51 protein-coding genes (1 of these 51 running past the window's edge) are annotated in these 57,671 nt (G+C 59.8%); 31 read left to right on the top strand and 20 right to left on the bottom strand.

Features of this window, described 5'->3' with window-relative positions; translation table 11 throughout:
* Nucleotides 1-48: 48 nt before the first annotated feature.
* On the top strand, nucleotides 49-1,083 hold the full coding sequence (locus tag IPM54_04395) for an outer membrane beta-barrel protein (GenBank protein ID MBK9259055.1): 1,035 nt from the start codon (nucleotides 49-51) through the stop codon (nucleotides 1,081-1,083).
* A gap of 133 nt (nucleotides 1,084-1,216) precedes the next feature.
* Nucleotides 1,217-2,878, top strand: coding sequence for an apolipoprotein N-acyltransferase (gene lnt, locus IPM54_04390; protein ID MBK9259054.1), 1,662 nt, complete (start codon nucleotides 1,217-1,219; stop codon nucleotides 2,876-2,878).
* A gap of 174 nt (nucleotides 2,879-3,052) precedes the next feature.
* Here lnt and IPM54_04385 read toward each other — a convergent pair whose 3' ends face one another.
* From IPM54_04385 to fsa, 3 genes are all read right to left on the bottom strand, one after another.
* Nucleotides 3,053-3,367, bottom strand: a complete 315-nt coding sequence (locus IPM54_04385; protein ID MBK9259053.1) for an HU family DNA-binding protein — start codon at nucleotides 3,365-3,367, stop codon at nucleotides 3,053-3,055.
* Between the two features lie 130 nt (nucleotides 3,368-3,497).
* Nucleotides 3,498-3,923 (bottom strand): rRNA maturation RNase YbeY, encoded by a 426-nt coding sequence (gene ybeY / locus IPM54_04380; GenBank protein ID MBK9259052.1) that lies wholly within the window; start codon nucleotides 3,921-3,923, stop codon nucleotides 3,498-3,500.
* A 160-nt stretch (nucleotides 3,924-4,083) separates the two neighbouring features.
* Nucleotides 4,084-4,731 (bottom strand): fructose-6-phosphate aldolase, encoded by a 648-nt coding sequence (gene fsa, locus IPM54_04375; protein MBK9259051.1) that lies wholly within the window; start codon nucleotides 4,729-4,731, stop codon nucleotides 4,084-4,086.
* 100 nt (nucleotides 4,732-4,831) lie between these two features.
* On the opposite strand from fsa, the gene IPM54_04370 reads away from it, so the two are divergent.
* Complete coding sequence (locus tag IPM54_04370; protein ID MBK9259050.1) at nucleotides 4,832-7,456, top strand: thrombospondin type 3 repeat-containing protein; 2,625 nt, start codon at nucleotides 4,832-4,834, stop codon at nucleotides 7,454-7,456.
* An 87-nt stretch (nucleotides 7,457-7,543) separates the two neighbouring features.
* Here the strand turns inward: IPM54_04370 and IPM54_04365 are convergent, their stop codons facing one another.
* Genes IPM54_04365 through IPM54_04350 form a run of 4 tightly spaced genes read right to left on the bottom strand, consistent with a single transcriptional unit; the run spans nucleotide 7,544 to nucleotide 12,666 of the window.
* Nucleotides 7,544-8,686 (bottom strand): fatty acid desaturase, encoded by a 1,143-nt coding sequence (locus tag IPM54_04365; protein ID MBK9259049.1) that lies wholly within the window; start codon nucleotides 8,684-8,686, stop codon nucleotides 7,544-7,546.
* A gap of 23 nt (nucleotides 8,687-8,709) precedes the next feature.
* Nucleotides 8,710-10,068 (bottom strand): hypothetical protein, encoded by a 1,359-nt coding sequence (locus tag IPM54_04360; protein ID MBK9259048.1) that lies wholly within the window; start codon nucleotides 10,066-10,068, stop codon nucleotides 8,710-8,712.
* 2 nt (nucleotides 10,069-10,070) lie between these two features.
* Nucleotides 10,071-11,129 carry a tetratricopeptide repeat protein gene (locus IPM54_04355; GenBank protein ID MBK9259047.1) on the bottom strand — a complete coding sequence of 353 codons (1,059 nt, stop codon included), beginning with the start codon at nucleotides 11,127-11,129 and terminating at the stop codon, nucleotides 10,071-10,073.
* Complete coding sequence (locus IPM54_04350) at nucleotides 11,119-12,666, bottom strand: serine/threonine protein kinase (GenBank protein ID MBK9259046.1); 1,548 nt, start codon at nucleotides 12,664-12,666, stop codon at nucleotides 11,119-11,121. The genes IPM54_04355 and IPM54_04350 overlap by 11 nt, the downstream gene beginning before the upstream one ends.
* A 188-nt stretch (nucleotides 12,667-12,854) precedes the next feature.
* On the opposite strand from IPM54_04350, the gene IPM54_04345 reads away from it, so the two are divergent.
* The 4 genes from IPM54_04345 (at nucleotide 12,855) to IPM54_04330 (ending at nucleotide 15,721) form a co-directional block, all read left to right on the top strand.
* Nucleotides 12,855-13,979 (top strand): hypothetical protein, encoded by a 1,125-nt coding sequence (locus IPM54_04345; protein MBK9259045.1) that lies wholly within the window; start codon nucleotides 12,855-12,857, stop codon nucleotides 13,977-13,979.
* 59 nt (nucleotides 13,980-14,038) lie between these two features.
* Entirely contained in the window at nucleotides 14,039-14,764 is a 726-nt protein-coding gene (locus IPM54_04340; GenBank protein ID MBK9259044.1) for a hypothetical protein, read from the top strand.
* 349 nt (nucleotides 14,765-15,113) lie between these two features.
* On the top strand, nucleotides 15,114-15,347 hold the full coding sequence (locus IPM54_04335) for a DUF433 domain-containing protein (protein ID MBK9259043.1): 234 nt from the start codon (nucleotides 15,114-15,116) through the stop codon (nucleotides 15,345-15,347).
* Entirely contained in the window at nucleotides 15,347-15,721 is a 375-nt protein-coding gene (locus tag IPM54_04330) for a DUF5615 family PIN-like protein (protein ID MBK9259042.1), read from the top strand. Before IPM54_04335 ends, IPM54_04330 begins: the two co-directional genes overlap by 1 nt.
* Here the strand turns inward: IPM54_04330 and IPM54_04325 are convergent.
* Genes IPM54_04325 through tssI form a run of 3 tightly spaced genes read right to left on the bottom strand, consistent with a single transcriptional unit; the run spans nucleotide 15,643 to nucleotide 18,589 of the window.
* Nucleotides 15,643-15,930: an SUMF1/EgtB/PvdO family nonheme iron enzyme gene (locus IPM54_04325; GenBank protein MBK9259041.1), complete on the bottom strand. Its 288-nt coding sequence runs from the start codon at nucleotides 15,928-15,930 to the stop codon at nucleotides 15,643-15,645. The genes IPM54_04330 and IPM54_04325 overlap by 79 nt on opposite strands.
* Before the next feature lie 19 nt (nucleotides 15,931-15,949).
* Nucleotides 15,950-16,471, bottom strand: a complete 522-nt coding sequence (locus IPM54_04320) for a hypothetical protein (GenBank protein MBK9259040.1) — start codon at nucleotides 16,469-16,471, stop codon at nucleotides 15,950-15,952.
* Between the two features lie 6 nt (nucleotides 16,472-16,477).
* Nucleotides 16,478-18,589 (bottom strand): type VI secretion system tip protein VgrG, encoded by a 2,112-nt coding sequence (gene tssI / locus IPM54_04315; GenBank protein ID MBK9259039.1) that lies wholly within the window; start codon nucleotides 18,587-18,589, stop codon nucleotides 16,478-16,480.
* 101 nt (nucleotides 18,590-18,690) lie between these two features.
* Here tssI and IPM54_04310 point away from each other — a divergent pair, with 101 nt between their 5' ends.
* Complete coding sequence (locus IPM54_04310; protein ID MBK9259038.1) at nucleotides 18,691-19,827, top strand: DUF2169 domain-containing protein; 1,137 nt, start codon at nucleotides 18,691-18,693, stop codon at nucleotides 19,825-19,827.
* A gap of 3 nt (nucleotides 19,828-19,830) precedes the next feature.
* Here the strand turns inward: IPM54_04310 and IPM54_04305 are convergent, their stop codons facing one another.
* The 5 genes from IPM54_04305 to IPM54_04285 are packed head-to-tail and all read right to left on the bottom strand — an operon-like array spanning nucleotide 19,831 to nucleotide 24,735.
* Complete coding sequence (locus tag IPM54_04305; GenBank protein MBK9259037.1) at nucleotides 19,831-20,049, bottom strand: hypothetical protein; 219 nt, start codon at nucleotides 20,047-20,049, stop codon at nucleotides 19,831-19,833.
* A gap of 5 nt (nucleotides 20,050-20,054) precedes the next feature.
* On the bottom strand, nucleotides 20,055-20,639 hold the full coding sequence (locus tag IPM54_04300) for a hypothetical protein (protein MBK9259036.1): 585 nt from the start codon (nucleotides 20,637-20,639) through the stop codon (nucleotides 20,055-20,057).
* Nucleotides 20,611-21,534, bottom strand: a complete 924-nt coding sequence (locus IPM54_04295) for a hypothetical protein (GenBank protein ID MBK9259035.1) — start codon at nucleotides 21,532-21,534, stop codon at nucleotides 20,611-20,613. Before IPM54_04295 ends, IPM54_04300 begins: the two co-directional genes overlap by 29 nt.
* A 4-nt stretch (nucleotides 21,535-21,538) precedes the next feature.
* Nucleotides 21,539-22,807 (bottom strand): DUF2169 domain-containing protein, encoded by a 1,269-nt coding sequence (locus tag IPM54_04290; protein MBK9259034.1) that lies wholly within the window; start codon nucleotides 22,805-22,807, stop codon nucleotides 21,539-21,541.
* A 5-nt stretch (nucleotides 22,808-22,812) separates the two neighbouring features.
* Nucleotides 22,813-24,735 (bottom strand): DUF2169 domain-containing protein, encoded by a 1,923-nt coding sequence (locus IPM54_04285; GenBank protein ID MBK9259033.1) that lies wholly within the window; start codon nucleotides 24,733-24,735, stop codon nucleotides 22,813-22,815.
* 274 nt (nucleotides 24,736-25,009) lie between these two features.
* Between IPM54_04285 and IPM54_04280 the strand changes: the two genes are divergently transcribed.
* Genes IPM54_04280 through IPM54_04260 form a run of 5 tightly spaced genes read left to right on the top strand, consistent with a single transcriptional unit; the run spans nucleotide 25,010 to nucleotide 32,715 of the window.
* Nucleotides 25,010-26,824, top strand: a complete 1,815-nt coding sequence (locus IPM54_04280; GenBank protein ID MBK9259032.1) for a serine/threonine protein kinase — start codon at nucleotides 25,010-25,012, stop codon at nucleotides 26,822-26,824.
* Nucleotides 26,821-29,460 carry a VCBS repeat-containing protein gene (locus tag IPM54_04275; GenBank protein MBK9259031.1) on the top strand — a complete coding sequence of 880 codons (2,640 nt, stop codon included), beginning with the start codon at nucleotides 26,821-26,823 and terminating at the stop codon, nucleotides 29,458-29,460. Before IPM54_04280 ends, IPM54_04275 begins: the two co-directional genes overlap by 4 nt.
* Nucleotides 29,457-30,815 (top strand): hypothetical protein, encoded by a 1,359-nt coding sequence (locus tag IPM54_04270; GenBank protein ID MBK9259030.1) that lies wholly within the window; start codon nucleotides 29,457-29,459, stop codon nucleotides 30,813-30,815. The genes IPM54_04275 and IPM54_04270 overlap by 4 nt, the downstream gene beginning before the upstream one ends.
* Before the next feature lie 56 nt (nucleotides 30,816-30,871).
* The gene (locus tag IPM54_04265; protein MBK9259029.1) at nucleotides 30,872-31,870 is read left to right on the top strand and encodes a carbohydrate kinase family protein; all 999 of its coding nucleotides are present in this window, start codon (nucleotides 30,872-30,874) and stop codon (nucleotides 31,868-31,870) included.
* Complete coding sequence (locus IPM54_04260; protein MBK9259028.1) at nucleotides 31,867-32,715, top strand: BtpA/SgcQ family protein; 849 nt, start codon at nucleotides 31,867-31,869, stop codon at nucleotides 32,713-32,715. Before IPM54_04265 ends, IPM54_04260 begins: the two co-directional genes overlap by 4 nt.
* A 58-nt stretch (nucleotides 32,716-32,773) precedes the next feature.
* Here the strand turns inward: IPM54_04260 and IPM54_04255 are convergent, their stop codons facing one another.
* A complete protein-coding gene (locus tag IPM54_04255; protein MBK9259027.1) occupies nucleotides 32,774-35,995 on the bottom strand; it encodes a penicillin acylase family protein in 3,222 nt (1,073 codons plus the stop codon).
* On the opposite strand from IPM54_04255, the gene hemL reads away from it, so the two are divergent.
* Nucleotides 35,994-37,268, top strand: coding sequence for a glutamate-1-semialdehyde 2,1-aminomutase (gene hemL, locus IPM54_04250; protein MBK9259026.1), 1,275 nt, complete (start codon nucleotides 35,994-35,996; stop codon nucleotides 37,266-37,268). The genes IPM54_04255 and hemL overlap by 2 nt on opposite strands.
* 10 nt (nucleotides 37,269-37,278) lie before the next feature.
* Here hemL and IPM54_04245 read toward each other — a convergent pair whose 3' ends face one another.
* Complete coding sequence (locus tag IPM54_04245; protein ID MBK9259025.1) at nucleotides 37,279-38,058, bottom strand: lytic polysaccharide monooxygenase; 780 nt, start codon at nucleotides 38,056-38,058, stop codon at nucleotides 37,279-37,281.
* A 94-nt stretch (nucleotides 38,059-38,152) separates the two neighbouring features.
* Nucleotides 38,153-39,118 (bottom strand): hypothetical protein, encoded by a 966-nt coding sequence (locus IPM54_04240; protein MBK9259024.1) that lies wholly within the window; start codon nucleotides 39,116-39,118, stop codon nucleotides 38,153-38,155.
* A 265-nt stretch (nucleotides 39,119-39,383) separates the two neighbouring features.
* Between IPM54_04240 and IPM54_04235 the strand changes: the two genes are divergently transcribed.
* From IPM54_04235 to IPM54_04175, 13 genes are all read left to right on the top strand, one after another.
* A complete protein-coding gene (locus IPM54_04235; protein ID MBK9259023.1) occupies nucleotides 39,384-39,962 on the top strand; it encodes a hypothetical protein in 579 nt (192 codons plus the stop codon).
* Between the two features lie 5 nt (nucleotides 39,963-39,967).
* On the top strand, nucleotides 39,968-41,476 hold the full coding sequence (gcvPB, locus tag IPM54_04230) for an aminomethyl-transferring glycine dehydrogenase subunit GcvPB (GenBank protein MBK9259022.1): 1,509 nt from the start codon (nucleotides 39,968-39,970) through the stop codon (nucleotides 41,474-41,476).
* Between the two features lie 153 nt (nucleotides 41,477-41,629).
* Entirely contained in the window at nucleotides 41,630-41,935 is a 306-nt protein-coding gene (locus IPM54_04225) for a hypothetical protein (protein MBK9259021.1), read from the top strand.
* Between the two features lie 163 nt (nucleotides 41,936-42,098).
* Complete coding sequence (locus IPM54_04220) at nucleotides 42,099-43,085, top strand: MoxR family ATPase (protein ID MBK9259020.1); 987 nt, start codon at nucleotides 42,099-42,101, stop codon at nucleotides 43,083-43,085.
* 98 nt (nucleotides 43,086-43,183) lie between these two features.
* Nucleotides 43,184-44,182, top strand: a complete 999-nt coding sequence (locus tag IPM54_04215; GenBank protein ID MBK9259019.1) for a DUF58 domain-containing protein — start codon at nucleotides 43,184-43,186, stop codon at nucleotides 44,180-44,182.
* Entirely contained in the window at nucleotides 44,179-45,342 is a 1,164-nt protein-coding gene (locus IPM54_04210; GenBank protein MBK9259018.1) for a hypothetical protein, read from the top strand. The genes IPM54_04215 and IPM54_04210 overlap by 4 nt, the downstream gene beginning before the upstream one ends.
* Nucleotides 45,339-46,475 (top strand): VWA domain-containing protein, encoded by a 1,137-nt coding sequence (locus IPM54_04205; protein ID MBK9259017.1) that lies wholly within the window; start codon nucleotides 45,339-45,341, stop codon nucleotides 46,473-46,475. The genes IPM54_04210 and IPM54_04205 overlap by 4 nt, the downstream gene beginning before the upstream one ends.
* Nucleotides 46,472-47,575, top strand: a complete 1,104-nt coding sequence (locus tag IPM54_04200; GenBank protein ID MBK9259016.1) for a VWA domain-containing protein — start codon at nucleotides 46,472-46,474, stop codon at nucleotides 47,573-47,575. Before IPM54_04205 ends, IPM54_04200 begins: the two co-directional genes overlap by 4 nt.
* On the top strand, nucleotides 47,562-48,626 hold the full coding sequence (locus tag IPM54_04195; GenBank protein ID MBK9259015.1) for a tetratricopeptide repeat protein: 1,065 nt from the start codon (nucleotides 47,562-47,564) through the stop codon (nucleotides 48,624-48,626). The genes IPM54_04200 and IPM54_04195 overlap by 14 nt, the downstream gene beginning before the upstream one ends.
* The gene (locus IPM54_04190) at nucleotides 48,623-50,512 is read left to right on the top strand and encodes a BatD family protein (protein MBK9259014.1); all 1,890 of its coding nucleotides are present in this window, start codon (nucleotides 48,623-48,625) and stop codon (nucleotides 50,510-50,512) included. The genes IPM54_04195 and IPM54_04190 overlap by 4 nt, the downstream gene beginning before the upstream one ends.
* 17 nt (nucleotides 50,513-50,529) lie before the next feature.
* Nucleotides 50,530-51,342: a hypothetical protein gene (locus tag IPM54_04185; GenBank protein ID MBK9259013.1), complete on the top strand. Its 813-nt coding sequence runs from the start codon at nucleotides 50,530-50,532 to the stop codon at nucleotides 51,340-51,342.
* Nucleotides 51,343-51,388: 46 nt separating this feature from the next.
* Nucleotides 51,389-51,973: a hypothetical protein gene (locus tag IPM54_04180; GenBank protein ID MBK9259012.1), complete on the top strand. Its 585-nt coding sequence runs from the start codon at nucleotides 51,389-51,391 to the stop codon at nucleotides 51,971-51,973.
* A 60-nt stretch (nucleotides 51,974-52,033) separates the two neighbouring features.
* A complete protein-coding gene (locus tag IPM54_04175) occupies nucleotides 52,034-53,134 on the top strand; it encodes an alpha/beta fold hydrolase (protein ID MBK9259011.1) in 1,101 nt (366 codons plus the stop codon).
* Nucleotides 53,135-53,178: 44 nt separating this feature from the next.
* On the opposite strand, the gene IPM54_04170 is transcribed toward IPM54_04175, so the two are convergent.
* Complete coding sequence (locus IPM54_04170; GenBank protein MBK9259010.1) at nucleotides 53,179-53,619, bottom strand: universal stress protein; 441 nt, start codon at nucleotides 53,617-53,619, stop codon at nucleotides 53,179-53,181.
* A 141-nt stretch (nucleotides 53,620-53,760) separates the two neighbouring features.
* On the opposite strand from IPM54_04170, the gene IPM54_04165 reads away from it, so the two are divergent.
* The 4 genes from IPM54_04165 to IPM54_04150 all read left to right on the top strand — a co-directional run bounded on the left by IPM54_04165 (nucleotide 53,761) and on the right by IPM54_04150 (nucleotide 57,171).
* Nucleotides 53,761-54,531, top strand: a complete 771-nt coding sequence (locus IPM54_04165; protein MBK9259009.1) for a GGDEF domain-containing protein — start codon at nucleotides 53,761-53,763, stop codon at nucleotides 54,529-54,531.
* Between the two features lie 165 nt (nucleotides 54,532-54,696).
* Nucleotides 54,697-55,806: a cardiolipin synthase ClsB gene (gene clsB / locus IPM54_04160; protein ID MBK9259008.1), complete on the top strand. Its 1,110-nt coding sequence runs from the start codon at nucleotides 54,697-54,699 to the stop codon at nucleotides 55,804-55,806.
* A gap of 56 nt (nucleotides 55,807-55,862) precedes the next feature.
* Nucleotides 55,863-56,357 (top strand): polymer-forming cytoskeletal protein, encoded by a 495-nt coding sequence (locus tag IPM54_04155; GenBank protein ID MBK9259007.1) that lies wholly within the window; start codon nucleotides 55,863-55,865, stop codon nucleotides 56,355-56,357.
* A gap of 151 nt (nucleotides 56,358-56,508) precedes the next feature.
* On the top strand, nucleotides 56,509-57,171 hold the full coding sequence (locus tag IPM54_04150; protein MBK9259006.1) for a hypothetical protein: 663 nt from the start codon (nucleotides 56,509-56,511) through the stop codon (nucleotides 57,169-57,171).
* Nucleotides 57,172-57,173: 2 nt separating this feature from the next.
* Here IPM54_04150 and IPM54_04145 read toward each other — a convergent pair whose 3' ends face one another.
* On the bottom strand, nucleotides 57,174-57,671 hold the end of the coding sequence (locus tag IPM54_04145) for a DUF2169 domain-containing protein (GenBank protein MBK9259005.1). 1,827 nt of this gene lie beyond the right edge of the window; 498 of the gene's 2,325 nt are visible here — the last part of the coding sequence; the start codon falls outside the window, past its right edge; the stop codon is at nucleotides 57,174-57,176.

The raw sequence follows: 57,671 nt of genomic DNA, 5'->3' as shown, positions 1-57,671 counted from the left end.
GGCATTCCGGTTGCTAGGCTAAAAGCAGAAACAACGAGGAGTTGTCCCATGCGCCGCTACTTGACCCCAGCTTTGATCGTGACCGCTGCGTTGAGCCAACCGCTTACCGCGTTCGCGCAAGAGGGCAACTGCCCGCCCGGCGCGTGGTTTTGCCCGGCGGAAGACGCAGCAGCACCCTCCAGTGAAGTGACCGTTACGACCGAAGTCGATGCACTTCCCCCACCGCCTCCGGCCGATTCATTGCCTGTGCCGCAAGCGCGCGATACGCGACACGCGCCGCCGCCGGTTGTCGTGTACCAACCGCGCCAAACAGCAAGTCCTCCGCCGCAAATCATCATCATTGCGCCCGGACGAACGCATGTCGTTCGCAAGGCACCGCCGCCTCCGCCCGCTCGCCGTGTCGTCGTTCGCAAAACGACGCGTGTTCGCACCTCCGTTGCAAAACCGATGGTTCGTCCTGTCACACGCGCGTGGCGCTCCGAATGGGGCGTCAATGCGCGTCTGCAAGGCGTCAGCTTCGGCGGCGATCGCGACCGCTTCGACGGCGCTTCACAGGATGCGAGCATGGGTGGTTTCGGTGTGAGCTTGCGTTATCGCCCCTGGGCGCGATTCGCAGTCGATGCCGGTTTCGACATCATCGGCGGCACCGACTACAACGGCTTCGATCGCGTCGAGATGCCGTTCTCGCTCAACGGCATCTTTTACGTCAACCCGCGCAGCCGCACGCAGTTTTACCTCATGGGCGGCGTGAACTGGTCGCGTGCGACCGTTACCTCCGACCAACCCCACCAGCTCCTCACGGCGACGAACGACGGCACCGGGTTTGGCGCGGACTACAAGTACTTCGGCGGCCAACTCGGCGTGGGCCTCGAGTTCCGTTTGTCCAAGCGTCTCGCCTTCAACGTCGATCTACTCGGGTTTGTCCGCAAGCGGACCGACATCGACGACGATCATGGCCACAAGGGCGGCAAGAACAATGACGATGCCTCGGAAAAACTTCCCGAGTACATCGATGCATCGGGACGCACCACGAACACCTCGGGCGGCGGACTCTTCCGTGGTGGCTTGACGCTCTGGTGGTGACTCGCCCGCCTTTCCCACTCCTTCCCGATCCCCTCGACTAACCTCCATTCCAAGCACACACGCGCGCTCGCTTCGAGTCGCCGTGCTCTGCCGCGCGAGGTAATACGAGCCTCGTAAACCTCGAGCGCCACGCATGGAACGACTCCAGCGCCATCAAAAGCTGATCTTCGCGATCATCGGCGGAGCCGTTGCTGCTCTGGCCACGCCTCCCACCAACATCTACCCGGCCCTCTTCATCGGCCTCGCGATGCTCGCGTTTGCGCTGGACGATGCGCCTTCGACTGCGCGTGCGTTTGGTCGAGGCGTCGCGTGGGCGACTGCAGCCGGCATTGTCGGCATGCGCTTCGTTCCCGATGTCGTCCAGCGCTTCACGTCGCTCGGAACGGCCGCTGCCGTGGCGGCACTCGTACTGCTCGCTGCCGCTCAATCACTGCTGTGGGGCATCGGTTCCGCCGCGACAAACCTCGTGCAGCGTCGAGCAAAGGTGCCTCTCGAAGTTGCGTTTGCCACAGGAACACTCATCGCGCTGTCGCTGCCGTCCGTCTTCGCGTGGACACCTGCTGGCATCGTTTGTCCGTGGACGTCCCTCGTTCAGCTCGCGGATCTCATCGGCGAACGAGGCGTCTCCGTGCTCTTCGCCATCTGCGCAGCGCTGCTCGCACGTGCCTTGAAAGCTGCGCTATCGACCGAGCTTCGCACCAAGCGCTTCCGACAAACGATCGCGTATCCATTCGCCGCTGCACTCACCATCATCGCCGTCGTCGCAGCGTATGGCTCGTGGCGAATCAGTTCGCTCGCCAAGCAATCGACGACCGCGCGAACGATGCGCATCGCGCTCGTCAACCAGGCCGTCGGACCGCTCGATCGTTGGGACCCAAAGAATCACGCCAGCATCCTGCAAAACTTGCAAGCGCTCACGCGCGAAGCCGAAGCTCGAGGCGTCGATCTCACGGTTTGGCCTGAAGCCGCGTACCCCTATCCGCTCGACCACGACGTCGCGCGTAATCCGCGCGGCCCGCGTTCAATCCTCGGCCGTGACCTGCAAGGTCCCATCCTCTTCGGCCTCATCACGCTCGAACGCCCCAAGAGCATCGGCAACGGCCAACTCGAGCTCAATAGCCGTAACTCCGCAACGATCGTCACGCCCGACGGAGCGATTCAGCCGTCCTACGACAAGCTGGAGCTCTTGTGGTTCGGCGAAACCGTGCCGCTCGGCGCGCACCTGCCGTGGCTACGGCGCATCTTTCAAAAGAGCGGCGGGCTCGTCCCAGGCACCGAAGCGCGCGCGCTCATGCTCCCGCGCGAAGGCGGTGACGTGCGCTTCGGCGTGCTCAACTGCTACGAAGACACGCTGACCGATGTGGGCCGCAGGGTCGTACGCGAAGTGCGGCCGAACGTGCTCGTGAACGTGACGAACGATGCGTGGTTCTTGGGCTCCGCGGAACCCGAATTACACGCCCGCCTCGCGCGCATGCGAGCCGTCGAGCATCGCGTGCATCTCGTGCGCTCGGTCAACCTCGGCGTCATGTCCTGGGTGGACGACCGCGGTATCGAGGTCCTGCGAGACGAATCCCCCAAGGCATCGACGATCATTGCCACGCCAACAATTGGCGATGGTTCGCTTACAGTATACGCTCGATTTGGAGATTTGCCGCTCGCGGTATTGCTTACAATCACGATCGCAGCATTCGCTTGGCGAGCGAGTTGGAATCGCCCTCAGGGTGACGGCGCCGAAAAACAAGCCGTCGACAAAAACGAAACCAGCGCGAGCGGTGAGACTCGCGCTGGTTCGTAATGAACGATCAGAAGTCGCGTATCCGACACTGCTGAAATGAATTCAGCAAACAGCGGGTTTCGAGGCTTCGGATCCTTTCATGTCGACTGCGGACTAATTCCGCATTCGGATTTTCCGAATGAAGAATTAGTCCGCCGTCCGATGTTCGTCAGGCTGAAGAATCGATGAGGTGCGTCAGCCGGTGAGCTGATCTTTGAGCGCCTTGACGGGCGCCGAGCGCACCTTGCGGCTTGCTGGCTTGCCCTTGATGGTCATGGGCTCCTTCGTGAAAGGATTCACGCCCTGACGATCCTGGGTCGCTGCAATGGCCTTCGCCTTCAGCTTGACGAGCCCCGGGATCGTAACCTCGCCCGGACCCTCGGGTCCGAGTTGCTTGGCTACGAGCGTCGAGAGCGCGTCGAGGACGCCGTTCACGGCCTTCTTTTCCAGGCCAGTGCTCTCGGCGAGAGCGGTAACCATCTGGGCTTTCGTCAGCTTGCTAGAGGGCATCCTGTCCTCCTCAAAAACGACCGCGGAATGCAAGACGGTCGCTCGAAATAACTCATATCCAACACGTCCCGGACACGAGCGGCGCACCGTTTAACAGGCGAATTGCACTCGAGCAAGGTCAAATCTCGTTCTAGCCCTGCAAAATCTTTTTTCTTTGTGCCTGAGCCGCCGCTTCCAGCTCCCTTGTACGCGCGGTCATTTCGCGATCTTCTGCGTCCGTGCGATGGTCGTAACCAAGAAGATGCAATAACCCGTGCGCCAAGAGCATCGTCAGCTCGGCCAAAAGCGGGCGCCCCGCCCCCTCGGCCTGCCGACGAGCCGTATCGATCGACAAAATCACGTCTCCAATGGGCCCGGTAAACGGAAAACCAGCGCCAATCTCGGCCCCACGAGCCCCCTTCGGCTTCCATCCCGCCGGCCTTTCGTGCAGCGGAAATGACAAAACATCCGTCGGTTTGTCTTTGTGCCGATACGTCCGGTTGAGCTCGCGAATTGCCGCATCATCGACGAGCGCCACACTGAGCTCCACACCTTCCAGGCCGAGATGCTCGAGCATCTTCGCTGCTCGCCGGCGAATCACCGCACTCGAAACTCCCGCAAAAGGACCACCCCTCGCGGTCACGTCCACCACGCTGGGCGGACGTGCAAGTTCGCGAGGTTTCGCCTGCAAACGCGGCTTCGAGCGCGGGTTTGTCTTGGTCGTCGTGCGCTTCACGTTACGCTTGCGGGATCTTTTTCGCGTCCGCAATGAACTGCGCAAGACCAATGTCCGTCAGCGGATGCTTCAAAAGCTGCTTGATGACCTTGAGCGGCAAGGTCGCCACGTGCGCCCCCATCATCGCCGCCTGCACGAAGTGCACGGGATGCCGCACGCTCGCCGTCAAAACTTCCGTCGCAAAATCGTAGTTTTTGTAGATCTGAACAATCTGCCCAATGAGGTCCATCCCATCACCGGCAATGTCGTCGATCCGCCCAACGAACGGCGAGATGTACGTCGCGCCGGCCTTTGCTGCGAGCAGCGCTTGCGGCGCTGAAAAACACAGCGTGACGTTGGTCTTGATCCCTTCTTGGGAAAAGACGCGCACCGCTTTCAGCCCATCCTCGATGAGCGGCACTTTTACCACCACGTTCTTGTGAATTTTCACGAGGTCGCGGCCTTCACGCAGGATGCCCTCGCAGTCGGTCGATACGACTTCGGCCGAAATAGGTCCGTCAACGACGGCACAAATCTCGGCGATCGCAGCTCGCGTGGGCTTTCCCGCCTTCGCCAAGAGCGACGGGTTGGTCGTCACACCGTCGATCACACCCATCGCTTGCGCTTCTTTGATTTCGGCGATGTCGCCCGAGTCGATGAAAATCTTCATGGGCGCTCTCTTTAACAAGCACACTCCTGCGCGTCGATACTCGAGCCGCGCATTCAACCGGCCTCATGCACGTTTGCGGTTCTTCACGTACGATACGCAGATGAAGAGGCTTCGCTTCACCCCCACGCGCACATCCGTTTCCCTTGCAGCACTCGCCTGGCCCCTCGCCATGATCACGGCGGGCTGTGCCGAGCCCATCAGTTCACAAACACCGACGTCGAGCGGTAGCACGAGCAGTAGCAGCGGCGACGGCGGGCAAGGCGGCACTGGAGGCATGGGCGGAAACGGCGGCCAAGCTGGTCAAGGAGGCCAAGGCGGAGGCAATTCTGGAGGTGTCGTCGTCGAATGCCCAGCCGCGCCGCTCGTACCGCCGGCTTCGGGAACGTGCGAAGTCACCAAACAAGGCACGTCGGGACGGCTCTTCCGCGGCACCGTGCTCGCACCTGATCAAACGCTCCACCGCGGCGAAGTGCTCGTCGATGCAACCGGTCACATCGAATGCGTCGCTTGCGACTGCAGCGCGTCCCCTTCCGCAGCAACGGCCGCGAACATCGATTGCGCCGAAGGCGTCATCTCACCTGGGCTCATCAACGCACACGATCACATCAGCTTCGCCAACAACCCGCCGAAAACGCACGATGGCGTGAGGTACACGCATCGCCACCAGTGGCGCAAAGGCGCGCCCGGCTATCCACAAATCACGGTCAACAGCGGAGCAAGTGCCGACGTGGTTCGTTTCGCCGAGCTGCGCTTCGTCATGAGCGGCGCAACGTCGACCATTGGTGCAGGCGGCCAACCGGGCCTCTTGCGCAACCTCGACGTCTTCGGACGCCTGGAAGGTTTGCCCATCCCACCCGCCGAATCCGACACGTTCCCGCTTGGTGACAGCGGCGGCAGCATGATCGAAAACGGCTGCAGCTATCCATCTCCGACGACGACCGCATCCATCGCCAACGTCGACGCGTACGTGCCGCATGTATCGGAAGGCATCGACAAAGCCTCGCGAAACGAGATCGTTTGTCAGTCCTCAGGATCGTACGACATCGTAGAGCCTCAAGTCGCCATGGTTCACGCCGTGGGCTTCTTGGCTTCGGACTACGAGCTCTTGCAGAAGGATTTTTCTTCCGTCGTCTGGTCACCACGCTCGAACGTCGACCTGTACGGCAACACGGCGAGCGTCACGTTGCTCGATACGCTCGGCGTTCCGATCGCGCTCGGAACCGACTGGGTAGCGTCCGGATCGATGAACCTTCTCCGCGAGCTCAGGTGCGCGGACGAGCTCAACACGCTCTACTTCGACAACCACTTCACGGATGAACAGCTTTGGCGGATGGTCACGACAAACGCTGCGTTTGCCGCGGGCGCAGGCGCCATCACGGGCATGCTCAAGCCCGGCTACGTGGCGGACATCGCCATCTTCGATGGGAAAAACCGCAAGGATCATCGCGCCGTCGTTGCTGCAGGCGTCGAAGACGTCGTGCTCGTTCTTCGAGGCGGCGAAGTGCTCTATGGCGACGATGCTCTCGTGGCAGATGGATCGATTGGGGGCATGGATTGCGAAACGTTGCCCGTATGTGGACGAGACAAACGAGCGTGCGTCAAGCAAGACATCGGCGGCTCGACGACGCTTGCGGGCATCCGTTCGGCAGGTGAAACGTACTATCCGCTCTTCTTCTGCAACGACGAAGTCCCCACGATCGAACCGAGCTGCATCCCGTGGCGCACGGAGTACTCGAAAGGCATCACGGCCGATGACAGCGATGGCGACGGCATCACGAACGACGCCGACAACTGCCCGAGCATCTTCAACCCAATAAGGCCGCTCGACGGAGCAGCTCAAGCCGACATCGATGGCGACAAGGTGGGCGACGCATGCGACGCATGCCCCTTCGACGCAAGCGACGCATGCAAGCCGCTCGATGCAAACGACATCGACGGCGACGGCATCATGAACGGCAGCGACAACTGCCCTGAAGCTGCGAACAAGGACCAAGCCGACAAGGACAGCGACGGGCATGGCGATGCGTGTGACGACTGCCCCGAACCGAACTTCGGGACGTCCATCTGTCCACCTCCAGCAACGGACATCGAGGTGATCCGCAATCCTGCAGCTCCCGGTCACCCCGCGGTGAAATCGCAGGTCACGATCACGGGCGCCTACGTCACTGCGCTTCGCGCACCGACCGGAACGAGTCGCGGGTTTTACGTACAGAACACGTCACTGAACCCGTATTCAGGCATCTTCGTCTTCACAGGATCAGCCACGCCCGACGTGCAAGTTGGCAATCGCGTCACCATCACCGGCACGTATGACGAGTACTACTCACTTTCGGAGATCACGAACCCGATCGTCACCATCGAAGATTCCGGCACCGCACTTCCCTTCGATCCTGTCGTGATCATGAATCCCGGCGACATCGCGACGGGCGGGACGCTCGCCGAAAGTTACGAATCGATGCTCGTGAAGACTGGCAACGTCGCCATCACGGTCGTCAATGCCGATGCTGGTGGGGACTATGACGAGTTTGTCGTGACAGGCGGATTGCGGATTGATGATCAGTGCACGGACGCGATCCAGAACATGGGCTTGAACAACGAATGCCCCATCGGGTCGACGTTCACGTCGATCACGGGCGTGCTCGGCTACACGTTCGACAACTTCAAGCTCACGCCGCGGAACAAGAGCGACGTCGTCTTCGTCGAGTGCGATCCGTTTGTCCCGTAAACCTCTTACGGAACGAGCACACCCGTCGGGTCCGCTTCGATTGAATCTGCGAGCGGACACGACGATACCCCCACTTCGCGACACCCATCACCCAACCGCCCCGACCATCCTGTCGGCAGGCGCTTGCACGCGTTCTTCTCGACGAACACCGCGCCGCATCGACGTATTGCCCACGGCGACGTCGACCATCTTTTTCACCCGCGAAAACACGCTCTCTTGCACGTAAGGGATGCCGTATTTTTCGCAAAGCGCGCGCACTTTCGGTTGCATGACCTGATATTGCCGCATCGGAATGTCCGGCCAAATGTGATGCTCGATTTGATAATTGAGCCACAGGTGCGCAAAATCGAGAACATCGCTGCCGGTCGCGTAATTGACGGAACCAATGATTTGGCGCACGGCGTGTTCGGCGCGAGATGCCGGACGATCGTCGAATCTGTACAAATCGTCACCGGTATGGTTTGGCCCCACCACTGCGAATGTATGCACGTTCGTGAGCACGTCGGCCATCACCGAATTGCAAAACGCGCTGAATACGCCCCATGGTCCGAGCGGCAAATACAACATCGGCAAAAGCCCAAACTGCAGAGCTGCATACGGCAAGTAGCAATCGATGAGGAGCTGCGCATTTCGGCTACGGTCGCTGGGCGCACCCTCTCGAGCCGCGTGACGTTCGCGATACACATCCAGCGTATTTGGCGCATAATACGAAGCTCGCCACGTGAGCGCGAGCAAGCCCATGAGCGCGTAGCGCACGGGTTTGGGATATTCTCGCAATGGCACCGTATTGCGCTCGATGAGATCCGGATCGCGCTCTTCTCCGGTGTGCGAATGGTGCAAGACGTTGTGCTCGTAGATCCACGCTTCAGGAATCATCCAATCGGGCCAATCGAGAAACCGACGGCGCCCCCGAGCGAATACCTTGCTCGTGTATTTCGCCGGCACGCCGGGCACTTTGTCGTAACCGCGATGCCCCACGTGATGCATGAGGAGCCATCGCGTCGATCGGCCGATGGATAACAACAGGACACTCGCAGGGTTCGGTGCGATGCCGGCGCCGAGCAATCCAAGGGCGGTGCACACATGCCCCCAACGCTCGATTTTATAGAGATGCCGCAGGTCTTCTTCGCCAAGCGATTCGTCGATTTCGCGCCGCAAGACCTTGACGTCGGCAAGAAAGGCTTCGAGGTCGATTTTGGTGAGATCAAAAGCAGGCGAAGCGGAATTCATATCGTCGTATCTGCCATTCCCCCTCAGAGATTGGTGGCTGAAGCAATACCGACGAGGTTTGTAGCATTTGGAATGGGCGCTAGGTCAGTGAAGTGTGCGTCATTTTTACGTAATCGTGCGTGATGCGCCTGCCCAGTCATGCCCACGTAGAGCAATTCGACTTCCGCGTCACCGGCGCCCAGCGCGAGAGCTGGTTTTGCAATGGTCGTCGGAGCGCCGTCCAATGTGCTCGGAGCCGTCGACCAGGAATCGGTCGATCCTGAGTAGCGCGACCATTTGACTTTGCCATCGGAGGAATCTCGATACGCAACAATCGCGTCGCCATTCGGCAATGCCAGAAGTACGGGCTCCTGAGACGCAGCCATTGGAATGGGCGCTGGCGTATCGCCCCACGCGCCACCCTTTCGAGCAATCCAGTACAGTTGATTGGCGTTTCGCGCAAAAACGAGCATTGCTTCATTCGGTCCAGCCGTGAAGGTCGCCATTGCGGGAGTTCCCACGACGTCTGAAGGCTCCTTGATGTGTTCCGTCGCCTTCCACATCGGATTTGCATTGCGCGCATGAGAATACAGGCCCTTTTCGTTGCCAGCGTAGGCCACAACGGGGTCCGAGTTGATTTGGGCTATCGTCGGGCCTTCGGGACCAAATCCCATAGCGACTTGCTCGACCGTAGTGAAGTTCAGTCCACCGTCTGTGGTGCGTAGATAGTAGTAAAATAGATTGTTCGCGCCATGATACGCGATGTCGACGACCCCATTCTTACCCGCAGCGGAAACAGCTAGATTCGTCGTCACGGTCGGACCAATGTCCTTCCACGAAGAGAATCCAGACGGCGTCCAAGACGAATAACGAATCCTCCAATCCGAAGGACCGAGACCGCTTTGTTTGAGCAACGCCACGCCATAGTCCTTGCCCCCGATGACCAGCGTGGGTGACTTGTCACTGGGCTCGTTGAGCGCATTCGTTGCCCACTTCGTTTGATTGCTCGAAACGAACGTACCGGCAAAACCGATCGTCGAGCTCGTGCCAATCGCCACGAGCGTCGGACACGGCGGACAGCCCCCAACGCCACAACTGTTCAATGTGCCCGGCTCGGGACATCCACCACCAGCGCCGCCTGATCCGCCCATTCCCGCCATTCCGCCAGCGCCGCCCATTCCGCTGCTGCTGCTGCTGGCAACGGCGCCGCCCATTCCGCCAGCTCCCCCAGCTCCTCCCGCTCCACCAACGCCACTGCTCGAGCTCGAAGCATCACCACTCGAGCTCGAAGCACTGCCGCTCGAGCTCCCAGTGGAACCAATTTGCGCGTCATCAATGGGGCAACCCCACAAAAACAACGCTCCGAGCGCCACCAAGAGCCGCACGTCGAAATGCTTCGCCATTGTCAAAACGCTCCTCGCACGATCACGCCACCGTCGCCGCGCCCAACGTATGGCAGGACAAACATGCTCGATTGGTTTGGTTTGGCCGGACGAGTGCCATACACGATACCCGCCACCGCAGCTCCAATACCCACGGCACCCGCCACCGATAGACCGACGAACAATCCAAAGGAGCGATTTTTCCGCGCATTGTCTTCGGTCGGATCGTAACCAGAATCCGGCGGGCAAATGAGCTTTTCGGTGCAGTTGTCGATCAGCGTCTTCTCTGCATCGGCCTGATCCAACTTGAAATAAATTGCACCACCCACCGCCGCGAGCCCAAGTCCTCCCGCAACGTACGCCCAAACAGGCACACCCCTCGATGGTTTGTCTTGGGCAATTGGCTTGTCGTCCGCGACGGGTTTGCCATCGGCAATGGGTTTGTCCACGGGCGATGGCGTCGCGTCGGCCGGTTTTTCCTCGGCAAGAAGCAAGAGCTCGATGGTTTGCGAAGCGCCTTCCTTCAGCACCACCTTGCGCTCTTCTTTGCGGTGTCCGGGTGCCGTCACGACAAACACGTGCTCACCCGGATCGAGCGGAATCGTTTCCCCAATCGTCGCGATGGGCAGCGACAAACCGTCACGCTTGATCTCGATGCCCGTCGGCCGATTCGCCACCACGAGCTGCACACGCGCGAGCCGCGGTTCGAGCGCCGCGATGCCCGCCTTCGCGACCTCTTCCAACTTGCGCTTCCGTTCAGCGCCAAGCGTGTCCTGATTGACCTGCAACGCGCGCCGATACTCCACGAGCGCCTGCGTCAACTTGCCATCGTGCTCGCTGCACTGCGCGAGGTTGATCAGCGTGCTCGCAGCAGCGTTGAGCTCCAAACTCGCACGAAATTTCTCACACCCCTCGGCCCACTTCCCTTCCCCCACGAGCTTCCTTCCGCTCAGATACAGCGCTTCTGCCGCTGCGGGATCGCGAAGTTTGTCTTGGCCCATCGATGAAAGCGCAGGCGTGATGACAACCGCGCACGACGCGGCTGCGAAAAGCACGCGACGGATCCGCTCTTCAATACTCATCCAACACATTGTTTCCCTTCGGAGGGGCAGGCTTCGACGGCGCACGGCGTGACGTGATACTTGCAGCAGGAGCCGTCGCCGTTGGCAACGTAGATGTAACGGGCTCTGCCGTCACCATGCTCGAAGCTGCAAAAGCGGGCGCCGCCGATGCCGCTTCTGCAGGCATCATCGATGGAGCGGGAGGCACAACGATCGGCGTGCTCTCCGACGCCGCAGGACTTGGCGCAGCGGGCACCGCAGTCGGCGCATCGTTCGTCGGCGTTTGCGCAGACTCAAAGGATCCCCCGACACTCGACGCACGAAGCGCTGGCCAAAACACGACCGCAAACGCAGCACCGATGATCCCCAGCACGAGGAGCACCACCGGAACGACCCACGCATGTGGACGTCGCGCCACCGTGACGGGTTGAATCGATGGTTCGTCAATCCGAACTGCCGCAGGAGAAGCACGATCATTCGAAGGAGTTTGTCCGGGCGCATCACGACGCTCGTCCGAGGACAACTCCGGTGACTTCTGCGTGTCGACACTCGAGACACTGCTGGGTTGCGATGGAGCCGGCGATGTGACGGCCGATGGGAGCGGCGTCCTCGGAGGCGGGAGCGACGGCGCTTTCGGCGCAGCAACCCCGAACACTTCGGCGAGGTCCGCGATCATCGCAACCGAAGTCTCGTGCCGCTGCGCTGGGTCAATCGACGTGGCCTTGACAAACCACGGGTCGAACGTCGCCGGCAGACTCACTCCGTACGCCGCAGCTCGCTCGCTCGCAGGCACGCGAGCGCCTTTCACGAGCTGCATCATGAACGGGAAAATCCCCTCGGCGGCCTTCCGCTCGACATACCAATACGGTCTGCCCACGAGAAGCGTGAAGGCGATGTGCGCGAGCGAGTAACGGTCGACGGCCGGGCCGATCTTTTGATCATCCGAAAGCTGTTCGGGGCCCATGTACACGGGCGATCCCACGGTCTTCGTCGAGTTCGCGTTCACGGATCCATCGGCGACGATCTTTGCGACACCGAAGTCGAGGATTTTGACCCGTGGAGAACCGTCATCGCGGTGGGTCAGAAACAAGTTTTCGGGCTTGAGATCACGGTGAATGATCCCCGCTGCGTGTGTTCGATCCAGCGCGAGAGCGGCTTGATGCAGGTACGTGACGACATCGTCGGGCGGAAGTCTTCGCTGTTCTTTCAGCAGCTTTCCAAGCTCGTCGCCTTTCAGCAGCTCCATCACGATGAACGGCATCCCCGTCGCTTCGTCGATGCCTGCATCGATCGTTTCGACGATGTGTTCGCTTTCGATGCCGGCTGCGATCTTTGCCTCGAGCTCGAAACGTGCACGCATTTCGGGATCCGTCACGAGGCTCGGCAGCATCACCTTCAGCGCGCGATGGCGTCGCGTGCTCTGCTGAAGCACTTCGTACACGGCGCCCATGCCGCCCGCTTTGATGCACCGTATGACTTCGTAGTTGCCGTGAAACACCGTTCCAGGCGCCAACGCGGCGATCTCGACGGCAGGATCACGCTTGCTTTCGACGGGCATCGAAGGCCGAGGTTATCAAAACCGCTCGTCGTTGGATCTTTCCTTCGCCGCGTAAAGCGTGCGATGCAGTCACGGATGCGTGCGCGCGATGATTTGCTGCTACTCGGTCGGGCGCGTCTGAAAACAAGCTCGCTTCACAACGGCGCCCGATCGCCACAACGATGCTTCATGACTTGACGCGAGGTTCCATGACGCACTCCAAAACGATCGCCGAGCTCTCGACGATGTACTTGCTCGGACGATGGCTCGGCCCCTGGACCGATGCTCATCTCGCTCCGCAGGACGTCGAGCGCCGTGAGGTGGTCGTCAATGCTTTGACGTCAAACGATCGGCCGTTTTCGGCTTTTGTGTATCGGCGAGGGGCACTTGATCAACATGTCGGTTCACTCTTGCTGGTGCCCGGTTTGCATTACCTGGGTCCGCTCGATCCGCGTATGGATCGATTTGCGCGCATTTTAGCCGCAGCGGGTATCTTCGTATTGGCCCCGCGTTTGCCCGATTTCACGTCGATGCTCCTCGATCCACGCGTCTTCGACGATACGCTCCGCGCGTGGAAGACGCTCGAATCGCTTCCTGATCGTCCAGCGGGACGACCCGGGGTTTTTAGCATTTCGTTCGGATCGCTGCCCACGTTATGGCTCGCCTCCGAGTCGCCCGTGGCCTCATTCATTGGCTCGCTCGTCGTGTTTGGCGGGTACGCTGATTTCGACGATACCCTTCGGTTTTGCATTGGTGGGCGTAAGGGAGCGTCGCACGATCCATTGAATCGGCCGGTGGTATTCATGAATTTGATGCCGTTTCTCGATGATCGTCCCGAGGACCCGACGGAATTGTTCGCGGCACTTCGGTCGTACGTCCAAGCCACCTGGGGCAAACCCGAAATGAAAGTCGACGGACGTTGGCAATCCGTCGCGCGCGATGTTGCCAAAAGTCTGCCCTCCAGTCTTTTGCCGCTTTTTTTCGCGGCCACGGGCGTCGAAGGTGATACACGTTCGCTCGTCGATTCGGCCCTCGTTCGAGCCGCGGGCAGTTTTTCCTGGCTTGATCCCAAGCCATTTTTGGGTCGTGTTCGCTGTCCCGTGGACCTCATTCATGGCGCCGATGACGACGTCATTCCATACGAACATGCCTTCGCGATCGCTCGAGGGCTTGCGCCAAACGTTTTGCGCGGTGTGCACGTAACGGGTTTGTACGGACACACGCACAAGGCGGCGAATGTAGCGCCGACGTTTCGCGACGTACCCGGGCTTGCCAAGGAAGCCGTTACGCTCGTGCGAATGCTCGCTGCCATTACTCGGTCCGGTTCGCGCTGAAGCGCATAGCAGCATTCCCCCTTGCCGTGGGCATGCTTTCGTGGCAGTGGACGCGCGTCATGCGTCGTTTCCAAATGCTCACCCTGGGCGACCTCAAGCAAGGCCTCGACGATCTCCTCACGACGCGGCAAGCCGCCCTTGCGCTGACCCGCGTCGGCAAAGCTTACGAGGACCTCTTGAAGCAGAAGCGCGCGCAGATGGATGCCGTGCCGAATGAGCTTGGCGGGGGCAAACCCGTTCCCGAGCTACTCGCCACGACCGATGCCGAGCATGATGGGTACGGCACTGCCATTTATTATTTGACCGAAGCGTATTTGCATCTTCCGAACATCGATACCGACGTGCTCGAAGCGATCATGCACATTCGTGCCAGCCTCATTCCGTCGCTCGAACAGCTCCGCGATAGTTATGCGGACGAAGCGGAGGCGGCGTTGCGTCGAAAATCGGCACTTCCGGCGCTTGCGGCGGATCTGATGCGCGTGCCCGTCGTGGGTGGATCGCTGCAAAATTGGGCAACGGCCTTCGTGGAGGCGGGAGCGCGATTGCAAAAGCTGCTCGAGCAACCCGAGGACGACGGGGCCACTCAACGTAAAGAAGCGCAGCGACTTCGTGTCGAAACGATTGGACTATTGAATCACGCGCGCACGGTCATTCTCGACGAAATCGCGTCGAGACCCACGCTGCCGCGCCATTTGGATACGCAAATTTTTGGCTATCTCGACGATCTCGAAAAGTTTCGCAGCACGAATGCGCGGCCGAGCGCTCCGGGAATCGAAGAAACGTAATGCTTGGTTGCCCGTCGACACATTGAATACGCCACAAACCCAAAGCTTCGTACCTGGACGAACTCTACGGGAAAAACTCCCCGAGCGTCGAGAAGAACCTGGCCCCAGAGCGAGTCGTCGTGATACTTGCGTTTGTCCAGGATGCAAAAGCGCGACGATCTTTTCGGTAAAATTCGAGGGGGGAAGTGCCCGAATCGTGTTGGAATGCACCAAACCGACGCCTGCTTCCCCGATGAATGGCAAGGGGTTCGAGGGAGTTGTTGAAACCGGCGAACGATGTGTGAATGTGCCGAGGGTAGCGCGCACGCCCGAAGCATGTTAGGTGCCTGATGCTGAAAGGTGCCCTGCGATGACCCACCAAGAGCTACTCGAACGAATCTCTTCGGACCCCAACGTGTGTGGAGGAAAACCCTGCATTCGTGGCCATCGCATTTGGGTCTCGTTGATCATCGATTTTCTCGCTAGCGGAATGACGCCCGAAGAAATCTTGAAAGACTATCCACAGCTCGAGCTCGCCGACATTCGGGCATGCTTGGCGTATGCATCCGAGATGACGCGAGAGCGGACGGTCAAGGTGGCTTGATGCGGGTCAAACTCGACGAAAACCTAGGAGTCCGAGGTGCGGCGCTCCTTACGGCGGCCGGTGTGGATGTGGACACTGTGGCGGCAGAGGACCTTTGCGGTACGAGCGACAAAACATTGGCCGAGGTTTGTCGAGTGGAACACCGCGTGCTCGTGACGCTGGACAAAGATTTTGCCGACACACTGCGGTTTCCGCCGCAGCGTTACGCCGGAATTGTCGTGCTTCGATTGGGCGAACCATTGACACACGAAATGATTCAGCATGCACTGCGGCGGTTCGTGGACGCCGTTGACGATCAAGACCTGTCCGGCCGGCTATGGATCGTCGACAGCCATCGCATTCGCGAATTCCTCCCCGCGTCGGATCGTTCGTAAACTCTTCCACGCAAAACACGGCGCCTGGAATTTTCATCTCCACGCGGATCGCTTACGGGCGTCGTTGCATAGGGGATAAACCCATCGGCGCACCATTCCCATACGTTCCCGAGCATATCGAAGAGCCCCACGGATTTGCGGCTTTCTGTGCAACGGGGTTCGTTTCGCCTGTGTTGCCACGGTACCACGCACCGTCGCGCGCGTCGCATGCAGTCGTCTTCCGTGAAGTCAACAATTCAGCTTGATCCGCTCCCCGAGCACTTCCACGTCGTCGTTCGCCTCGATTTGCACATTGCCGCGTTTTGCCTGAAGCCGCGTTTCACGCGCCGCGAGCGTCATTCGCCCGCGCACTTTCACATCGGCCTGACCACCAATACGCTGCCGCAAATCCCCACCCGATTCCTGCACGATTTGCTTCTCCGCGTGCACGTGGAATTCCTCGCACTTGACCTTCACGTCCCGCGTCGCTTCTAGCTCCACATCCGCCGCTTTGAATCGCAGAAGCGGCCCTTTCTCGGTCATGCATATCTGAAGCTCGACCTCCCCCGTCGAGCTGCGAATCGTCAATCGATCTCTTCCAGGTCCTTCCACATCCGCTTCGACGACCCGCCCCGATGCAAGCGCCATACGCTGCGTCGTCGTGTCGGCGCTTGGAGTCGCGATCTCGGCCAGAAGCTCGGGGATCGATGCCGGCGGATCGACCTCGACTTCATGGACCATTGCGTCGCTTTTCGTGTCGATGGTTTTCATGATGGTTCAGCAATTCAGGTAAATGGTATCGCCCGACAATACCTTTTCAGATCCACCGTTCGTCACGGTAATCTGTCCATCTTTGACGGTAAGCTTCGAACTTCCCACTTCGAGCGTAATCGATTCGAGCGCTCGCAAGTAAAGGTTTGTCCCCGCAGCAATGTAGATCTTCGGCGCGCCAATTTTTTGGATGGTCGACGATTCGAGCGTCATGTCACCGCCATAGCTATACGACGTTTCCCCCGTCACGCATACCGTGAGAGATCCATGCGACTCGAAGGTTTGTCCTTCCACGATGGTTTGCCTGTCACCCGAAATGCTTTCGACCATGCTGCCGCTCACCGAAACCACTTCGTAACCCGTCACTTGTGCGATTCGATTTCCTTCAATGGTGGACGTCGCGTTTCCGGACACAGTGAGCGAATCCGAGCCACTCACCGACGCGCTGCGATCTCCCTCCACGACATCATCCAAATCACCCGCCACCTCGAGCAACCGATCGCCGGTCACGTCAATGGTTTGATTGGCACCAACAGCGACGACTCGAGCCCCCGTAACGGTGAGCGAATCGTCACTGCCCACGGTTGTCGTAATGGCCCCACCCACGGCCAGGGTTCGATCGCCGTCCACGGTGAGCGCATCATCATTGCGCACGTGCCGAGTCGCGTCGTTCATCACTTCGGTGCGCGCGTTTCGCTCCGCGCGCAAAAAGATCTCCTCGGATCCTTTTGCACTTTCGAACGTCAGCTCGTTGTACCCTTCGCCTCCGGGACTCGATGCGTCCCGAAAAACCGTTTTCGTCCGGTTCCCCGGGAGCGTGTACGGATGCACGTTCACCTTGTTGTACATTCTGCCCGTGATGACGGGCCGATCGGGATCTCCATCGAGAAATTCCACCAAGACGGCATCCCCCACGCGAGGCAAGTTTACTGCGCCAAACCCTTGACTTGCAGCGACTTGGGAAAGCGGAATCCACACTTCGGTTCCCGCGGAATCCCAAGAAAACGTCACGAGCGCCCTGCCCTTGTCGTCGGTATGAATTTCAGCGCCTGTTGGGCCCGTGACGGTTCCCATTTGAGCACCAAAGATTCGCGGCCACGGCGTTTTTCGTTCGGGCCTGTACGAAGTTTTTCCGGGTACCGTTTCAAAAGATACTCGATACGCGGCTTTCCCTCCATCGACGAACGTTCCCTCGTGCTCCACGCCCGTGAGCAGCCACGTGTCGTTGTAACTCGTGCGCGCATGCCCATCCAATTGGAACATGCGTCCCGGGACAAACCGAATCGTGCTCGCTTTGCCGCGCCCTTTCTTGTGCCCCAAACGCAGCGCGGCCAGCCGCTTTTGCGCATTTCTCGCCGGAAAATCCAGCCGCGAAATGCCTCCCGCACTCTCGACATGCGCCTCTTCTTCTGGAGCGCTCCGCGGATCATCGAGCGCGTAATCTCGCACTTTGACTTTTGCCGGCACGAGCCGCTGCGCCATTTCGAATCCGATCACGTTTTCACCTGCATCGAGCGCTTCTTTGCGATAACTGAGTATCGTCTCACCATCGATGTTTTCGTGCGTCGTAGCTGCATCCGTGATGACCAGCGTATGCCCGTTCGCTCCGTGCTCGAAAAAGTATCGAATACCTTCAGCCTCCATCCAGCGTGAAAGCAGCGCCCAGTCGCTCTCGCCATATTGCACGACATCTCGTTGCGAATAGGAATCTGCGAGCGACAGGCGGACGTCCGTAAGGCCATGCTCGCCGAGCACCGAATGGATGAGCTCTGGTAGGGTAATACTCGAAAAAACGCGGTAGGTCGTCCCCAGGTCGGCGAGAATTGCACGTGGGGCAAGGGTTGCTCGGTAAAACGCTCCTTCGTCGCTCGTTTCGAGCTGTTCGAAGTGGGTGACGATGCCGTCGAAGTGCCTTTCCGTGGTGCCCCAGGAAACGACGACATGAGCCGTTTCGCCGACGATCGAATCGAAATCGAACGACGCGTTCATGTCGTGCAAATCGATCTCGAACTGGAAAAGCTCGGATATCGCCTCTCGCCCCCTGAGCGCGCGCACGACGAGCGGCGAGCTCTCGCCTCCAACGTAAAAATGTGCTTCGAGCTTGGTTACGTCGGACATGTGTTTCTCCTTCGTCGCCTGTCGCGGACCAAAAACGGAGCAGACGCGGATTGATGTTTACGATACTCGTGACTCGTGATAATTTGTGAAAAAGGTGAGCCATGAAGTTCTTCAATACTACACCCTATTCCGCGAAACGAATGAAGAACATTTCGCCGCAACCTCGGCGCATGATGGCGTGCGTCGTTGCACGCGTTCTTCATGATGTCACCGGCAACGGGGAGCTCGTCCCGCTCGAAGAGCCCAAATGGCCCATCGATGCCACGCCTGGCGATACGCCGCTCGGTCCTCGTAGCGGGGACAAACCTTTTTATATGGGTGGCGTCGACATTTTGCTCGGCGGTCGCGTCTACCAACCGAACCGCAAAGTCGATGGTCGACTCGATATCGAAATTGATGTGGGTCGCACGTTCCGCCGTCGCATCGCGATATTCGGCGATAGGCGATGGCTTCGAGGCAAAGACGGAACGCTCACCGCGTCGTCCCCCGAAGTTTTTGGTTCCATGCAGCTCGACTTTGCACTTGCTTATGGGGGCTACGCGAAAACGAAACGAGGACAAGCAGCACCGTACGGGCCAAACCCTCGCGGTCGAGGGTATTACCTGGACGAGCTCGCGGCCGAAGGGCAACTTCTCCCCAACCTCGAAGACCCCAACCAGCTCGTCTCGCGATGGGATGACCGCCCCATTCCGGTGGGACTCGGTTATTACCCGGAAGATGGATCTCTTCGCCCCCAAGCTTCGATCGATCATCCCGGACTTGCGGGCGTCCTTGGACAAACCGGTGCCAAGACCAACGCAGCGGCGAATGTAACGTCCAATGTCTCCCTCACGGTCGACAACCTGACGCCGATGCTGTTCAATCAAGCGCATCCGAACATGGTGATTCCAGCCGAAAAGTCTCCCAAACCGGGCGACGTCGTTCGACTTTCGCACGGACGCAAAGACGGCACCGATCTCTTGTTCGTCTTGCCAAACCGAGGGTTCCACTTGCACGTGCAGCTCGAAAACCGCGAGCGGATCGTTCCCTTGCACCTCGATCAAATCGGCATCATCGGCGGCGAAGCGCGCGTGCTTCTGTCCTATCGCGTCGTCTTCGAATATCGCTTGGTCCGGAACGAGCGGCGCGTGTGTTCGCTTTACGAAGGCGCGATGCCCGAAGAAATCCCCAGCCACTACCGGCGCGACTTGCGCGACGAATGGGAGGACGATCTCTGGGGCAAGGAGCTCGCGAGCTAGCATTTATTCAATCTCGTAAATGCGCCAAGCGCTTTTCCAAAAGTTCTTCTCGGGTTCGGCAGCGTCGCCGATCTGACGCGCTTTTGAGAGCATTGCCGCCTCGAATTGCGGCCAAATGTCATTGCCGCGGGTTTCGCCGAACATGCCGAAGATCATGCTACGCATGACTTCGAGTTGCCCTTCGGGCGTCAAGTTGTCGAGCGGGTCGGGTTTCTTCGGCATCGTCATCACCCCGTTTGCGCAGTACCGTACCAATAATCGTCTTCCTCTGCTTCGGTCGTCGATTCACTAGTCGACGAAGCGTACCAGTAATCGTCGTCCGACGTGTCGATGCCCGCCGCATCTTGCCAGGACGCCGTCTGATCCTCGTAGTCGTCCGATCCGCTGATCGACGCGTACCATTTGTCCTGATAGCGTAGTGTGCGCTGAAAATAGTTGGTCCAGCCAAGCCCTTCGAATGAAAAAATCCCGCCCGACGTGCCCGAGCCAATAACATTGCCCCCGCGGAAGAATTGACCGACGACGAGCTTCGAGAATGACTTCGTGATGAGTTTCATTTGTACCGCCCAGAGCACTTCCTCCGAAGCGACCTTGAGAACGGCGGTGTCGAGCGATTGCAGCGCTTCCTTCAATGTTGAATTCTTGATGATGAAACCCGCCATATTGCCGTCGACGATGTCGTCGAGTTTCTTCAAGTTGTCGACTTCGTCCCAGACCTCGGTCAGCGCGTCATTGTATATTTTCTGGGCATTGACTTGACTACCATATTTCTTCAAATATTTGTCATAACCTTCGGTGAATTTGTCGGCCACACTTCCGAGCTCGTCCGAATAACCGCCCGTCTTTCGAATGAACGTCGCGAAGTTCGTCGTCCGACATGTCGAGCGCCCCTTTGATGCCCCTGACCTTCGCGGCCTTCTCGAGGTATTCCTTGTAGGCATCCGAAGCGGTCGCGCCGCTCGCTTTCTTGATGGCGGTAACGAGTTTGTCGCCAATCGTCGCAAGTGTGCCCTGCTTCGCCGCACTTGCCGCATTTTTCTTGGCGGCCCTATTTGCAGCCTGTCGCGCTGCATAGGATCCGCCTTTCGAAGCTCCCTTGCCGAGCTTCTTGCCGAGTTTCTTGAAACCCGCTGAAAGGGCTTTGCCGCCGACGAACATGGCCCCCTCCATCGCCCATTGCAGCGCTAAATCGATCAGCGCCGAATAGATGTCGGCGAGGGACATGCCGGCGTAAACGCTTCCCCAAACAACGACCAGATCCGAAGGCAAGGAGAAGGGATCACCACATTGCAGATTGATCGAAATGGGAGCATAGGGAATCGGGCTGGTCGCCAAATCGCAATCTTCGTCGCCCCACAAGAGGTTTTTCGTCGCCAGCGTCACCGACCCGACGCCAAAAAGCGCATTGGATCCGCCAAAAAGTGTCGTCAAAACGTTGTACCACGACGGCGGAATGGAAATGTGCGGCAAGACGAACCCAGCATCGCTCATCCGGCCAAGAAACAAAAGATCATCGCTGAGAACGACGCGATCGTTGCCATTCGACAAAAAGCAGCCCAACCACAAGCCTTGCACGACTGAAAAGTCGATGTGCCAGAGTCGCCCCGGCATCATGAAGGGCGGAAGTGGCACGGTGACCATCGTATCGTGCAGACAACCCCCGATGAACGGATTCACGTTGTAATAGGCGCGAACTTTCCAGCTCATGCGTTCACCCTCGCTTTCCGGGACGCTTCCATTGCACGACGCGCCGCGCTTCCAGCAAGTCTTCCTCGGACAGCTCCGGCGGCAATGGAAACCGCGCACTCCACAAGCATTCCACCTCGCCAAGATCGACGCGGATCACCACGGTCACGAGCTTTGGATCTGCCTCCACGACATTTCCCGGCGCAAGTTCCACGAGCACGCTCGGGAGTTCGCCTGGTAACGAGAACCAATGTGATTTCTCCTCGGGATGTACGTTCGTCAATACGAACTGTTCATCGGGAGAAACCAACGGCACAGCCAAACCTGGAGCTGCCGATTGCAGAAATTCAAGGCGATAATCTGCGTGACGCTTTGCTTTCAGAAACGACGGGATCGACAGAATGTCCTTCGCCACGTAGCCGCGCGTCACTTCGGCCAGCGGAATGCCTTCATCGATATAAGGCGGCGTCGCTCCGAGATACCCGCATCGAGGAAACCAGTCGAGGGGCTGAAAGTCCCACGCGGCAGGCAATGGCCCACGCATCCATCGCTCGACTTCACCAACGGCCATCGCCGCGGGCACGAGAGGCGCAAACGGATGCTCGAGATTCGGGATTGCGAGGTTCGTGAACGTTTCCTTGTCGAGCTCGAGCAAGAATCCGCAACCAGCCGGATTTCGCGGGTAATGATAAGGCGTCGCGGACCCGATTTCCCATTCCGGTTTTGGTTTGATGGCATCGAGAAATGGGATGCCCTTGCGTTTAAAGCCCCATTTGTCGAATCCACCATAGGCATAATCCCAACGAATGGGGATCGAATCGAATGGCTCGGGCTCCGAAAAACGCGGATTGCCCATGAGATCGAACTCGCCACGCCTATCGCCATACACGACGATCTCTCGTTCGATTTTTCCAAAACGCAGGCCGACCGTCGTTTTCGTCGTGTTTTTCCCGTACGCCTGCGCGCTCGCTTGGACGATGACGTCCGTCATGCGTTTGAAGGCATGACTTTCGTCTCCGGCAATGATGGGCGAGACGAACGGTGGAGAAAGCTCCGCATACGGGACGTCGCCGAGGCAAATAGGATTCTGTTTGTCATCAGTCATTGGAACCAGACGCCCATGCTCGGCACGGTAGGTTCGTTTGACGAGCAGCGCGCCCATACGAACCCCGTCCATTTCGCCGACGAAAAGCTCCTCGGTCTTGGGCGACGACTTGATGGCCTCGATATCGCGCGCGAGCTGCCCGATGAAGTGCCCGAGTTGCTCTTCGTTGATGGGGACTCGCTCGTCCATGGGTTTTACCGTGCCTCCGCCCGCGTTTCTGGCCTCTTGACGTCGACGAGTGCTTTGAAAGCCGCTCGAAGCGCTTGATCAGACTCGATGCGACGCCGCCACACTCGACGAAGCCGCATGCCCATGGATGGTTCGACGCCTTGTGCCCGAAGCTCTCGCACGATTCGCGCTTCTCGTTCTGCAATCGTCAATCGCGCATAATGCTCGACGCCAAACCGGCCCGGGTGCAGGCTCTCCCACCCGCGCACGAAAGCTTCCTCGAACTTGGGCAGTTTGTCCGGTATTCCTTCGGCCATCTCACGTTTCAGCTCCTGGCGCCAAAACCTGTCCGCCTTGCGCCAAATCACCGGATCGATATCTTGCGTGCGAAGCACCTGATCCGGCTTCGCACCTCGTTCGGCAAGGTGTGCCGAGACGAACCCATATCGATCGATGTCCACGATTTCTTCTGGACGGCGCGCTGGTTCTTCCGCCGATGCCACAGGCATTGCAGGAGCGGGCGCATCTGCCAGCCGAATTTCGGGCTCGGCGCGCGGCACCAAGGGCAAAAGCGGCGGTGGAGATATCGGCAGCGGTCCCGGCGCGACCGCTGGTGTCGATGAAAATTGCGCAACCGCTGGTTGTGGGGTCGGAGGAGACGGCTGCATCAATTCGGGCGACGACGGAGGGAGCGCCAACGTTTCCGTCGACAAATTGCGCGTGGGACCTTTCGACCACGCCGAGAGCGGCAACACGAGCGTTTCGCTGCTGCGCTTCTTTGCTTTCGACAATGCGCCAGCATACCCTGGAGCAAACGGCAATGCGGGGCCGCGCACTGGAGCGTCATTGCCAAGCATCAACGTGCCACCCATGTTTTCGCTCGCTGCTGCAGGGGAAACTTCCGCGGCCGATTTGATTCGTTCCGGCGGTGGACGGAGTGCTGGAATGACCGGCGCGAGCCCTCCTATGCCGATACCCGTTGCCACGACCATCTGATCGAGTCGCGATTCGTCGAGAATTTCGACATGTCCGCGAAACGTAATGGTCGCGATCCAATTATCGACATCGACGTGCAGGGTATCGGCGCGAAATTCTATGTGCGTCGCCATGTCGGGGTCGCTTACTTCGAGGCCGTAAATTGCGCCCATCGCCCGAGCACAGGGCAGCTCGACTTCGACGCTTTGCCGTTCGGGATCGAATCCTTCGAGAATCAGGACGGCGTCGGGAGACAATTCATCGATTTGTTGATCCTCGGGCGCGGATTGAAAAAACGAAAGGTCGAATTCGTCCGGTAAAACCATGAGCGGCGATTCGACGTCTCGAGCAGATGTCGCACCGAGCCTTTTCTTGCGAATGGGCCATGCCGCACCGATGGGGCCGAATCCAATCGGGCGCGATGGGTCATTGGGATCCAAAATATTCGGCCGATCGTCGTCATCGGCATCTTCTTCACCACAACCAATCGGATTTTCGGCCGTGCCGATTCCGCCGAGCGCTCGCTCGTACACGATGGGCATTCGAATGAAAGGGACGGGCGGGCTATCGTCCGCCACACGCGCCCCCACGACGCGCACGCGCTTGTCAATGGCAAATCGACCTGCTTGCATCAATGCGACGCGTGCCGTCATTTCTGCCACGGATTGCCCGCGATTTGCGTGGGCGTGTCCAAGAACCGTCACGTCGACGCGCGGCTTTTGGGGCACGCGATCCGACGCAGCAATCACCCGCGCCATCGGCTGGTTCTTGTAATGTGCATCCGAAATCCGGTAAGGTTGCGGAGCGCTCGCCGGAGTCATGGGAGATGTTTTTGCCGAAAACGTGGCTTTGACAATGACCGTGACCCGCAATATGCCCCCTTGCCGCCAAGGAACGACCCCCAGCGCAAAGGGCACCGACGTCACGACTGCTGATTGTTCTCCCTGCACGTCTTCCTCCCGAGCAAACAGCACGCCAAGCGTCAGCGAAGCCCCCAGGATCGAGCCCCGAGCGATTGACGCCAGCCACAGATTGGCGCAGAAGAATGGCCCGCGTCAAGCATCTTGCATCGTGCGTCAGCTCATGGTGATCTCTTATGAGTTGGAACTCGTCGTCATGCACATCTCGCAGTTGCCTGCGGAATTCGCAGCTTTGGAGTGCAAAATTCGCAGTGCGTTTGGTGACCATGCGTAAAAGAATCCGGGAAATTGTAATGGCGCGTTTGTTGCTAACAGTGGGAGACGACGAATGAGCTTGACCTGTCCGACGTGTCGCACGACGTATGCGGAGGGCACCGTAAATTGTCCGCTCGACACGACTCCATTGCTTCCTGACGAAGCTTTTGCGAACGCGGACGTGAGCGTCGAACCGGGAACGATGATCGGCGAATATCGCGTTGAAAAGAAGCTCGGCGAAGGATCGTTCGGCGCGGTTTATGCCGGCGTGCAGCCGCTCATTGGCAAAAAGGTCGCCATCAAGCTCTTGCACAAGCGCATGTCTTCCGAGCCGGAAATCGTGACGCGATTCATCGACGAGGCGCGAGCGGTCAATCGGATTGGTCATCGAAATATCATCGACGTATTCTCGTTCGGGGTGCACGAAAGCAGCCAGCATTACTTCGTCATGGAGTTTTGCGAAGGGATGACGCTCGGGCAGCTTTTGCAACAGAAAAAGCGCCTCTTGCCGGCCGAAGCATTACCCATTTTGCGAGGTATTGCCGATGGTCTGGATGCGGCTCATCAAGCGGGCGTGACGCACCGGGATTTGAAGCCCGACAACGTATTTCTCATGCGTGAAAAAGACGGCAGCTTTTTTCCGAAGTTGCTCGATTTCGGTGTCGCCAAGCTCGTGCGCGAGGAAGGTGCGCAGCAAACGGCGACCGGTGTTGCCATAGGCACGCCGCGCTATATGTCGCCCGAACAGTGTCGAGGGAAAAAAGTCGATCACCGCACGGACATTTATGCGCTAGGGTGCGTGACGCACGAAATGCTCACGGGCAAACCCGTTTTCGAAGCGGATTCGACGGTGGATCTGCTCTTCAAACACACCACCGAAAAACCACCATCGATGTCGAGTGTTTGTCCGAGCATACCACCAGAGCTCGACGAGCCGGTTCTCGCAATGCTCGCAAAGCGCCCGCTTGGCCGGCCCAATTCGGCAGGAGCGGCGGTCGATGCGCTTGCCGAAGCCTTGCGCCTCGCAGCTCGGGCCCCCAAAGCCGCGGCAGCGCCGGAATTGGAGGTCGCCAATACGATGCGCGCTCCTGCGGTCGATGATGAACGCGCGATTCCGGATGACGTGCCCTCGACGAAGGATGCGATCCCAGCGACGCGCAAGTCATATACCGAGCTGCCGGCGGCCGAAGCAAAAACGATACAAGTCGCAGCGGACGTGGTCACCGAAATCGCTGCGGCGCCGCCAGTGCAATCTCAGATGCCCGCGACACTGGCAAGTCCACCGCTCACGGCGGCTGTCGTCGTCGACAAAACGCCGGAAGTCAAGGTCGTTGGCGCGACCACGATGACGACGGCGACTTCGACATTGATGTCACAGGGCGTGCCGTCATCGCAACGTTCCAAGCAAACAGCCTATATTGCGATCGCTGGAGTAGCCGTGTTGATCGGCGCCGGGGCGATGTACATGCGGCGCACGAACGATTCCGCAATTATTGGTGCGCCGGAATCCGCACCGAGCCAATCGACGCAGGTGCTCACGCCCGAGCCCGGGACGATTACATTGCGCCTCGCAGTCATGCCCGCGGATGCCAGAATTCTCGTCGATGGCCGTGACTTGGGCGGAGCTGGCGATGCAATCGTACTTCCCCGCGAAAAAAAGCAGCACGCGGTACGCATCGAGCGGCAAGGCTACGAATCACAAACGATGTGGATTTCGGCGGAGGCCGACAAGGAGCTCGGTCCCATATCGCTCACCGCACTCGCTCCGGCGCCATCCATTTCGGCATCGAATGACAAACCCGTCGTTCCAGCCAGCAAACCCGCAACCACCAAACCTCGGCTCAACAAGGACCTGTGGAAGCCCGAGGAGCTCGGGGGTCCCAAATGATACGTGCTCGAAAAGGCCGAACGCTCTCGATCATTACCTCCATGCTCGGGCTCGTTGGTTGCACCAATTTGGAATTTTTGGAATCGAATACGTGCGGCAATCTCGTCGTCGAATCCGACCTCGGCGAAGATTGCGATGGCGAAGCAGGCTGCGGTGCGCCGAGGTCTGCACATGAATGTCGTTTTACATGCGAAACCGATCCGTCGGATTGTAAAGAAGATCTTGGTTACCATTGCGGTGCCGATGGAGTTTGTCGTCGTCCCAAAGGTGAATTCGTTCCAGCGAGCACCGACACGACTGCGACTGCACGCGACCTGCTCGTGGGCGACGTCAATGCCGACGGATGTGCCGAAGTCATTGTGAGCGCAATGCGCTCGACGACCGTGCATGCATTTTCGAGCGCACTGTCGAGCTCGTGTGTGGAGTCGAAACAGACGCTGCAAAGCAATCGCCCGGATCCAGAGCAAGGTACGGTGCCGCAAGCTGCTCTCGCAGACCTTGAAGTTACCGACGACACGGGCCGATTGTCATTGCTATCACCGAGTCGCAGCCTTTATGGTGATGGTTTGTCGCTGCATTTCACGAGCGGTGGACCGACGTTGGCACCTGTGCTATTTCCTCGATTCATACGTGGGGGTTCGTCTGTGCGAACGGTGCCGGCATCGTTTCATGGCAAGAGCGCCATTGTGCTGCTCGAACAGGCAAGCGGCGAGGCAGCATCGGACGTGACGCTCATTTTCGACCCCAAGGAGGCGCCTGCGACGTTCCCCAAAGCATATCAGGGGAAAGTCGAGGATATTGCGGCCATCATCGCGGCCGACGTGGACTCGAGTCTCAATTCGCCACCGCCCGCGAATGAGCGCTGCGAAGAAATCATCATAGCCCGACATGGTGGGTCCCACCTGGAGCTTTACAAAGTCTGCACGGGCACGACGACGTACGGGTTTACCAAGCTGCAAAATTGGCAAATTGCGTTGAATGCAGGCGTACGCAGTTCGAATGCCACCATCGTCGCCACGGACGTCGATGGCGACGGCTATACCGATCTTCTTACCAATACGAAGGACCAAAAAGTCCACGTGGCATTCGGTTTCGGCGACGGGAGATTCAATTCCAAACCGCCCGGCCCCATGCCGCCACCCATTGCGGATCAAAAAGCCGACATATTGAATGATCCCATGGCGAACGAAGCAGCCAAAGACGGTCATCTCTTCGTGGCGCTCGAATTCGACCCAAACCATCCCGGAATCGATTATTATGCTCCCCCATGCCCCCCGCAGGCGGACTTTTCGTCCCCCACGTGCGCCTACGTTGCTGGCGGCTGTGAAGCGGTCGTCGCCGATATCGACGCCGACGGCGATGACGACGTGATCATCAGCGAAGGACAAAGCGTCGATATCGCGGTACATCGTCAAAATGGCGGCGCATTCAATGTCACATTTCTCGGAACGGCTTGCCCGCCACACAACCTTGGAGCCGGTGATTTCGATGGCGACGGGGTCGTGGACGTCGCTTTCTTCGACCAGACGAGCAAAGGGCCCGAGGCAAATACGACGGCCCTATCGATTGCCTACGGCAATGCATTCGCAGCTCCGAGCGCACCGATCATGAGCGGCAGATTCGACGAGGCAAACGGTCTTTCGGTCGTGCACTTTGGCCATCCTGGCACCGGCGCGCAAATTGGCATCACTCGTTCGATAGGTAAGGATAACAAGGGGAGCGCGCTCGCCGTCGTCGAAGTGGGCAACGAACGCGCGGTCGTCGCGCCGTATTATCTGACAGCCGATATCATGGGCGCTCAGTCGCTCGATTCGCTCAACCTCGTTGCACAAACCGCGGGGCTCTTCCGAAAGAACGACGAATCCAAGCCCATCCCGGCATTGGCCATACTGACACAGTCAAAAGCGGCATATCAACTGTGGCTCGTGGAATCCAACGAAGATGCAGGCTCGCTACGCGCCGCGCCCAGAAGTGAATCCACGGAAATCCCATGCACGTCCCATTGCGTGCTCGCGGCTATCTCGCGCGGCGAAACGGATACGAACGACCTACTGCTTCTTGGTGACGAGATCGCCGTGATTTATGGGGCGGTGGACGGCGAGTTCGTAGAGGAAAAACGAATCACGTTGAAGCACTCGTTCACTTCGCTCATTTCTGCGACAAACCCTCCCAAGTATGCGCCCCGTCCGCTCGTGGAAGATATCGACGACGATGAATGGATGGATGTCGTTGCATTGGCAAACACGGGTGCGCTGGTGGGATTGTTTGGCGCAGCCGATGGTGGCTTTACCGAAGTCGAGCTCATTGGAGCGCCTTCGTGCTGGGGTAAAGCAGGTTGTGGCAATTACGCAGCGGCAGCCATCGACGTCGATGGCGACGCAAAGCCCGACCTCGTCATTGCGGGTTCCGAGCTTCCCGGCGCTTCCGCAACGACTTCGGTCATGGCTTATCGCGCAACGACGCGGGAGCTGTCAGCCATCCCCGGCATTTCGATCCATGCGGAAAAGCTCCGTGCCGATGCTGATTACGTGGCCCTGGGAGCCGACGATATCGATGCCGATGGCGTGACGGACCTCGTTTTCATGCCGAGCAGCAATTATTTTACGGTCCTTCGCGGACGTCCGGAGCACGAATGAAAAGCCTCAATCGCCCCATGCTCGTGGCCCTGTGCCTCGCGACGGCTTGGTTCTTCGATGCGGCCAGCGCTTTGGCCGATGACCGCGCGCTCGCGTCGAACTATTTCGATGCCGGAGCGCAAGCGTACGACGCGGGCCAATATCTCGTCGCAGCGGAAGCATTCTTGAAGGCCCATGCGCTCATCAAAAGTCCGGCTCTGCAATTCTCGGCAGCTCAAGCTTATCGCCGGCAATACTTGGTCGATTCGTCCCCTGATGCGCTTCGGCGCGCCGTGCGCTTGTATCGCGATTACATACGCGACGACACTTCGGGCAAACGCCGTGAAGAAGCGGTGAACGCGCTTTCGGACCTCGTGCCGCTCGAAGCTCGTTTACGCCGCAAAAGCGTGGCTGCCATAGCTCCCACGCCGCCCGCTCCGCCAACGACTGGCCCGGCCAAACCCGGAGACAAACCCGCACCCATTCCGATTCCCGTGCCGGGGAGCACGCCGCCCGCAAATCCTCCTGCACCCGATCCCAGCATCGACGAATCGGAAGAACCCGAAGCCGAGCCGCCGCGGAAAACTCGAGTGCTCGTATCCGCAAAACCCGACATGGCCGAGGTGTCCATCGATGGCGCTGCATTCGTCCGCGTGCCCGCGGTTGTCGAAGTAAAACACGGCGCTCATCAAGTTCGCGCAAAAGCGGCAGGGTATTTCGAGGAATCCTTTCAAATGGATGCCGTGGAAAATGAGCTCGTTGCGCGACATGTCACGCTGAGGCCCAAGCCAGGGCGTCTCATGGTCAAATCGAACTCGGGCGCGAGTTTGTCATTGGATGGCCAAGTGCGCGCGGTCTTGCCGCTCGACCGACCGCTCGAAGTCGAGCCCGGGGAACACTTCCTCACGATTACGCATGCGGGTCGCGTTCCGTTCAGTAAAACGGTTACCGTCGAGCGCGACAAAGAAGTCGTCGTGGGTGCCGATCTTGCCATGACAAACCAACGTGTCGGAGCTTGGTCGACGCTCGCCATTGGGCTCGCAGGTGCCGCGGCGACCGGCGTGCTCGGGGGTTTGACGTGGAACCAAGACTCGATTGCGTCGGACCTGGATGCGCAAAGGCAAACCGGTACGATGTCGCCCGCGGACATAGCAACTTTCAATGCTGCTCTTCAATCGCGAAATTCATTCACGTTTGCCACCGCAATCACGGGTGGAGCATCCGCGCTCGTTCTCTTGACGAGTGCTGGGATGTTCTTGTTCGACAATCCGCCCACCATACCCGTGCCGCCGAAAAAGAGCGATTCCAATCCGCCATCGCCTCGGGTCGAAATGACGGTGGGCCTGATGTCGGCAGGCGTGAGAGTCGATTTTTGACCGCCTGTGTCGACAAATTCGCACGACCGAACGCATGTGTGTACAATGCACCGTGAATGGTTTGTCTCATCGTTGGCGACGCAAACGCGGATCTTTCTGCTTCTCTCGAGTTTTTCCCGCATGAAGGAGACGACGCTGCCATCACGGCGCTTGCATTTCAGAGCGGCGGCACGGCAGCGAACGTAGCGGTCGCGTATGCTCGACTGGGTGGCGCATCGCGCCTCGTCACGCGCGTTGGCGAGGATCCGGCCGCGGAGGTCGCCTTGCGGGCCGCGAAACGAGCTGGCGTCGACCTATCGTTCGTTCAGCGTGATGCGGATGTGACGACGGGACTGTGTTTTGCGGCGATATCCCCAAGCGGTGAACGTACGTTTTTCAGCCATCGCGGAGCCAACGTGGCGCTCGGTTTGCCGGACGTCGACCGAGTTTTTCAGGACGCACACGCTTTGCATGTTTCCGGACACGCGCTCCTCGATGGCGAGCAGCGCAGTACCGCACTCGAATTGATCGATGCTGCAATTCAACGACAACTTCCCGTTTCCGTGGACCTTTGCTTGCCGCTCGTGCGCAAGCGAGTGACTGAAATCATGAAGCTCGCGCCGCGTTTGTCCGTGATATTTGCCAATGCCCACGAACTTTCTTTGCTTGGCTCATCCCTGGGTTTTACCGGGAACGAATCAGAGGTCATCGACAGCGCGCTTGCCGCGCTCGCACACGCCGGAGCACCGCTCGTCGTCGCCAAACTTGGGGCCCTGGGATCGCGCATCGCAAAAGGTTCGTCTCGGTTTGACATCCCGCCATGGCCCGTCACTGCCATCGATACCACAGGCGCCGGCGATGGATTTGTCGCGGCATTTTTATTTGTTTTTCTTCGCGAGGGCTCCGTCGAAACGGCCGCTCGAGTTGCGAATGTCGTAGGGGCGCTCGTCGCGAGCCGTAGCGGTGCCGCGGAGGCATCTCCAACGCATGAAGAAGTGTGCGCAGTCCTCGAAAAGCAAGGTGCAATCAAAGCGCTTGACGTTTTCACGAGGCCGGACCAAAGAATCGAGCCATGACACCGACCTGGAAAGCTCGACTCGACGCCCTACGATTGCGGGACCTTGGAGACATCTTTCGAGGTCAAACGAAGCCCATCATCGGCATGGTCCACTGTTGGCCTCTCCCGGGTGCTCCCGGCAATTCCGGGTATGGAATCGATACCATCATCGAACACGCCATATCGGACGCTCGAGCCCTGGCGGAGGGCGGCGTGGATGGTTTGATCGTCGAGAACATGTGGGACATTCCATTTCGAGCGGGTCCGCATATCGCGCCTGAAAGCATCGCGGCGCATGCAGTCGTTGCACGCGCGGTGCGTGATGCGGTCCCTTTGCCGCTCGGAATCAATCTCGTGCACAACGGCGGCATTGCATTGCTCGGGATTGCCCTCGCTGCGGGCGCTTCGTTCATCCGCGTATGCATGTTCACTGGTGCAGGCGTGTGGGAAGCGGGGTCGTGGGACGAAGGTTGCGCGGCAGATTTGATGCGACGCCGAAAAGAGCTGGGGGCAGAGCACATCAAAATCATTGCCGATGTCGACAAGAAGCATTCGGTGCGGTTTCCTGGAATCGATATGGCCACACACATCGAATGGACGCGCTTTTCAGGCGCCGATGCACTCATCGTGTCGGGAAAGATGACGGGCGACGCGCCGGATATTGAAAAGATCCGATCGGCCAAAGCATTGGCTGGCGATTGTCCGGTCCTCATTGGCAGCGGCGCCACGGAGGAAAACGTCGCAGCGTTCCTCGGAGTCGCCGATGGCGTCATCGTCGGCTCGAGCATCAAGGAAAACGGGCGAATCGAGGAGGCCGTCGACATCGAGCGCGTTCGGCGATTCGTCGCGGCTGCGCGCAAGTAGTTGCGCCAAACTCGAGGCACGGCTGGCAACCACGAATACTTGTGCTCCACGCATCCCGTCACTTCTTCGGCTTGTACACCTCACGAAGCGTCGCGCCCGCAGCAACGTCCTTCGGTGAAAACCGCATCGGCAACGTGTCGTTTGCCAACCACAATTTCGTTTGATCCGCAAAGAATTCGGATTCGATGACGGCCGACTGACCACCCGGAATGATGTTACGCCCGGTCACCTCTTCGCCTTTCAGCGAAACGACCATACGCATGACAGGCCCACTTCCATACGAAAAGCGTTGCCCGTTGAATCCGGGATTGGCGGCATCCACGGAGAATTGATCCCCATTACGCGGGAACCACAACAGATCCTTGCGCGGATCGTCCGCGGGATACGTGCCTTGCTTGAGCGGCAGGATCTTCGTCGTAATGGCAAATGGCTGCGTGAATGAAGCATATTGCGGATCGTCGAGGAAATCATCGAGGAGCGACTGGAACCTCACATAATGACGAAGTCCCCACAGCCACTTCGACATGTCCGTCGTGCCATAACCCCCCTCGGCGGGCGTGTCGGGGTTCGGCGCCGACTTCAAGAATGCAAACGCATCCGCCAGCGCTTTCAGCAGCACTTCGTCACTCGTCTCGACCTCCGGCGTCCCCAAGACATCGAAGAAAATCGATTCACTCGTAGCCACGTTCCACGATGCGAGCTTTTCGGGATTGTTTGCACCTCGACCATTGAGGAATTTCCACATGGCGCGAATTTGTCCACCACTGGAAAAGCTGTTGAACACGCCGGGCAGTTGGTCATCATTGAACGTCTGTTGCAATGCTCGGCTGAGCCACGCATTCCATATCGAAGTTGCCACGGCGGACTCTTTGTCGGTCGCCGTGGGCGTCGAGTAAAACGTTTCCACACCTGAACGAGCTTCGTAGCCTGCCGTTTTCCACGCACCAAGACGCATTTCGGCAGCATCGAAGTCGGCCTTGTTCGCATCGTAAAGATCCACGATGCGCTGCTCACTGGGCGAAAGCAATCCACCCTTGGCAGACAGCGCGCGTCCCTTCTTGATCGATTCGACGAACGTTTCGGCGAGCAATTCGCCCGTGCGCGACTGCGTATTCGCTTGGATGCGTGCCATTGCGTCTTCATCCGCGGTACCGTCGGCAATGGCCTTTTCGAGCTCGCGAGAAATGGTGTCGGCGCGAAAACCCACGTCCCACGTGCCGCCGATGTACCACTTGTCGTTCGTGAGCGAATTGTCCGTCGAAATGTTACCCGGATCGTTGTTCGCCGTCGCAACATAACCGCTGTTGGGATTGAGCGATGCGGGCATGTCGTCGAATGGAATCACGCACGCGTATGGATCGTTTTTCCCGGGCGCTTCGTCGACCTTCCCGTCCGGCAATGTGGGAATCCGAAATGCGCCGTAAACCGTACCATCGAGGAGCTGATCAGGATTCGCGTCGGCTTGGAACGTACCGTCAGGATTGCGTGGAAGGTATCCGCGGCACGGCACCGTTTGGTAGCTCGTATAAAAAATATTTCCACTGCTATCGGCAACCGCAAAATTTTGCGAATATGCAACGAGGCCCTTCGTAGCTTCGCGGAATTCGTGTACGTCTGCGGCATGCCCGAGCCTATCGGTCGTGGGCAACACCCCAATCACATCGAATCCTGCGTAGTCGAAGCTGATCGCCGTGACGACTCCATCCCCGTCGACGTCCGAGGGAATGACGTATTTGCCGCCCAAATTCACGATGGTTTGCCCGGCACCCACCGGATCGCCCGGTTTGGCCGCATTACCTTCGATATCGGCAATCCATCGTCCATCGAATGTCTCGAATCTGGGCCAATTCTCGGTGCGACCCACGCTGCCGAGCGCATCGACGTTCGCGATGACATAGCTTTCGTCTTTCTTGACGAGATCCTTCCAAGCGCCTTGAAACATGCTCTTCGCTGGCAAACCGTCCGCGCCCAATTGGATTTCTTCGCGATACCAATCGGTCACATCACCACCAAGCTGCGTTTGGCTCCAGGCGACTTTCCCATTCGTACCAATCGGCATCACGGGGAAACCCGCAATCACGAGACCCAATTGATGCGTGTTGCCTCCACCGAAAACGGACGTATCGAGTCCCACTTGATATAGAATCGATGGCACCGATAACGACAAGTGGCCATCACCGGCCAGCATCGCCGCGCCCGTCGTCGTCTTCGATCCTGCAACGGCCCACGCATTCGAGCCATATCCAGCATCTTTTTGTCGCAGTAGACGATTTTGCATGCGTTCTAGACGCTGCGAAAGACGCTCGAGCAAAAATGCGGGCGTCTGTTTTACCGGACCACCCGCGGAAGAACCTCCCTGCGGTTTTTTATTGGATCCCGTTGGTTTGGCGTTGCCTTCCTCGAGTCCGAAACCTGGCGCCGAGCTTCGCGGCATGATGGGCGAAAGCTGCTCCCACAAATCCTTGATTGCACCTTGCCTTCGCAACTCTTGAAATTCAACGCCATCGAATAACGTGGGGAGCTTCGCGGCCGTTGCAGCTCGACCGACGTCGCCGCCCTCGTAACTGGTCTGATAAATGATGACGGCGACCATCGCTGCGACGTCACGGCGGTCGAACGGCGTCATCAGGTCATTCGGATTGAGCACTCCAAGCAATGCCGAAGCGAGCTTCAATTCGCTCGGCGGGGGCAATTCGTCATTTTTTACTCGTACGATGTATTCATTGATTCCTTCGGCAAACGCGTCTGCTTGCGCGGAAAGCTCGGGCCCGAGACCTTCGAGAATGCGATCGGTGACGTACGCCGCGCCTTGCGCACGCCATTCTTGATCCGTTGCGAGCGCCGAATCACCCAAGAGCTCGCTCAGCCGCCCCGTCGCGAGGCGCCTTTCGAGGTCCATCATGAAATACCGATCGCGCGCCATGACAAACCCTTGGACGCGCGCCAAATCGACGCGGTTTTTCGCATAGATGTGCGGCACGTTCGATTCGGTACGCACGACGTGCACTTCGTCCTGAAGACCGGGAATCATCCAGCTTTCGGCTTCACCGACAGACAAAATCGCCGTCTGATCGGGGTTCGGCGCAACTGGCGTCGGCTCGGACGAACAGCCAACGGTCAAAGGAAGAGCGGCAAGGACTGCCGTGGAAAGTGATTGGCGAAGAAACTGCAAAGAACGTCGCATGAAGGCATGGTGGACGGGTGCTGTTGGGAAGTAAAGCACCCAGCCACGACGCCCCTTGCCGCTCGGCAGCATCCGCGCATAGTCACGGACCACCATGTCCGACTCAATCTCGCAAAGTCTCTTCGATCGCGCTCGCGCCGTCATTCCCGGCGGCGTCAACAGTCCCGTTCGCGCCTTTCGCGCCGTTGGCGGCAACCCCGTGTTCATCGCTCGCGCATCCGGAGCCACGGTGTACGGCGAAGACGGCACCGCGTACGTCGATTACGTCGGTTCATGGGGCCCCGCGCTCCTCGGACATGCGCATCCCGATGTCGTTGCGGCCGTCAAGAGTGCGGCCGAAGGGGGTTTGTCCTTCGGTGCCCCCACGGCGCGTGAAGTGCGTTTTGCCGAATTGATCAAGTCGATCTATCCGAGCATCGACAAGCTGCGCTGCGTCTCGAGCGGCACCGAAGCAACGATGAGCGCGATTCGCGTCGCACGCGGAAAAACTGGTCGCGATGTGATCGTCAAGTTCGAGGGGTGCTACCACGGGCACGCCGATCACTTGCTCGTCAAAGCAGGAAGCGGCCTCGCCACGTTCGGCGTCCCCGATTCGGGCGGCGTCCCCGAAGGCACCGCGAAAACGACCCTCACGCTCCCATTCAACGACATCGCAGCGCTGCGAGAACTGTTCAGCAAACGTGGTCACGAGATCGCGGCCGTCATCGTCGAGCCCGTCGTGGGAAACATGGGGTGCGTCCCTCCAATCCCCGGGTTTCTCGAGACAATCATCGAGGTTTGTCGCAACAGCGGTGCGCTCTCGATTTTCGACGAAGTCATGACCGGCTGTCGCCTCGCACGCGGAGGCGCACAGGAACGATTCGGCTTGCGGCCCGACCTCACGACGCTCGGCAAAGTCATCGGAGGCGGCATGCCGCTCGCCGCTTATGGTGGTCGTGACGACGTGATGAGTGTCGTTGCACCGCTCGGTCCGGTCTATCAAGCCGGCACGTTGAGCGGCAATCCCGTTGCGGTCGCTGCAGGACTCGCCACGCTCGAGCGCCTGACACCGGACGTGTATGACAAACTCGAGAAGCTCGGTGCCATGCTCGAAGCCGGTTTGTCGGAAGCAACCAAAGCCGCGGGCGTCACCGCCACGGTGCAGCGCGTGGGATCCATGATCACGCTGTTTTTTGCGGAAGGTCCCGTACGCTCTTGGCAAGACGCAGCTCGGTCGGACACGAAGCGATTTGCGTCATGGCATGCGGGTCTACTCGCGCGTGGGATCTATTGGCCGCCGTCCCAATACGAAGCAGCGTTTGTCTCGGCTGCACACACCGAAGCAGACATCGTTCGCACCGTCGATGCGGCGAAAGCTGCGCTCGGCTGAAAAAGAACCCTCACGCCTGCGCGCGACATCGCGACCTGCGCCACATTGTCAAGACAAACAGTCCTGCGAGCGTCGCCCATGACGACGTCGACGAGCCGACGTTCGATGCGCTTGCGTGACACGCCCCTGGCACTTGCGTGGCCGGAATGGGCGCTGGACCCGCACCGATCACGAAGTCCTCGTCGGTGCCGCCGGTTCCGCCAGTGCCTCCAGCTCCGCCCATGCCGCCACCACCCGACGACGATGAAGCACCGCCGCTGCTCGACGACGAACTGCCGCTGGGGCTCTCGATGTCGATCGCTGCGCACGAGTAATAGTAAGGCTTGGACGCGCCGGCCATGAACTGCCTGAGCTGAATGACGCAGTTCGTGCACGGCGTGTCGGGCACGGTGATCGTCGTGCTGATGAGTCCACCGTTCACACCATTCGTGTCGTCACCTTCGTACAGCACGGCGCCATCGAGATCGGCGCGCGTCACCAAGTTGATGGGTTTGGTCGACAGAGAAATGCGGAACTTCCCCGTGTGATTGACCGTTTCTTTCCACGTGACTTGCAGCTTCGATCCCGCAACGAGTGGCGTCGACTTGTAGTCCGCCGGGCACGCTGACGCGGTCGCGTCTTCGTTGGGATCTTCCGGTCCTGCGCCGAAGAAACATCCGCACGGCCCACTCTTGGCGTTGTCGTCGCTCGTGAGCGGGGGCGGATTCATCAGCAGCGCGTGCGCACTTGCGTTCGAAGTGACGAACGCGATCGACAAACCCGTGACGATGGCAAACAGTCTAGAATACATGGCAACTCCGGACGTGCGTGGGCTTGCGAGCGTAACGCAGCGTCATGCATGCCGGGAGATCGTTGTGAATTGTTGGTTCGATGAGGCTGAGGCGTCAGGTCGCCGGGGGTACGCTCGCTGGCGTCCCCTTGACCTTGTACCGCATGCGAAACGTCGAGATCGTCGCGCCAAGCTCGGCGCGTGTGACGCTTCGACCTCGGCCTCGAATGACCTCGAGTAGCTCGTGATAGAGCTCGTGAATCAAGATTTCTTCTACGAGCTCGGGGATCGACGTAGGGAACAACTGGGCACGCAGGGCAATGCGTGAACAGGCGACGTTCTCGTCGGTGATGCGAAGAAATCCCACGGCGTGGTGAGTGCCAATCAAGTCGACTCCCATGAGCGACGACGGAATGGGGCTTCGGCACTTTCCGGCGTCATAGACGCGGCGGATGCTCTTGCGCACGTCGGCGAACGGTCCTGGCATCGGTCCGCGTTCGGAATTCGCGGCAGACGTAGGTGCGACGGACATCGGGCCAAGGGACAAAGGTCCTGTCGATGTGGTGGAAAGGGGCCCTGAAGACAGCATCGAAAGCGGCCCGGTCGATTCGAGGTCGGTGCCGCGCATGGAACGATGTTTGTCGGCGGCGGCAGCGGGGTTTGGGGAAATGATGCCTTTGGCAATCAGGAAGGTTTCGAGAAGCATGCCGGCGATATCGCTGCTGAGGTGCTTCTTCGATAGGTGCAGCGCGTGCAAACGGACGAGCGGTAGGAGCAACTTTCGGCAAAGCTCGTTTTCGTGTTGTTCCTTCGCCGATGGCAGATCGGTCATGTGCGACGTCGACTCGAACTGCACGACGAAGAGCGGCACACGTTCGTGATCGATCGCGACGAAGTCGAAAACTGCGCGAGATCCGAATTGTACGATGTCGGGTGAAAGGCCCGCGCCTTCGAGGCGCAGCGCATCTTGCGCCTTCACCTTCACCAGGACAGTGGCGCCTACCTTCTTGGTCGCAGCCGAAAGCCCGAAGGTTGCCACCTCGTCGGTATGATTGAGGAGCTTCTTCAGGTTTCCGTTCATGCGTGCGTCCGACTTGGCCTACCAAAGCACCGCGCGAGACGTGGTTTGTCGCCTCCTTGGCACAGCGCGATCTCCATGGCTTGCTTCCGTACGGTAGGCTCACAGTGCCTCTGACCGCAACCGGAGACGACAAGACGAGTCGGTGTTTCCAGTCACACCGGGCCGTCTTGCGGTTTGCGACTGCCTATCTCGCTTGCTCGCCACGACATCTGACCCTTCAGGCACGCGCGACGGTTTCGCCACAACCTGCTAGGCTCCCCGCCCCATGAAACCTAAGCGTTCCCTATGGTTTGTCCTGGCGGCGATGGCGCTCGTGGGCACGCCGCTTTCTCCAATGGCTTGTTCAGGTGGAGCAAGCGGTGGAAAGACCGCGAGCGTCACGCCGGGCGAGATGCCGCAAGACGGCACGTGGACCGGCGTGTGGTACAGCGAGCTGTACGGCTATCTGCACATCGTACAAGACGGCAATGCCGTCGTAGGCAAGTGGATTCGGCCGCACAAGGATCGATGGGGGCAGTTGAAAGGCGAAGCGACGGGTGACGTGCTCAAGTTCGAGTGGACCGAGCATGTCGTCGATCTCGTCGGTCCCAACGCGACGAAGACCGGACGCGGCTACTTCAAGTACAAGCGACCACCGGGTGAGAACGTCGACGACACGTTCGCGGGGGAAACGGGCTTCGGCAAGGACGAGGTCGGTTACACCTGGGAGGCCGTCAAGCAGCGCAACGTCAAGCCGGACCTCGATTCGATTGGCGGCAACGGCGCAGCCGAAGTCGGCGGCGGCGAGTGGGACGGCGAAAACACCGAACAGGGCAATCCGGAAGAACCGACATCTCCCAACTGAGGCACATGACGCAGCCACAACCTCGAGGCACCAAGTTCCGCGAACCGCCGATTTTCGAACGTGGCGCGGCGAATCGTTTTGGCGGTTCGCTCGCGCCGCTCGATGTTCCTGAAGCCGACCCGAGCAAACTCTTCGGACAACTCGCACGCAGCGAGCCCGCTGGTCTTCCCGAGGTCAGCGAACCCGAAGCGTTCCGGCACTTCGTTCGTTTGTCGCAGTGGAACTTCTGCATCGACTCGCAGCTCTATCCGCTCGGGTCGTGCACCATGAAGTACAACCCGAAGATCAACGAATGGGCCGCGCGTATTCCGGGTTTTGCCAGGATGCATCCGGAAACACCGGACGAGCTCGCACAAGGCAGCCTCGAGGTCATGTGGCACGTCGCGCAGATGCTCTCCGAAGTGAGCGGCATGGACGACTGCTCGCTTCAGCCTTCAGCAGGCGCGCAAGGCGAGCTCACGGGGCTCATGATGATCCGCGCCTACCACGAGGCCAAAGGACGAAGCCCCAAGAAGGTCTTCATCCCCGAAAGTGCGCACGGGACAAACCCCGCTTCGTGCACGCTGAATGGACTCGTCGCGGTCAAGATCGACAAGAACCCGAGCGGTGTCGTGACGCCGCAAGAGATCGCCGCCGCGATCGAACGAGAAGGTGCGGACGACGTTTGCGCGTTCATGATCACGAATCCGAACACGCTCGGCGTCTACGAAAAGCACCTGCCCGAGATCATCGAGCTCATCCATTCGCGCGGGGGTTTGGTGTACGGCGACGGCGCGAACACGAACGCGATCATGGGTCACGCAAGGCCCGGCGACATCGGCGTCGACGTGATTCACATCAACCTGCACAAGACGTTCACCACGCCTCACGGTGGTGGCGGTCCAGGATCGGGCCCCGTCTGCTTCAAGAAACATCTCGAGCCTTTCCAACCGGCTCCCGTCGTCGTTCGACGAAGCGACGGAGCGTTCGCGCTGGACTACGACAGGCCGCAGTCGATTGGGCGCGTGCGCGCGTTCAACGGCAACTTCGGCATGTTCATCCGCGCGTACACGTACCTGCGCGAGATGGGTGCCGAGGGACTCAAAATGGCTAGTACGCTCGCGGTGCTCAATGCGCGGTATCTCTGGGCCAAACTCAAGGACTCGTATGCCGCGCCCGTACCCGAGCCGTGCATGCACGAGGTCGTGCTGTCCGATGTCGACATCGAGAAGGCGACTGGCGTCAAGACGCTCGACATCGGCAAGCGGCTGCTCGACTACGGCTTTCACGCGCCGACGGTGTACTTCCCGCTCGTCGTTCCCGGCGCGCTCATGATCGAGCCGACAGAGACGGAGACGAAGGAAACGCTCGACGAGTTCATCGATGCGATGAAGGCGATCGCGCGGGAAGCGCACGAGGATCCGGCGCTCGTCAAGGGCGCTCCGCACAGCACCGTCGTCGGACGTCTCGACGAGGCGCGGGCTGCGCGTCAACCTCGGCTTCGCTGGCGTCGAGGGGCGGACAGCGCCCGGTGAGAATGACGGAACGTGGGCGATTTCAGCCGAAAAGGTCACGTTTCGCGGCAAACTCGCCCACGCTGCGCCTTCGTGCATAAAATGCGACCCATCCGCTGCCCAACCTCATCGGGCATATGCGGACAGTGAACGAGCATCTACGTGTCCCGAACCATCACCGACACCGTCGGGGAAATCGAGGCCATCTGCAAGACCGAGCCCGCTCGACTGGGTGACGTCATCAAGCTCGTCTTCCGCGCGGAGGACGATGCGGATCCGCCCTTCAACGTCAAGATCAAATCTCCTTCTGGCAAGGTGATCGTCGAGCGGATCTTGCGTGAATTGCCGACGGGCAGACCTCAAAGCGCCCCACCCGTGGAGTTCACGGCATCGGCCATCGGTGCGTACAAGATCGAAATCAAGCAGCTCTACGGGAAACAAAGCGGCACGGCGCACCTGAACGTCCTTCCTGCCGTTTGAGCTCAGAAGGTTTCCGCCGGAATGCCCTCTCGGGGCTTGCAACCTGCCGACTTGGGAATAAGTCTCGCGGCGCAACTGTCTGAGCGCCCCGAGTTGCCATGTGCGTCGTTCCGCAACGCGACGCGGAAACCCTCGGCATAAAACCCTGCTGCTCGATCATCCCATGCACGACGTCCGAGCCCTCAACGAACTCGTCGCGAAAGAAAGCGCCTTCATCGAGAACCTCACCGGCGAAGTCGGCAAGGTTATCGTTGGACAAACCTACATGCTGGAGCGGATCCTCATCGGCCTCTTGACCGGTGGGCACATCCTCCTCGAAGGCGTCCCGGGTCTTGCCAAGACGCTCACCGTCCGCACCCTTTGCGACGCGATCCACGCCAAGTTTTCGCGCGTTCAGTTCACGCCCGATCTCTTGCCCGCCGACGTGATCGGCACGGTCATCTACAACCATCAGAAGGGCGAGTTTTCCTCGAAGCTCGGCCCCATCTTCGCCAACCTCGTTCTCGCCGACGAGATCAACCGCGCGCCGGCCAAGGTGCAAAGCGCGCTGCTCGAAGCGATGCAGGAACGCCAGGTCACGATCGGCGACCAAAGCTACAAGCTGCCCGATCCGTTCATCGTGATGGCCACGCAGAACCCCATCGAGCAGGAGGGCACGTACCGCTTGCCCGAAGCGCAGGTCGATCGCTTCATGCTCATGGTCAAGGTCAGCTACCCGTCGCGTGCCGAAGAACGGCAGATCATCGATCGCACGACGGGACTCGTCGAAGCGCACGCGAACAAGATCATCGAGCCCGAAACGTTGGTGACGGCTCGCAAGGTCGTGCGCGACGTGTACATGGACGATCGCGTCAAGGACTACATCGTCGATGTCGTCTTCGCGACGCGAGAGCCCAGTCAAAAGGGCATGAAGGATCTTGCGAGTCTCATCGAATACGGCGCGAGCCCGCGCGCGTCCATTTCGCTTGCCCTCGCCGCCCGCGCGCACGCTTTCCTACGCCACCGCGGATACGTCACCCCCGAAGACGTCAAAGCTGTCGGCCCCGATGTCCTTCGTCACCGCATCGTGCTCACGTACGAAGCCGAAGCCGAGGAAGTGACGACCGAGCAGGTCGTACGTCGGGTGTTCGAGGTGATCGAGGTGCCGTGAAGCGCCCTCGCGATCCTTCATCGGCGCCCCTTCCCAGCAAGGGCAAAGGGGGCAAGAAGCGCAAAGCAAAGGCTCCCGAGCCGAGCTTTTTGTCGCGGTTGCTCTCGTTCTTTTCCCCGGACAAACCAGCAGCTTCGACGCGGGAAGAGCGTCGGGACAAACCTCGCCAGGCCAAACCTCGTAGCGACGAATCTCGTAAGCCTCGCGATACGAAGCCCGCCACGGCGGAGCTACTGAAACGATTGCGGGCGATCGAGATCAAGACGAGCCATTTGGCGAACGAACAACTTTCGGGGACGTACTCGTCGGTTTTTCGCGGCCAAGGTCTGAGCTTTCGTGAAGTGCGCGCTTACCTGCCGGGTGACGACGTGCGCTGGATCGACTGGAACGTATCGGCGCGCATGAACGAGCCGTTCGTGAAGGTGTTCGTCGAAGAGCGCGAGATGACCGTGATGCTCGTCGTGGATTTGTCCGAGAGCGAGCACTTCGGGACGCGTCGTTCGTCGAAGGCCACGGTAGCTGCCGAGATTTGTGCCTTGTGCGCGTTCAGCGCCATTCGCAACAACGACCGTGTGGGGTTGCTCCTCGCAACGGACGTCGTCGAAGCGATCGTGCCGCCGAAGAAAGGCGAGAAGCACGTGATGCGGGTCATCCGCGAAATCTTGGGGCACGAACCAGCGCGTTCCGGGACGAACCTCAAGGTGGCGCTCGAAACGCTCTGCAAAGTGCAAAAGCGCAAGAGCGTAGCGTTCGTCGTCAGCGACTTTTTCGATCGCGGCTACGAACGAGCGCTCGCCCTTGCAGCAAGCAAACACGACGTCATCCCGGTGGTGCTCGAAGACGTGCGTGACACGGAAATGCCCGACGTGGGTCTTGCGACGTTCGAGGATTTGGAGACGGGGGAAGAGGTCGTCGTCGACACGTCGGATCGCAACGTGCGCGAACGCTACGCGGCGCTCATGCGCGCGCATCAGGTCGAACGGGACAAACTCTTCAAGAAACTGGCCCTCGACACCGTCACCATTCGAACCGACGGCAACTACGTCGAGCCGCTACGGAAACTCTTTGCAAAACGCACGAGGAGGATGCGACGGTGAACACCCGACTCGCCTTCTTCCTTGCGGCCGCTACCGCATCATTCGTCGTTCGGCCATCCATCGCCCAAGACGTTCCGGATGCGGCGAGCGCCGTTGATGCGGACAGCGTGCTGGACGCTGGGGACGCGCTGGACGCCGGACCTGCGCTGGATGCTGGGAACGCGCCGGCCACCAGCCAGCCCGCGCCGGCTTCGTGCACCGAGCGCATCCCTGACGGCGCCACGCGGCCCAAGATGACCGAAGTGCTCCATGGGCGCGGTTTCAGCGGACACGCTGCGACACTCGTGCTCACCATCGTCCACGGAAAGGGCGAAATCGTCATGCCCGGCGGCTTTCGAGTCGACCGCGGCACCGAAGCATACCGAGCTCTCGAAGAAGCTGGGTTTGTCCTTCCAGATCCCGACGGCGGTGCAGGTCCCACCGTCACAGTGGAACAAGGCGAAACATCGGCGACGACGAAAGTCACGCTGCCATTCGTGCCGCTTCCCAAAGAACCAGGGCGGCACAACATGGTGCTCCCACCGGTACCGATCACCGTTGCCCGCGCGAGCGGCGAGACGATGACCATTTGCACCATCCGTCACGCCATCGTCGTCAACGATCCGATCGCGAACGAAATCGATCCAAAGGTCAGACCAAACCCCGACGGCAGACCTCAACGTGAAGAGTGGGTCGCTGCAAAACAGGTAGCGACGGTGCTGGGTGCAACGGCCATCCTCGGGCCATTGCTCGCGCTGCTCATCGTTCATTGGATGCGGCGGCCCAAGCCCGAACCTTACGTGCCGCCCGTTATTCCCTGGGTCGCCGCACTCGAAGAGCTCGAAGCCATCCGCACGTCGAACCTCATCGCCGAAGGACGCACGGACGAATACTTCGATCGCGTGAGCGACTGCGTGCGCAAGTACCTCGGCGCGCGTTACGGCTTCGATGGGCTCGAAAGCACGACCGACGAAATGGAACGCACGCTCGCGCGGGTTCGTCCTGCCGTACGCGGGCTCGATACGATCAATCGCTTCCTCGAGGAGGCTGATCTCGTCAAGTTTGCCCGCGTCGTGCCCACCGAAAACGACTGCCTCGCAGCGCTCGAACGCGGCATCACCATCGTGCGCAACACGACGCCCATCGCGCAGCGGTTAGAACCGAGCGGAGGTGCCTCGTGAAGCGGTTTTTCCTGATCGCTTTGCAGCTCGTCGTCGTGACGGGTCTGGCGCTCGCTTATCCGCTTTACGTGCGCGGCGATGCGTGGCCTTCGGCGTCGTTCGAGCATCCATGGCTGCTTCTGGGCTTGCTCGTCGTGCCGGTTGTCCTGTGGTGGGGCACAGTTGGTCAGGACGAACGTACGCCACGAATGCGTCTCGGCACCATCGCGCCTTTCCTGCGTGGTCCTCGAGGCTGGCGCGCCAGGTTCCGCGATCTGCCTGGCGTTTTGCGCGCCGTCTCGATCGCGATGCTCGTCGTCGCCATCGCGCGGCCCATCTCGGTGCTTCGAGATCAAAAGAGCGACGACAAAGGCATCGACATCGTCGTCGTGCTCGACCTGTCCGGCTCGATGCGCGCGATCCTCGACGCCAAACCCGGCGACTTGCCGGGCCACATCAGCCTTCCACCTGGCCGACGTCTCACGCGCCTCGATACCGCCAAGATCGTGATCCAAGACTTCATCGGCCGCCGAAAAACCGATCGCATCGGCGTCGTCGTCTTTGGCAAATCTGCGTACGTCCTGTCACCTCCGACGCTCGATTACCACTTGCTCACCGAGCTCGTGGGCAAGATGAGCCTCGATGTCATCGACGGATCGAGCACGGCCATCGGCGATGCACTTGCAACAGCCGTTGCGCGTCTTCGTCGCAGCGATGCGCAGTCGAAGGTCATCGTGCTGCTCACGGACGGGGACAACAAAGAGGGCCTCGTTTCGCCGCAATACGCAACGCAACTCGCGACGAGCCAAGGCTGCAAGATCAGCACGATCCAGATCGGCAGCGACGACGAAGTCGAAGTCGAAAACGGCATCGATCTGTTTGGGCGACCGAGCTACACGCGGCGACGTTATCCAGTGAATCCCGAACTGCTTCAGTGGATCGCCAAGACCACAGGAGGCAACGCGTACGTCGCGACCGATGCGCGGGCCCTTGCGGAGAGCATGCACTCGGTGCTCGATCAGCTCGAAAAGACGCGCTTCGAGGCGAGCCGCACGTCGTTCGAGGACTTGTTCGCGTTTTTGCTCATCCCAGGCGTGGTGCTCGTGGGCCTCGATGCCCTCATCCGCGCGTGGCTCTTGCGGAGGTTCCCATGATCTTCGCATCGAGTGTGTTTCTGTGGTTCGCGCTGCTCGCGCTCGTCGTCGCGGCGCTTCTCGTGCACGGCATGCTCTTGCGTCGCAAGTCGATGCGTGCGTTCGGCGATGCTGACCGCGTCGAAGCGCTCGTGACGAGTGATCCGACGCTGCGTCGATCGTGGAAAGCCGTGCTGCTCGTGCTCGCCACGGCGCTTGCGTTCATTGCTGCTGCACGACCGCAATACGGAAAAGGCACGCGTCTCGTGCCTGCGACGAACGTGGATGTCGTCATCGTGCTCGATTACTCGAAGAGCATGTATGCGCGTGATGTCGAACCTTCGCGCATTTTCCGCGCGAAAGTGGAAGTCGCGCGTCTCGTGAAGGAGCTCGAAGGTGCGCGGTTCGCCGCAGTCGCGTTTGCCGGAGAACCGATGGGTTTTCCCCTGACGGCAGATGGAGCAGCGATCGCGCAGTTTCTACGGCAGCTCGATCCGAACGACATGCCCATCGGAGGCACGGCGATTGCCCGCGCACTCACACTCGCACGCGATCTGCTCGTGCGGGATCCGAAATCGTCGGAGCACAAACGAATCGTTCTACTCATCACGGACGGTGAGGATCTCGAAGGGGATCCAGCCGCCGTCGCGCAGCAGCTCGGTGCGGAAGGAACGACGGTGCACGTCGTTCAGATTGGCGGGCGCACACCGGAACGAATTCCTGAAGTTGCAGAAGATGGGCGCATCATCGGATGGCGTACGGACAACAAGGGCAAGCCGCTCACGACGTCGCTGAGTGTCGATGGCGAGCGGCAACTGCAATCGATCGCTACGGCCACGCCGGGCGGGGAATTCATCGTGGCCGACAAGGGCACGACGGGCATCGAGCGCATTGCGGCAGAGCTTCGCCGTCAGATGAAGAGCGAGCTCGCCGAACGCATCGAGACGGTGTACGCGGACGTCTACTTTTATCCGCTGGGCCTTGCGATCCTGCTCCTCTTGGCAGAGGCCTTCCTCGCGGATGCGCCGCGAAGGTTCATGCGACGCCGAGCGCCGGACGTGCTGCCGCCTCGAGCGGCCTTGGGACAAACTCGACGGGAGGTGCCTCGTGGCTCGGTCTGAGCGCAAGAACAAGGCGTCGCCCGATCGTTTCCGCGCCTGGAAACGATACGCCGGGGCGGTGTTTGTCTTGGCGTGCTTCGTTGGTGGTGCAACGTATCTGGCGTCCGGATGCAGCGGTTGGGATCCGCGCAGTCCTTTCGAGCGAAATTCGCCGGTGGTCGATCAAGCTTTGGCGGATCTCGATGCTGGCAGGTTCCAATCTGCCGAGGAGGCGCTCGAAACGTATCTCGGCACGGGCGCTTGCAGCGACGGCGGCATTGGTTTGCCCGACACCGTGAGGCAAAAATACAACGGTTCGTTCGACCTCGGTTTGGTGCTGTTCTCGGTCGCAGAAAAATTTGGGCGTAGGTTTGGCGAGGAAGAGCTCGCCGATGGTGGTCCGGGCGAAGAAGAGCTCATGGCGAATCGGTCGCTCGAGGTCGATTGTGCGCTCATCGTCGTGCGAGCGATTGCCGAAGATTCCAAAGTACCGATCGATTTGCGGGCGCGAGCGCATTACCTTGCCGGCAATCTCGAATTTCTGCGTCGCAAATACGAAGAAGCCGTCAAGCATTACAACGATGCTTTAGCCTTGATTCCGGGCATGCCCGAAGACTCGGGAGCCGATGGCATTGGTCGCGATGCAGCGTGGAATCGGGCGATTGCATTACGACGCATCGAAGATCAGAAGGACGCTGGGCAAGACGCGCCGGAAGATTCTCCGCCGGATGCACCCGAAGATTCGCCCGACGGCAATGACGACGCCAGCGACGGATCCGAAGGCAATGACGGATCGAATGGCGATGATGGCGGCGACGCCGGAGACGACGGCGGACAGGATGCCGGAGACGACGGCGGCGACGACGGCGGGCAGCCGGATGCGGGCCAAGACGCGGGTGGTGAAGACAGCGGCGCCCCCGAGCCTCAACCGCCGGAGCGGGCGAAACCAGAAGCGCCACAAGGTCAAGACGAGCGAATTCTCGATCAATTCGAGGAAGCGCCGACGTATCAGGAGCAGGAAGCGAAAGCCCGAGCAGCGAATCGAACCAGGCGCGTAATGGAGGACAAATGAGCACCATGCGGTTTGTCTCTGCATGCACGGCGGCCATGGCCATCGCGAGCGCCAGCCAGGTTGCTTTTGCCGAACCGCAGCTCAAAACGCGCATAAGCACGACGCGACCCGAAGTTGGCGAACCTTTCACCATTCAGTTATCGGCGCTCGTTTCACCGGGCGAACCCATACCGAGCGATCCTGTGCTGAAGCCTCCGAGAGGAGCGACGATCATGGGCGGTCCCAGCGTGGGTCAATCCATGGTCGTCATCAATGGCGTGGCGCAAGTGGGCATCGATGCGACGTGGCAGCTCGTGGCGAATGCCCCAGCAAAAGTAAAAATCCCCGCGCCGACGGTGCTCTGGGCTGGGCGCCGTTTTTCAGGACAAGCGGTGGACGTCGAAGTGGTCCGGGCGTCGGGCAGGCCCAAGCGATCGACGAATCCATTTTTGCTTCCGGGCGGGCCTGGTTTTGGCGGTTTCGGGTTTCCATTCGGCGGATTCGAGCCAGAAGAGACGCTGCCGCCCATCGATGGAAGCCTGGAATTGCGCACGGCGCCTGATCCGTACGTCTTCGTGCATGCACGGGCCGACAAGAAGACGGCTGTCGTCGGCGAACAAATCACCGTCACGTTTTACATTTATCGGCGCATTTCGACATCCGTCGAAGATAGGCACGATCCTACTGCTGCGGACTTTTTGCGCTTTTCGATGCTCGCCAATCCCGGCGCCGAGCCCATCGTTCGCGCCAAAGCGGGAGGACAAACCTATGACGTCATTACCGCCGATCGCATTGCGCTCTTCCCCGTGCGTACCGGTGATTTGCACGTCGGATCGCTACAATTTGCATTTACTGGCCGGCCCATTGGGCGTCGGTCCGCGCGAGCAAGCGAAGATCTCGTCATTCGCGTGACCGAACCGCCTCGCGTGGGGAGACCTGCGGGCTACGTGCTCGGCGATGTCGGGCGATTTTCGCTGACCGCAAACGTGGAGCCAAGGCGCATTCCCTTCGGTGGAACACTCGCCGTGACCGCGCGCGTTTCGGGCAATGGAAACTTTCCTCAATCGCTCAAGGTGCCCGAACGAACGGGTGTCGAATGGCTCGACCCGGAAAAACGTGAATCGATTGGAGCGCAAGGCGGCATCATTGCGGGATATCGGTCCTTTGGTTACGTCGTACGCGTCAAAGAGTCGGGCAATGTGAACCTGGGTAAAATCGACCTGCCACATTGGGACCCTGCGTCGCGCAAATACCAAGTCGCCAGCGTGGACCTCGGCACCGTCGAAGTTCTTCCGGAAAAACAGCCGCCTCCATCGTCGCCACACGGCGCGTCGTCAGCATCTACGGAAGCTGCTGCAACAGACAAGGCCCCAGCCGACCCATTTGCCAACATACCTGGCGTTCGCACGACGCTCGGTACGTACACGCCGCCGCCTGCACCCGTTTTCGAAGGCCCGCGCCTCTTCGTGGCGCTCGGTGCACCGCCCATCGCGTACGCGCTGTTTTCCGCGGGCCTCGCAAGCGCAAGACGCATCCGTTTGCGAAGGCAAGCAGGCGCCGTTTCACCCGAACGTCTTGCCAAAGGGGCGCTCGACGATGCCGATCGCGCACGCTCGAGTGGCGATGCGAAAGCGGTTTGTGCCGCGATCGAACGCGCTCTGCATCATGCCCTCAAGGCCGCAACGGACCTCGAAACGCGAGGCATTCTTCTCGACGACCTTCCGGGCGAGCTCGAAACTGCGGGGCTTTCGGAAGACCTTGCCACGCGTACGAAAGACCTCTTCGACGAAGTTTCTGCGCTTCGTTTCGACCCCGATGCGAGCGATGCGAGCGTTGAGGAGCTCATGCGCCGCGGCAAGTCGCTCGTGCAAGAAGTCCTCGACAACCCCGCGGGGGATCGGGGATGAGCGGTTCACGCTCGCCGATGAAGAAGCACGCACGTGCTGCAGCGTCGGCGGTGTTGTTTGTCCTGACCACATACTCCTGCGGCGTAGCGTTTGCCCAGGAACGATCGAGCGAGACGCTTTTTCGCGAGGGATCGGAAGCGATCGCGAAGGGTGAATACGCGACGGCGATCGAGCGCTTCGAAGCTCTTTCGGACATGGGTTACGTGCATCCGGATGCGAGTTACAACCGCGGGCTCGCGTACGTCGCGCGGCTTCGCGCGGCATCCGATCGCCCGGGAGATCTCGGTCGTGCCGCGGCCGCCTTCGAAGAAACGTTGCGTCTGCGTCCCGACGACGTCGATGCGGATCGAGCGCTCGACATCGTTCGCGCGGAGGTGACGAAGCGAAGGTCGCGCCGTGGGAAGGATGCCGTCACGGTTCGTCCGACGCTCGATCGCGTCGTCATGGGCCTTGCTTCCGAACGCACGTGGAGCCTGCTTGCGCTCGTCTCGTCGATGCTTTTTGCCGTGGGCTTGTTTCTCCGGCGAGCAGCGTCGAGTGGAGTGTCCGTTGCAGGTCGCGTGCTTGCTCCGACGGCGCTCGTCTTCTTTTGCGTCTTTTTGCCGCTCACGATGGGAGCGCGCCGGCTACGCCTCACGACGCGAGCTGCGGTCATCGTCGCCCCTGAAGTGCATCTCGTGGACGACACGGGCACGGCCAAGGGAGGTGATCCGATTCCCGAGGCGCAACTTGTCGAGGCTGGCGAGCTGCGCGGCGCGCTGATCCATGTGCGCTGGGGATCCACGGAAGGTTGGATCCCTGCTGGAAGCGTCCGACTGCTTTCTCCTTGACGGCATGCGGCAGCAGCATGCGGCGGCCCTGTGCTAGGTTGACGGCGTGTGGGTCCGCCGCGCTGCAATTCGCCCCGTTCCATCGTTCGCGCAGATTCCTCTTCGAGCGCTCGCCGATGTCGAAGAGCAACTCGCAAACGACGATGAAGAGGCTCGAGGTAGGCTCGATGAAGCGTTCGCTCGCTTCGAGCGCACGCAGCCTGCGCTTGCCGATCGCATCGCGCAGGTTTTGTCCGGGCCCTTGGATGAAACGGCGCTTGCGCTTGGGTATTTCCTGACGCTCGCCGTGTGGCTTGCGTTCGACAGCGTTTTTCATGACGAACTCGAAGAAGTGACGGCGGTTGCGCTGACGGGCGTCGAAGAATCGCTGAAGCTCGACGAGCAGCTTCGTCTGGCAGATCCAGCCGAGGCGCTCGATTCGGACGACGTCGTCGCGATGGAGCAGCCGGACGTGCTGTCGTTCGTGCACGAGCATATCGACGCGGCGCTCGAGGCGAATGCGAACGAGGTCGATGTCGACGACGTGCACGAGATTTACCGCATCGTGCTGATCGAGGTCCTCGCGCTCAGTTATGCTGTACGTCCTCCAGCCAACTGGGGGATCCAAATGACCACGGAATTCACCGCGTAGCTGCACGCGGCCGAAAGCGCGCCGCGTGCAGCTTCGCTCATGGATCCAAGGAGTATGGTCGTGAAAAACTTGGGCATTGTCTTGGGATTAGCTGGCCTCGCGTGGGCAGCGGGTTGTGGCGGCGACAGCACGGGCCTGCAACCGACCGGATCGACGAACATCGGTGGCACCGGCGGCAGTGGCAGCGGTGCGGGAGGCATGGGAACGGGCGGATCGGATACCAGCGTTTCGGGATCGAGCAGCAGCAGCAGTAGCAGCAGCAGCGGCATTCCGATGAACGTGTACGATCCCAATGTGAATGGCCCCTATGCCATTCTCGAAATGAAAGACGATCAATACATCAATCCATCCACCAAAAACAAAGTGCCCATGCATGTGTTTTATCCGGCGGGCGGCCCGATGGAAGGACCTTATCCGGTCGTCGTCGTCGCGCACGGATTTCAGCTTCCGGCAAGCCAATACACGAATTACATCAAACGCCTCGCGACGTTCGGATATGTCGCCATTACCGCGGACTTTCCGACATCGTTTTTGGGACCGGAAAATCCCGACAACGCCAAGGACATCATTTCGGCCATCGAATGGGCCGGCAGCAAACCAGAGCTGAAAGCCAATACGGTGAACGTCGGCATGACGGGACATTCTCTCGGCGGCAAAATCGCGCTCCTCGCAGCCACGATGGACTCGCGCATCAAAGCCAGCATCGTGCTCGACCCCGTCGACGGTGGAGGTGGACCTGGAATGGGCTGCAATCCACCGAATTGCGTCGACGTCTCGGCCCTCATGCCGCAGCTCAAAATACCCACCGGTTTTCTTGGTGAAACCTTGGACGCTTCGGGCGGGTTCCAGCCTTGCGCCCCTGCTGCCGACAACTACACGACGTTCTACGCAGGCACGACGTCCCCGAGCCTTTCGGTCACCGTCAAAGGTGCCAACCACATGAGCTTCCTCGACGACCTCGCGTCGTGCGGAACGACGTGCAGCTTCTGCAACATGCCGACGACCGACAACGCCACGGTGAACAGTTTGTCCCGCGCGTACGTCACGGCGTTCTACGAGCGGTACCTGCGAGGCAACACAGGCTACGATACGTACTTGACGGGTGCGGAAGCTCAGGCTCGGTACGTCGACAAGGGCCTGGTCACGATCGAATCGAAGTGAGATCGCGAGCGCACGTCATGCACCACGAGCGCATGATTTGCAGGCTACGACGTCAGCCTTTGTGCGTCGCGCACGACGAGCACGGATCGATCCGCGTGGTTGACGATCTTCGCGGCCGTCGTACCAATCAAGCGATCGAGGCCCTGATACCCATGTGATCCGACCATGATGAGGTCGACGTTTTCTGCTTTCGCCAGATCGCAGATCGCTTGCCACGGCGTGCCGACAGCTACCTTCGCTCCGCCACGCAGCTCCTCGGGCACCTTCTTTTCTTCGAGATCGATGTACTTCTGCGCTTGTTCACGAAGTAGCCCCTCGAGCGATGCGGGCGGCAATGCGTAAGCCTCCGCGGGAATCTCGATCGGGATGCCGACAGCGCGCACCAAAATCAACTTGCTACCCGTGCGCTTTGCCAAGTCGAGCGCGGCATCGAGGACCCCCTGCGCTCGCGGTGAAGCATCGAGACCAACCAGAATTCGGTGCATGTTCGTCGCCTTTCCTCTCCGCGCGTCCCTGCGCTACATCTGAGACGTCCATCCGAGCTAACACGACCCGTGCCAGTCCACCAGCACGGCGATGCCTTCGCAGCGCGGCATGGATCTTTCAGGGCCACGCCCAGCTCCTTCATGCAAAGCCCTCGGATGCCTGAACAAGTGCCCAAGGCCATCACGTTCGCTGGCCTCGGTGCGCTCCTTTCCCTCGGCGCGCCACTTGGCCTGCTGCTCGTGCGGAGCATCGTTTCGAGTGCCGTACCGACGCTGGACTTCGTTGGAGCTCAAATCGAATCCGATCGCGTGACGTTCGTTTACCTCACGCTCTCGACGCTGATCGTGTTCGTCATCCTTGGATGGACCCTCGGCGCTCGCGAGGATGCGCTCGCCAAAACGTCGATCACCGATCCGCTCACGCGTCTTCACAATCGCCGTCACATTCACGCGCGGCTCGCAGAAGAATGGGCGCGTGCGACGCGCCATCACACGCCTTTTTCCGTGCTCTTGATCGACGTCGATCACTTGAAGGAGATCAACGACCGAGGCGGACACGAAGCGGGCGATCGCGCGCTCGTTTGCGTGGGGGAAACACTCCGTGTCGCGTGTCGAGCCACCGACTTGCCCGCAAGGTACGGAGGTGACGAGTTTGTCGTGTTGCTACCCTCGACGACCGGCATGCAAGCGATGGGACTGTGCGATCGTATTCGTGAAACGTTGCTCCAATGTGAGTGCGATCTGCCGATTCCGCTCACGGTGTCGATAGGCATCGCCGACCTGAGCTCTGCGGCATCGTCGCCGGACGAGCTCTTCGAGGCGGCAGATGCGGCGCTCTACTCCGCGAAACGGGCTGGACGTGATCGCGCCGTGCTTGCGACCGCGCCTTTTGCAAATGCATCCAAGGAGTGATCGGCTGCGGCAGACTCGCCCATGCTACGCTACTCTTTTGCGCCTGAAATGTTTCGTGCGACGCGCAAAGCCAAGTCGTCTCATTCGCCTGGCATCGAAGCTCGGTCATCGCTCGATGCCGTGGTCGGATCGCGGCGTGTGCCGGCGACGGGTGCGTATTGTGACTTGATCGTCGGGTTTCACCGCTTGCGACTGCTCAAGGATGGTGCGCAAGCCTTTCCGGCGATGCTGGATGCCATTTCGCGCGCAAAGTCCACGATATGCCTCGAAACGTACATCTTGGAAGACGACCGCGTGGGCAATCGTTTTTCCGATGCATTGATCGAACGTGCGCGAGCGGGCGTCGAGGTCAATTTGCTTTTTGATACGTGGGGTTCGTCCGTATCCGACGGATATGTCAACAGATTGCGCGAAAATGGTGTGCGTGTTTTGCCATTTCGGCCCGTTCTGCATGCGCTTCAGGACGTGAAGCTCGTACAGCAAGTATCCCGCAGAAATCACAGGAAATCGCTCATCATCGATTCTCGATTGGCCTTCACGGGCGGGATCAACATTTCTAGCGATTATGCACCTCGGGAAGAGGGAGGCGCGGGGTTTCGCGACACGCACATCGAATTCGAGGGTCCCGCGGCGCTCGAATTGCAATACTTCTTTTTGCGCACGTGGAAAAAAGCCAATGGAGCGCCCATTGACGAATCTAGGTACGGGCGCGATGGGCGGCGCCCCGATCCGCACGTACACATCGTCACGAACGACATGCATCGTGGTCGGGTGAGCATTCGTCGTTCGTATCGACAAGCGTTTCACGGGGCGAAGCAAAAAATTTACATTACCAATGCCTATTTCCTCCCGACGCTGCGTATGCTGCGGGCACTTTGCGATGCAGCAGAACGCGGCGTGGACGTACGCGTCATGGTCGCTGGAACGACGGACGTGACCGCCGTGAAGCTCGCGACGCGCACCATTTATGGCCGGATGCTGCGCGCGGGCATCCGCCTCTACGAATGGCACGGTCGCGTGCTACACGCAAAAACAGCGGTGGTCGATGGCCGATGGGCAACGGTTGGTTCGAGCAATCTCGATCAGCAATCGTTGCGTCTGAACATGGAAGCAAACGCCATCATCGACGATTGTCGCTTTGCGAGCGCCGTGGAAGCCATGTTTTTCGAAGATCTTGCGCATTGCGAAGAAATTACGTTGAAAAGTTGGCAAAAGCGCCCTGCGTGGGAACGTGCCGCATCGTGGGCAGCCTACCTGTTCCGCGACTGGCTCTAACCCCGCTCTCCAAACCAGTTGGCCTCGCGCCTCGAGTAGAGTAAGCCCTGTCCACCATGGAGCCCAATTCGCCACAAGAAGAGCAAGCTCAGCGCTCCGACGCGTCAGCGAACCGAGCGGCGCACCGGCCCACCGAGATCAATGCCCTCTTGGGCCGAGGAACTCGCTTCGAGGGCAAGCTGTTTTTCGAAGGCCGCGTGCGCGTCGATGGCCAGTTCAAAGGCGAAATTCGCGGCGATGATGTACTCGTCATTGGCGATGGAGCTAACGTCGCCGGTGATATTCTCGTGGGAGCTTGCATTGTCACGGGTGGCGAAGTTTCCGCCAACATTCGAGCGCGCAACGCGATCGAGCTATACGCACCTGCTCGCGTCACGGGAGCTCTGCATGCGCCGGCCATTTTCATCGACCGGGGCGTATTGTTCGACGGAACATGTAAGATGGCACCCCTGGATGAGGTCGATGTGCGAACGACTGCCGCGCCTGCGCCTCCGTCCACTCCTGCTCCACCGACCCCTGCCTCCCCGGCACCGCCGACCGGGAGGGAGTGAACGACGCGTCACGGTCGTCGGACGTCATTGTCATTAGGTTTGACAAACTCGCGTCAATTCCGCCGTCTTTTGGGTCTCTCCACGGTGCGTCGCGACGGGCATGGATGCTGCATTGTAGCTCCTGCATCGCGCCCGCACTTTGGAGACACCTATGCGTATTCGCCTTCGCCACCTGGTTCTCGCTTTGGTAACCACATTCACCATTCTTTTCACGATGCCAATGGCGTCCCAAGCTGGTGATGACGAAGCGACGCGCCTCGAACGTCGTGGACGGGCCGAGCGTTATACGCGTAAAACGACGAGTCCAAAAAACTCCATCGATACCGGCGGAGCGGCCATTTATGTTCACGCTCCCATCGATGTGGTTCGTCGCGTCGTCACGGATTATCGCAATTACGAAAAAGTGATCAAGCCCTTCAAGAAGAGCAAATTGCTTTCTCGGAACAAGGGCATTAGTGAAGTATATTTGGAGGTGCCCATTTTGCACGGCGCCGCCACGGTTTGGGTCGTCGCATTGATTGGCCAACCTGTCGTCGTGGGCAATGAAGAGCAAATCACGGCGCGCATGCTTCGCGGCAACGTCGACGATTTCCGCGCCGTCTGGCACCTGCGCGCGGTCGATTCTCAGCACACGATCGTCAAACTGGACCTGCTCGTCGATCCGAAACTGCCTGCGCCCGCGAGCCTCGTGACACCCGAGTTATGCACGGCGGCAGAGAATGCCGTCTCCGGCGTTCGTAAACAATCCGAAAAGATTTTCCGCGCATCGACGCAGCAAGTCGTCCAAGCGAGCCCTGCGGCCGGTGGAACGTGAAATCAAGCTGATCGGGCAGCTTCGATGGCTGCCGCAAGCTCACGCATACGCGCCGGATCATCCGCGAGCCGCTGCGTCCACACCCTACCCAATCGCATCTGATCCGCTGGTTCCAAACCAAGCTCCTTCAGCACTTCGGCCGTCGTTCCGCGTTCCGCAGCGACCTGCAAGCGTGCGTGGGTATCGAGTCCCACTTTCACACCGAGTTTTTCCTGAACGGCCACGTAGGCAGCATCGTACGTCACGAGAAGCTTGCGCTGTCCGCGTTCGGTTTCGCGCTTGATCGACTCCGACCAATGCTTTTGAACGGCGGACCATTTTTCGTCGGACAAACCATTTTTTTCCAAAAGAGCGTTACGTGAAGGCGCTCGGTGACGCAATTCTGCCTCGAGCGCCGCGCATTGCTCGATGGTCATCGCGGCTGATGCATCGAATTTTTCTTCGGGTTCGGGCGATGCCGCTGGTGCAGCAGCAGCCGGCGCCGGGGCGGCTGGGGCGCT

The organism is Polyangiaceae bacterium (assembly GCA_016715885.1).
In the GTDB taxonomy this organism is placed as follows: domain Bacteria; phylum Myxococcota_A; class Polyangia; order Polyangiales; family Polyangiaceae; genus Polyangium.
Note: the sequence above shows the minus strand (reverse complement) of the source record. Positions and strands in the feature narration are given on the sequence as shown.

What these genes read in the sequence shown, in the direction of transcription:
- IPM54_04235 (MBK9259023.1), top strand. Translation starts at nt 39,384, where the DNA reads ATGAAACCTAAGCGTTCCCTATGGTTTGTCCTGGCGGCGATGGCGCTC.
- IPM54_04330 (MBK9259042.1), top strand. Translation starts at nt 15,347, where the DNA reads ATGCGGGTCAAACTCGACGAAAACCTAGGAGTCCGAGGTGCGGCGCTC.
- IPM54_04280 (MBK9259032.1), top strand. Translation starts at nt 25,010, where the DNA reads ATGAGCTTGACCTGTCCGACGTGTCGCACGACGTATGCGGAGGGCACC.
- IPM54_04220 (MBK9259020.1), top strand. Translation starts at nt 42,099, where the DNA reads ATGCACGACGTCCGAGCCCTCAACGAACTCGTCGCGAAAGAAAGCGCC.
- IPM54_04365 (MBK9259049.1), bottom strand. Translation starts at nt 8,686, where the DNA reads ATGAATTCCGCTTCGCCTGCTTTTGATCTCACCAAAATCGACCTCGAA.
- IPM54_04190 (MBK9259014.1), top strand. Translation starts at nt 48,623, where the DNA reads ATGAGCACCATGCGGTTTGTCTCTGCATGCACGGCGGCCATGGCCATC.
- IPM54_04345 (MBK9259045.1), top strand. Translation starts at nt 12,855, where the DNA reads ATGACGCACTCCAAAACGATCGCCGAGCTCTCGACGATGTACTTGCTC.
- IPM54_04295 (MBK9259035.1), bottom strand. Translation starts at nt 21,534, where the DNA reads ATGAGCTGGAAAGTTCGCGCCTATTACAACGTGAATCCGTTCATCGGG.
- gcvPB (MBK9259022.1), top strand. Translation starts at nt 39,968, where the DNA reads ATGACGCAGCCACAACCTCGAGGCACCAAGTTCCGCGAACCGCCGATT.
- IPM54_04360 (MBK9259048.1), bottom strand. Translation starts at nt 10,068, where the DNA reads ATGGCGAAGCATTTCGACGTGCGGCTCTTGGTGGCGCTCGGAGCGTTG.
- IPM54_04275 (MBK9259031.1), top strand. Translation starts at nt 26,821, where the DNA reads ATGATACGTGCTCGAAAAGGCCGAACGCTCTCGATCATTACCTCCATG.
- IPM54_04370 (MBK9259050.1), top strand. Translation starts at nt 4,832, where the DNA reads ATGAAGAGGCTTCGCTTCACCCCCACGCGCACATCCGTTTCCCTTGCA.
- IPM54_04340 (MBK9259044.1), top strand. Translation starts at nt 14,039, where the DNA reads ATGCGTCGTTTCCAAATGCTCACCCTGGGCGACCTCAAGCAAGGCCTC.
- IPM54_04155 (MBK9259007.1), top strand. Translation starts at nt 55,863, where the DNA reads ATGGAGCCCAATTCGCCACAAGAAGAGCAAGCTCAGCGCTCCGACGCG.
- lnt (MBK9259054.1), top strand. Translation starts at nt 1,217, where the DNA reads ATGGAACGACTCCAGCGCCATCAAAAGCTGATCTTCGCGATCATCGGC.
- IPM54_04150 (MBK9259006.1), top strand. Translation starts at nt 56,509, where the DNA reads ATGCGTATTCGCCTTCGCCACCTGGTTCTCGCTTTGGTAACCACATTC.
- IPM54_04200 (MBK9259016.1), top strand. Translation starts at nt 46,472, where the DNA reads ATGATCTTCGCATCGAGTGTGTTTCTGTGGTTCGCGCTGCTCGCGCTC.
- IPM54_04320 (MBK9259040.1), bottom strand. Translation starts at nt 16,471, where the DNA reads ATGAAAACCATCGACACGAAAAGCGACGCAATGGTCCATGAAGTCGAG.
- IPM54_04385 (MBK9259053.1), bottom strand. Translation starts at nt 3,367, where the DNA reads ATGCCCTCTAGCAAGCTGACGAAAGCCCAGATGGTTACCGCTCTCGCC.
- IPM54_04185 (MBK9259013.1), top strand. Translation starts at nt 50,530, where the DNA reads ATGAAGAAGCACGCACGTGCTGCAGCGTCGGCGGTGTTGTTTGTCCTG.
- IPM54_04305 (MBK9259037.1), bottom strand. Translation starts at nt 20,049, where the DNA reads ATGCCGAAGAAACCCGACCCGCTCGACAACTTGACGCCCGAAGGGCAA.
- IPM54_04270 (MBK9259030.1), top strand. Translation starts at nt 29,457, where the DNA reads ATGAAAAGCCTCAATCGCCCCATGCTCGTGGCCCTGTGCCTCGCGACG.
- IPM54_04310 (MBK9259038.1), top strand. Translation starts at nt 18,691, where the DNA reads ATGAAGTTCTTCAATACTACACCCTATTCCGCGAAACGAATGAAGAAC.
- IPM54_04325 (MBK9259041.1), bottom strand. Translation starts at nt 15,930, where the DNA reads ATGCGACGCGCGCGACGGTGCGTGGTACCGTGGCAACACAGGCGAAAC.
- IPM54_04255 (MBK9259027.1), bottom strand. Translation starts at nt 35,995, where the DNA reads ATGGTGGTCCGTGACTATGCGCGGATGCTGCCGAGCGGCAAGGGGCGT.
- IPM54_04240 (MBK9259024.1), bottom strand. Translation starts at nt 39,118, where the DNA reads ATGAACGGAAACCTGAAGAAGCTCCTCAATCATACCGACGAGGTGGCA.
- IPM54_04355 (MBK9259047.1), bottom strand. Translation starts at nt 11,129, where the DNA reads ATGAGTATTGAAGAGCGGATCCGTCGCGTGCTTTTCGCAGCCGCGTCG.
- fsa (MBK9259051.1), bottom strand. Translation starts at nt 4,731, where the DNA reads ATGAAGATTTTCATCGACTCGGGCGACATCGCCGAAATCAAAGAAGCG.
- IPM54_04265 (MBK9259029.1), top strand. Translation starts at nt 30,872, where the DNA reads ATGGTTTGTCTCATCGTTGGCGACGCAAACGCGGATCTTTCTGCTTCT.
- IPM54_04335 (MBK9259043.1), top strand. Translation starts at nt 15,114, where the DNA reads ATGACCCACCAAGAGCTACTCGAACGAATCTCTTCGGACCCCAACGTG.
- IPM54_04170 (MBK9259010.1), bottom strand. Translation starts at nt 53,619, where the DNA reads ATGCACCGAATTCTGGTTGGTCTCGATGCTTCACCGCGAGCGCAGGGG.
- hemL (MBK9259026.1), top strand. Translation starts at nt 35,994, where the DNA reads ATGTCCGACTCAATCTCGCAAAGTCTCTTCGATCGCGCTCGCGCCGTC.
- ybeY (MBK9259052.1), bottom strand. Translation starts at nt 3,923, where the DNA reads ATGCTCGAGCATCTCGGCCTGGAAGGTGTGGAGCTCAGTGTGGCGCTC.
- IPM54_04245 (MBK9259025.1), bottom strand. Translation starts at nt 38,058, where the DNA reads ATGTATTCTAGACTGTTTGCCATCGTCACGGGTTTGTCGATCGCGTTC.
- IPM54_04165 (MBK9259009.1), top strand. Translation starts at nt 53,761, where the DNA reads ATGCAAAGCCCTCGGATGCCTGAACAAGTGCCCAAGGCCATCACGTTC.
- IPM54_04350 (MBK9259046.1), bottom strand. Translation starts at nt 12,666, where the DNA reads ATGCCCGTCGAAAGCAAGCGTGATCCTGCCGTCGAGATCGCCGCGTTG.
- IPM54_04290 (MBK9259034.1), bottom strand. Translation starts at nt 22,807, where the DNA reads ATGGACGAGCGAGTCCCCATCAACGAAGAGCAACTCGGGCACTTCATC.
- IPM54_04260 (MBK9259028.1), top strand. Translation starts at nt 31,867, where the DNA reads ATGACACCGACCTGGAAAGCTCGACTCGACGCCCTACGATTGCGGGAC.
- tssI (MBK9259039.1), bottom strand. Translation starts at nt 18,589, where the DNA reads ATGTCCGACGTAACCAAGCTCGAAGCACATTTTTACGTTGGAGGCGAG.
- IPM54_04395 (MBK9259055.1), top strand. Translation starts at nt 49, where the DNA reads ATGCGCCGCTACTTGACCCCAGCTTTGATCGTGACCGCTGCGTTGAGC.